The 55903-nt window shown below is 70.1% G+C and carries 56 protein-coding genes and 1 tRNA gene (2 of these 57 cut by a window edge); 28 read left to right on the top strand and 29 right to left on the bottom strand.

Annotated features, from left to right (window positions below; translation table 11 throughout):
* The 3 genes from ABS78_RS02060 to ABS78_RS02050 form a co-directional block, all read right to left on the bottom strand.
* Positions 1-161: the start of a hypothetical protein gene (locus tag ABS78_RS02060; protein ID WP_293374376.1), read on the bottom strand. Its footprint begins 760 nt before the window's first position; only the first 161 of its 921 coding nucleotides appear in the window; the start codon lies at positions 159-161; its stop codon lies beyond the left edge, outside the window.
* A 62-nt stretch (positions 162-223) separates the two neighbouring features.
* Positions 224-3217, bottom strand: a complete 2994-nt coding sequence (locus tag ABS78_RS02055; RefSeq protein WP_293374374.1) for a CHAT domain-containing tetratricopeptide repeat protein — start codon at positions 3215-3217, stop codon at positions 224-226.
* A gap of 56 nt (positions 3218-3273) precedes the next feature.
* Complete coding sequence (locus ABS78_RS02050; protein WP_293374372.1) at positions 3274-4050, bottom strand: helix-turn-helix transcriptional regulator; 777 nt, start codon at positions 4048-4050, stop codon at positions 3274-3276.
* Positions 4051-4177: 127 nt separating this feature from the next.
* On the opposite strand from ABS78_RS02050, the gene ABS78_RS02045 reads away from it, so the two are divergent.
* From ABS78_RS02045 to ABS78_RS02035, 3 genes are read left to right on the top strand one after another with little or no spacing between them, the layout of a single operon-like run.
* Positions 4178-6571, top strand: a complete 2394-nt coding sequence (locus tag ABS78_RS02045) for a TonB-dependent receptor (RefSeq protein WP_293374370.1) — start codon at positions 4178-4180, stop codon at positions 6569-6571.
* A 10-nt stretch (positions 6572-6581) separates the two neighbouring features.
* Positions 6582-7763 carry an acyl-CoA dehydrogenase family protein gene (locus ABS78_RS02040; protein ID WP_293374368.1) on the top strand — a complete coding sequence of 394 codons (1182 nt, stop codon included), beginning with the start codon at positions 6582-6584 and terminating at the stop codon, positions 7761-7763.
* Between the two features lie 11 nt (positions 7764-7774).
* Entirely contained in the window at positions 7775-8194 is a 420-nt protein-coding gene (locus ABS78_RS02035; RefSeq protein WP_293374366.1) for a MerR family DNA-binding transcriptional regulator, read from the top strand.
* A gap of 6 nt (positions 8195-8200) precedes the next feature.
* Here the strand turns inward: ABS78_RS02035 and ABS78_RS02030 are convergent, their stop codons facing one another.
* The 8 genes from ABS78_RS02030 to ABS78_RS01995 all read right to left on the bottom strand — a co-directional run bounded on the left by ABS78_RS02030 (position 8201) and on the right by ABS78_RS01995 (position 16386).
* Positions 8201-8923, bottom strand: a complete 723-nt coding sequence (locus ABS78_RS02030; protein WP_293374364.1) for a sensor histidine kinase — start codon at positions 8921-8923, stop codon at positions 8201-8203.
* A gap of 191 nt (positions 8924-9114) precedes the next feature.
* Positions 9115-10773 carry an amidohydrolase family protein gene (locus tag ABS78_RS02025; protein ID WP_293374362.1) on the bottom strand — a complete coding sequence of 553 codons (1659 nt, stop codon included), beginning with the start codon at positions 10771-10773 and terminating at the stop codon, positions 9115-9117.
* Complete coding sequence (locus ABS78_RS02020; protein ID WP_293374360.1) at positions 10761-10982, bottom strand: hypothetical protein; 222 nt, start codon at positions 10980-10982, stop codon at positions 10761-10763. Before ABS78_RS02020 ends, ABS78_RS02025 begins: the two co-directional genes overlap by 13 nt.
* Positions 10975-11184, bottom strand: a complete 210-nt coding sequence (locus tag ABS78_RS02015; protein WP_293374358.1) for a hypothetical protein — start codon at positions 11182-11184, stop codon at positions 10975-10977. Before ABS78_RS02015 ends, ABS78_RS02020 begins: the two co-directional genes overlap by 8 nt.
* A 2-nt stretch (positions 11185-11186) precedes the next feature.
* A complete protein-coding gene (locus tag ABS78_RS02010; RefSeq protein ID WP_293374356.1) occupies positions 11187-12437 on the bottom strand; it encodes an acetyl-CoA C-acetyltransferase in 1251 nt (416 codons plus the stop codon).
* Between the two features lie 105 nt (positions 12438-12542).
* Positions 12543-14174: an acyl-CoA synthetase gene (locus tag ABS78_RS02005; protein ID WP_293374354.1), complete on the bottom strand. Its 1632-nt coding sequence runs from the start codon at positions 14172-14174 to the stop codon at positions 12543-12545.
* Between the two features lie 80 nt (positions 14175-14254).
* Positions 14255-14716 (bottom strand): Lrp/AsnC family transcriptional regulator, encoded by a 462-nt coding sequence (locus ABS78_RS02000; protein ID WP_293374352.1) that lies wholly within the window; start codon positions 14714-14716, stop codon positions 14255-14257.
* 107 nt (positions 14717-14823) lie between these two features.
* A complete protein-coding gene (locus ABS78_RS01995) occupies positions 14824-16386 on the bottom strand; it encodes a DHA2 family efflux MFS transporter permease subunit (protein ID WP_293374351.1) in 1563 nt (520 codons plus the stop codon).
* Positions 16387-16447: 61 nt separating this feature from the next.
* On the opposite strand from ABS78_RS01995, the gene ABS78_RS01990 reads away from it, so the two are divergent.
* From ABS78_RS01990 to ABS78_RS01965, 6 genes are all read left to right on the top strand, one after another.
* A complete protein-coding gene (locus tag ABS78_RS01990) occupies positions 16448-17032 on the top strand; it encodes a TetR/AcrR family transcriptional regulator (protein WP_293374349.1) in 585 nt (194 codons plus the stop codon).
* A complete protein-coding gene (locus tag ABS78_RS01985; protein ID WP_293374347.1) occupies positions 17029-17502 on the top strand; it encodes a PaaI family thioesterase in 474 nt (157 codons plus the stop codon). Before ABS78_RS01990 ends, ABS78_RS01985 begins: the two co-directional genes overlap by 4 nt.
* A 2-nt stretch (positions 17503-17504) precedes the next feature.
* Entirely contained in the window at positions 17505-18611 is a 1107-nt protein-coding gene (locus ABS78_RS01980) for an HlyD family secretion protein (protein ID WP_293374345.1), read from the top strand.
* A 114-nt stretch (positions 18612-18725) separates the two neighbouring features.
* Positions 18726-19364: a hypothetical protein gene (locus ABS78_RS01975; protein WP_293374343.1), complete on the top strand. Its 639-nt coding sequence runs from the start codon at positions 18726-18728 to the stop codon at positions 19362-19364.
* A 122-nt stretch (positions 19365-19486) separates the two neighbouring features.
* Entirely contained in the window at positions 19487-19747 is a 261-nt protein-coding gene (locus ABS78_RS01970; protein WP_293374341.1) for an SWIB/MDM2 domain-containing protein, read from the top strand.
* A 204-nt stretch (positions 19748-19951) separates the two neighbouring features.
* Positions 19952-20689: a phosphocholine cytidylyltransferase family protein gene (locus ABS78_RS01965; protein ID WP_293374339.1), complete on the top strand. Its 738-nt coding sequence runs from the start codon at positions 19952-19954 to the stop codon at positions 20687-20689.
* A gap of 1 nt (position 20690) precedes the next feature.
* Here ABS78_RS01965 and ABS78_RS01960 read toward each other — a convergent pair whose 3' ends face one another.
* The 6 genes from ABS78_RS01960 to ABS78_RS01935 are packed head-to-tail and all read right to left on the bottom strand — an operon-like array spanning position 20691 to position 26277.
* The gene (locus ABS78_RS01960; protein ID WP_293374337.1) at positions 20691-21440 is read right to left on the bottom strand and encodes a nucleotidyltransferase family protein; all 750 of its coding nucleotides are present in this window, start codon (positions 21438-21440) and stop codon (positions 20691-20693) included.
* The gene (locus ABS78_RS01955) at positions 21437-22585 is read right to left on the bottom strand and encodes a dATP pyrophosphohydrolase (RefSeq protein WP_293374335.1); all 1149 of its coding nucleotides are present in this window, start codon (positions 22583-22585) and stop codon (positions 21437-21439) included. The genes ABS78_RS01960 and ABS78_RS01955 overlap by 4 nt, the downstream gene beginning before the upstream one ends.
* Before the next feature lie 7 nt (positions 22586-22592).
* Entirely contained in the window at positions 22593-23651 is a 1059-nt protein-coding gene (locus ABS78_RS01950) for an LptF/LptG family permease (RefSeq protein ID WP_293374333.1), read from the bottom strand.
* On the bottom strand, positions 23648-24841 hold the full coding sequence (locus ABS78_RS01945) for an LptF/LptG family permease (protein ID WP_293374331.1): 1194 nt from the start codon (positions 24839-24841) through the stop codon (positions 23648-23650). Before ABS78_RS01945 ends, ABS78_RS01950 begins: the two co-directional genes overlap by 4 nt.
* Before the next feature lie 22 nt (positions 24842-24863).
* Entirely contained in the window at positions 24864-25298 is a 435-nt protein-coding gene (locus tag ABS78_RS01940) for an HIT family protein (protein WP_293374329.1), read from the bottom strand.
* Between the two features lie 40 nt (positions 25299-25338).
* Positions 25339-26277, bottom strand: coding sequence for a metallophosphoesterase (locus ABS78_RS01935; protein ID WP_293374328.1), 939 nt, complete (start codon positions 26275-26277; stop codon positions 25339-25341).
* Positions 26278-26371: 94 nt separating this feature from the next.
* On the opposite strand from ABS78_RS01935, the gene ABS78_RS01930 reads away from it, so the two are divergent.
* Genes ABS78_RS01930 through ABS78_RS01920 form a run of 3 tightly spaced genes read left to right on the top strand, consistent with a single transcriptional unit; the run spans position 26372 to position 29297 of the window.
* Positions 26372-27487, top strand: a complete 1116-nt coding sequence (locus ABS78_RS01930) for a CDP-alcohol phosphatidyltransferase family protein (protein WP_363082487.1) — start codon at positions 26372-26374, stop codon at positions 27485-27487.
* Complete coding sequence (locus ABS78_RS01925) at positions 27484-28389, top strand: diacylglycerol kinase family protein (RefSeq protein WP_293374326.1); 906 nt, start codon at positions 27484-27486, stop codon at positions 28387-28389. Before ABS78_RS01930 ends, ABS78_RS01925 begins: the two co-directional genes overlap by 4 nt.
* The gene (locus ABS78_RS01920) at positions 28386-29297 is read left to right on the top strand and encodes a hypothetical protein (protein ID WP_293374324.1); all 912 of its coding nucleotides are present in this window, start codon (positions 28386-28388) and stop codon (positions 29295-29297) included. Before ABS78_RS01925 ends, ABS78_RS01920 begins: the two co-directional genes overlap by 4 nt.
* Positions 29298-29299: 2 nt before the next feature.
* Here the strand turns inward: ABS78_RS01920 and ABS78_RS01915 are convergent, their stop codons facing one another.
* From ABS78_RS01915 to ABS78_RS01895, 5 genes are all read right to left on the bottom strand, one after another.
* Entirely contained in the window at positions 29300-30514 is a 1215-nt protein-coding gene (locus ABS78_RS01915) for a pyridoxal phosphate-dependent aminotransferase family protein (protein WP_293374322.1), read from the bottom strand.
* A gap of 2 nt (positions 30515-30516) precedes the next feature.
* The gene (locus ABS78_RS01910; protein WP_293374320.1) at positions 30517-30771 is read right to left on the bottom strand and encodes an acyl carrier protein; all 255 of its coding nucleotides are present in this window, start codon (positions 30769-30771) and stop codon (positions 30517-30519) included.
* 106 nt (positions 30772-30877) lie between these two features.
* Positions 30878-31813, bottom strand: coding sequence for an NAD-dependent epimerase/dehydratase family protein (locus ABS78_RS01905; RefSeq protein ID WP_293374318.1), 936 nt, complete (start codon positions 31811-31813; stop codon positions 30878-30880).
* A gap of 2 nt (positions 31814-31815) precedes the next feature.
* Positions 31816-33537 carry a fatty acyl-AMP ligase gene (locus ABS78_RS01900; RefSeq protein ID WP_293374316.1) on the bottom strand — a complete coding sequence of 574 codons (1722 nt, stop codon included), beginning with the start codon at positions 33535-33537 and terminating at the stop codon, positions 31816-31818.
* Positions 33534-34910, bottom strand: a complete 1377-nt coding sequence (locus ABS78_RS01895; protein WP_293374314.1) for a lipopolysaccharide biosynthesis protein — start codon at positions 34908-34910, stop codon at positions 33534-33536. Before ABS78_RS01895 ends, ABS78_RS01900 begins: the two co-directional genes overlap by 4 nt.
* A 266-nt stretch (positions 34911-35176) precedes the next feature.
* On the opposite strand from ABS78_RS01895, the gene ABS78_RS01890 reads away from it, so the two are divergent.
* Entirely contained in the window at positions 35177-36760 is a 1584-nt protein-coding gene (locus ABS78_RS01890; RefSeq protein ID WP_293374313.1) for a caspase family protein, read from the top strand.
* Positions 36761-36780: 20 nt separating this feature from the next.
* On the opposite strand, the gene ABS78_RS01885 is transcribed toward ABS78_RS01890, so the two are convergent.
* On the bottom strand, positions 36781-37263 hold the full coding sequence (locus tag ABS78_RS01885) for a hypothetical protein (protein WP_293374311.1): 483 nt from the start codon (positions 37261-37263) through the stop codon (positions 36781-36783).
* Positions 37264-37381: 118 nt separating this feature from the next.
* Positions 37382-38110, bottom strand: coding sequence for a helix-turn-helix transcriptional regulator (locus tag ABS78_RS01880; protein WP_293374309.1), 729 nt, complete (start codon positions 38108-38110; stop codon positions 37382-37384).
* Between the two features lie 182 nt (positions 38111-38292).
* Between ABS78_RS01880 and ABS78_RS01875 the strand changes: the two genes are divergently transcribed.
* From ABS78_RS01875 to ABS78_RS01850, 6 genes are all read left to right on the top strand, one after another.
* A complete protein-coding gene (locus tag ABS78_RS01875; RefSeq protein ID WP_293374308.1) occupies positions 38293-38934 on the top strand; it encodes a PEPxxWA-CTERM sorting domain-containing protein in 642 nt (213 codons plus the stop codon).
* A gap of 251 nt (positions 38935-39185) precedes the next feature.
* Positions 39186-39809, top strand: a complete 624-nt coding sequence (locus ABS78_RS01870) for a PEPxxWA-CTERM sorting domain-containing protein (RefSeq protein ID WP_293374306.1) — start codon at positions 39186-39188, stop codon at positions 39807-39809.
* Between the two features lie 161 nt (positions 39810-39970).
* A tRNA-Lys gene (locus tag ABS78_RS01865) sits at positions 39971-40046 on the top strand.
* A 281-nt stretch (positions 40047-40327) separates the two neighbouring features.
* Positions 40328-41674 (top strand): RNA-binding domain-containing protein, encoded by a 1347-nt coding sequence (locus tag ABS78_RS01860; protein WP_293374304.1) that lies wholly within the window; start codon positions 40328-40330, stop codon positions 41672-41674.
* A gap of 317 nt (positions 41675-41991) precedes the next feature.
* On the top strand, positions 41992-43584 hold the full coding sequence (locus tag ABS78_RS01855; protein WP_293374302.1) for a carboxyl transferase domain-containing protein: 1593 nt from the start codon (positions 41992-41994) through the stop codon (positions 43582-43584).
* A 159-nt stretch (positions 43585-43743) separates the two neighbouring features.
* On the top strand, positions 43744-45630 hold the full coding sequence (locus ABS78_RS01850) for a biotin carboxylase N-terminal domain-containing protein (protein WP_293374300.1): 1887 nt from the start codon (positions 43744-43746) through the stop codon (positions 45628-45630).
* A 69-nt stretch (positions 45631-45699) separates the two neighbouring features.
* Here the strand turns inward: ABS78_RS01850 and ABS78_RS01845 are convergent, their stop codons facing one another.
* Complete coding sequence (locus tag ABS78_RS01845) at positions 45700-46125, bottom strand: ion channel (protein WP_293374298.1); 426 nt, start codon at positions 46123-46125, stop codon at positions 45700-45702.
* Positions 46126-46256: 131 nt separating this feature from the next.
* Here ABS78_RS01845 and ABS78_RS01840 point away from each other — a divergent pair, with 131 nt between their 5' ends.
* Positions 46257-46607 carry an Hpt domain-containing protein gene (locus ABS78_RS01840; protein ID WP_293374296.1) on the top strand — a complete coding sequence of 117 codons (351 nt, stop codon included), beginning with the start codon at positions 46257-46259 and terminating at the stop codon, positions 46605-46607.
* Here ABS78_RS01840 and ABS78_RS01835 read toward each other — a convergent pair.
* Both ABS78_RS01835 and gcvA read right to left on the bottom strand, forming a co-directional pair.
* Positions 46580-47221: a hypothetical protein gene (locus ABS78_RS01835; RefSeq protein WP_293374294.1), complete on the bottom strand. Its 642-nt coding sequence runs from the start codon at positions 47219-47221 to the stop codon at positions 46580-46582. The genes ABS78_RS01840 and ABS78_RS01835 overlap by 28 nt on opposite strands.
* Positions 47222-47308: 87 nt before the next feature.
* On the bottom strand, positions 47309-48265 hold the full coding sequence (gene gcvA, locus ABS78_RS01830) for a transcriptional regulator GcvA (RefSeq protein ID WP_293374292.1): 957 nt from the start codon (positions 48263-48265) through the stop codon (positions 47309-47311).
* Between the two features lie 190 nt (positions 48266-48455).
* Between gcvA and cobA the strand changes: the two genes are divergently transcribed.
* Genes cobA through ABS78_RS01800 form a run of 6 tightly spaced genes read left to right on the top strand, consistent with a single transcriptional unit; the run spans position 48456 to position 53416 of the window.
* The gene (cobA, locus tag ABS78_RS01825; protein ID WP_293374290.1) at positions 48456-49310 is read left to right on the top strand and encodes a uroporphyrinogen-III C-methyltransferase; all 855 of its coding nucleotides are present in this window, start codon (positions 48456-48458) and stop codon (positions 49308-49310) included.
* The gene (locus tag ABS78_RS01820) at positions 49307-49669 is read left to right on the top strand and encodes a DUF2849 domain-containing protein (RefSeq protein WP_293374288.1); all 363 of its coding nucleotides are present in this window, start codon (positions 49307-49309) and stop codon (positions 49667-49669) included. The genes cobA and ABS78_RS01820 overlap by 4 nt, the downstream gene beginning before the upstream one ends.
* 8 nt (positions 49670-49677) lie before the next feature.
* Entirely contained in the window at positions 49678-51348 is a 1671-nt protein-coding gene (locus tag ABS78_RS01815; RefSeq protein ID WP_293374286.1) for a nitrite/sulfite reductase, read from the top strand.
* On the top strand, positions 51332-51832 hold the full coding sequence (locus ABS78_RS01810) for a DUF934 domain-containing protein (protein WP_293374284.1): 501 nt from the start codon (positions 51332-51334) through the stop codon (positions 51830-51832). Before ABS78_RS01815 ends, ABS78_RS01810 begins: the two co-directional genes overlap by 17 nt.
* A 2-nt stretch (positions 51833-51834) precedes the next feature.
* Positions 51835-52578, top strand: coding sequence for a phosphoadenylyl-sulfate reductase (locus ABS78_RS01805; RefSeq protein WP_293374471.1), 744 nt, complete (start codon positions 51835-51837; stop codon positions 52576-52578).
* A 13-nt stretch (positions 52579-52591) separates the two neighbouring features.
* Positions 52592-53416: a ferredoxin--NADP reductase gene (locus ABS78_RS01800; protein ID WP_293374282.1), complete on the top strand. Its 825-nt coding sequence runs from the start codon at positions 52592-52594 to the stop codon at positions 53414-53416.
* On the opposite strand, the gene ABS78_RS01795 is transcribed toward ABS78_RS01800, so the two are convergent.
* Both ABS78_RS01795 and ABS78_RS01790 read right to left on the bottom strand, forming a co-directional pair.
* A complete protein-coding gene (locus ABS78_RS01795; RefSeq protein WP_293374280.1) occupies positions 53350-53997 on the bottom strand; it encodes an AAA family ATPase in 648 nt (215 codons plus the stop codon). The two genes, ABS78_RS01800 and ABS78_RS01795, sit on opposite strands and share 67 nt — an antisense overlap.
* A 79-nt stretch (positions 53998-54076) precedes the next feature.
* Positions 54077-54568, bottom strand: a complete 492-nt coding sequence (locus ABS78_RS01790; protein ID WP_293374279.1) for a 3D domain-containing protein — start codon at positions 54566-54568, stop codon at positions 54077-54079.
* Between the two features lie 182 nt (positions 54569-54750).
* Between ABS78_RS01790 and ABS78_RS01785 the strand changes: the two genes are divergently transcribed.
* Positions 54751-55332, top strand: a complete 582-nt coding sequence (locus ABS78_RS01785) for a glutathione S-transferase family protein (protein WP_293374277.1) — start codon at positions 54751-54753, stop codon at positions 55330-55332.
* Positions 55333-55374: 42 nt separating this feature from the next.
* Positions 55375-55903 carry the 5' portion of a S1/P1 Nuclease gene (locus ABS78_RS01780; RefSeq protein WP_293374275.1) on the top strand. The gene runs 479 nt beyond the window's last position, so only the first 529 of its 1008 coding nucleotides appear in the window; the start codon lies at positions 55375-55377; the stop codon falls past the right edge of the window.

The following is a 55903-nucleotide window of genomic DNA, read 5'->3' as shown; positions in this document are numbered from 1 at the left end:
GTCAAGGGCGCGATGTTGGCCTGATTGATGGCCAGCACCAGCAGGGCGTCCATCGGATCGAGCCCGGCGAGTCCGGCGGCCACCTCGTCCAGCGTGAATCCCAGCGACAGCCTGGCCAGGGACCACACGCGTGGAGACGGGAACGCCATGACCCGTTTCATGCGCCTCGCGTCGCACGGGAGCAAGACCGGGGTGTGGTCAAGCTTGTTCGTTCGGCAGGGGCTCAATCGCCCGTGGCGATCACCACGAAGGGCGCCCAGTAGGCCGGGTGCGCCCACTCCGGGCGCCAGCCGGGCAGGGGCGCGCCGTCCGGCAGTCGGCCCGTGCGGACGGCGTGCATCGCGTCCTGGAGCGCTTCGGCCCGGGAGAGGCCGGGGTCGGCGCGCTGGGCGGCGATGGTCCGGGCCGTGAGGGCCGAGGTGGCGTCGTCGTAGACCCGCCAGTGACTGACCATCAGCGCGCGTGCGCCGGCGTGCAGGAAGGCGTTGGCGAGGCCCGACAGGTTGCGTCCGCCGGGCGAGCCGTCGGGGCCCGCGGTGTTGCAGGCCGACAGGATCACCCAGTCCGCCCGGAGATGCAGGGCCGCGGCCTCGGACGCGGTGAGGACGCCGTCGTCCTCGGGCGTCGCCTCGGCGGGCGGGGTCAGCACCAGCCCCGGCTCGTCGACGCCGGGGATCTCGCTGGAGAGGATTCCATGGGTGGCGATGGCCACCACGCGGGCCTGAGACAGGCGGGACGACGCCTTCAGCGCCGCCTCGGTCGCCGCGTCGCCCAGACGGACCGAGGCTGCGGGCGCGCCCAGGGCCCGGGCCATGGCGCGAAGCTCGTCGGCCGTCCCGGGCAGGGGGCCGTAGGCGGCGTGGAGCGCCTTGGGATCGGCCAGCCGGCGTGCGGCCGGGGCGGTGTCGCCCTGGCGGAGATTGGGGGCGCCGAAGCCCGCGAAGGTCCAGGCGCCGTCCTTGCGCCGGGGCGCGGGCGGGCCGGCGCGCAGGCTGGCGACGGCGGGCAGGACGGTGATCGCATAGCGATCGGCCAGCCAGACCGCTTCGCCACCTCCCGCTGGAGGCCGTACGACGGCCAGGCTCAACGGCAGATTGGCCAGCGCCCCGTCGGCGCTGACGAACAGCCGCCGGGCGCCGGACAGCGCGCCCTCCACGGGCTGGATCAGTTCGGCGTAGAGGGCGTGCGCCGCGGCGTGGTCGAACGGCTGGAGACCCTGGTCGGCCGCGCCCGGCGGGCAGGCGTCGTCGTCCATCTGACAGCGTAGCCTTCGGACGCGGGCCTCGGTCGGGCGGCGCGCGCCTTCCACCCGGAGCCAGGCGGTGCGGGAGCGGCTCACTGCGAAGACATGGATGTCCTCCCCCGTAGGCGTGAGCAGCAGCAGCCCCTCGTCGGGGCGGAGGCGTCGCTGGAGGTCCTCGAGCGGGAGCGCCTGCGTCGCAGCGGCCGAGGGCGAGGGCCGGGGGCCGATCCGGCGCTCCAGGGCGGCGACCTCGGAGGCGACAGCGTCCAGCGCCGCCCCGATGCGGGCGGTTTCGGCCGGATCGTTCGTGGGAAGGCCGCCCAGCAGGCGATTCTCCAGCGCCCGGGCCTGCCGGGTCAGGTCCTGGCGGACGCGGACGGTGCGTGCGTCGGCCGAGGGCAAGGCGGCTCGGGCCGCCGTGTCGGCCACCGCGCCCGCCGCCGGGGTCGCGGTCAGACCTTGAGCGGCCAGGAAGGCGGCGTCCTGGATGCGCGGCAGGTCTTCGGCCGAGCGCCGGGCGGCGTTCCAGGCGTGATCCAGGTAGCGACGAAGCATCCGCGCCTCGGGCGTATCGTCATCCAGACGGAGCGGCGACGCCTGGCCGATCCCAACGGGGGCGGGAGGCTCACGCTCGAGGACGATGGCCACCGCGCGCGAGGCCAGGGCCTCGGCCGGGGCGGCGGCGCCGCGGCGAGCCTCGTTCTGAGCCAGGGCGTCGTAGGCGCGGGCGGTGAGCGGATGGCGCTCGCCCAGGCGGTCCCGACGGATCCGCAGGGCCTGGCGCAGGAGCGGATCGGCGCGCTTCGTGTCGCCGCGGGCCTGGAGCGAGGCGCCCAGCGCGGCGTAGGCCCGGGCGGTGGCGGGATGGGCCTCGCCCCGCCCGGCCCGCAACGTCTTCAGGGCAGGCTGTTCCAGCCGGACGGCCGCGCGGGGACGGCCCAGCGCGGTGAGGGCCTCGCCCAGGGCGACCTGGACCAGGGCGGCTTCGACGCTGCGCCGGCCGTGGCGGGACTGGCGGACCCGCAGGGCCTCGCGGAGGAGCGGCTCGGCTTCGGCTGCGCGGCCCTGGGCCACGAGGTTGGCGGCGAGGCGGAGCAAGAGTTCGGTGGTCTCGACGGGGTCGGCGCCCGTCTGTCCCGCGCCGGCGATTTCAACGGCGCGGCGGTGCAGGGGCTCGGCCACCGTCGGCCGGCCCTGGGCGTCCAGGTTCGCCGCCATGCGCGAATAGGCGCGGGCGGTGTCCGGGCCGTCGGGCCCCTGGCGGCTGAGGGCCAACGCCCGCCGGTGCAGCGGTTCCGCCTCGGCGTGGCGGCCGAGGTCGTCCAGGGACGCGGCCAGGACCGAGAGGTCGTCGGCGGTTCGGCGGTCACCCTCGCCGAAGCGGGCCACGTCGATCTCGTAGGCCAGGCGATAGAGGGGTTCGGCGTCGCCCGTCCGTCCATCGGCGCGGCGGACGTCGGCCAGGGCGGCGGCGGCGGCGGCGGTCTCGGCGCTCTGGACGCCGAAGCGGACGCGGGCCGAGTCCAGAAGCGCCCGCCGCAGCGGTTCGGCGGCCGGGAACCGGCCCAGGCGCTCGAGCGCCGCGGCGTGGTTCGCGCCGGCGAGCATCGTCTGGGGATCGTTCGGGCCAAGGCCGGCCAGGGCCGTCTCGTGGGCGCGGCGGAAGAAGGGTTCGGCCTCTGCGTCGCGTCGCTGTTTCGCCAGCGCCTTGCCGACCCAGGACCAGGACGCCGCGGCGGCCGGAGAGGTCGCGCCGTGAATCTTTGTCTCCAGGCGCGCGCGCCGGCGACTGGCCTGTTCCAGCCGCCGCCAGTCGCCGGCGGCCTGAGCGTGTTCGGCTTCGTGCACGAGGCGAAGCCAGGCGGCCTGCTCGGTCGGCGTGGGATCGCGCGCCGCCGCCGGGGGGAGGCCCGTCGCAGCTAGAACAAGGGCCGCGCCGGCGACGACGCCGAGCCGGCTGGACGCGAGACGCATGCGCCCGTCCTTTCCGGAAACACCTTCAGAATCACCCCCGGAGGAGCCTAGTCGTTTCAGGCGCGCGTGCGCATGGGGCCGGACGCCGCGGCGGCGCCGATATATCCGAGCGTGGCGGCCCGCTGGATGGCCTGGGACCGGCCCGCGGCGTGGAGCTTGCGGGCGGCGTTCGTCACGTGAAAGCGCACGGTGGGCAGCGAGATGGCCACCAGTTCGCCGATCTCGGCGTCGGTCTTGCCCGCCGCGGCCCACTTCAGCACCTGGATCTCGCGGCGGGTGAGGCGCAGGGGAGGCTCTTCGCGGACCGCCACCGCGTCGCCGTAGGTCGCCACGAACCGCAGGGCCAGGCCGTGGAGCGTCACCGCGTGACGCTCGAAGACGGACACGACGTCCAGGCCGGCGTCGGGCGTCGCCCAGACGACGGCCCCGATGACGCCCATCGGCAGGTAGGCGGGAGCGATGATCGCCGCGCCGACCCCATAGGTCTCGATGGGAGCCTCATTGGTGACGGCGTCCAGGGCGGCGTTGGGGCGCCAGGATCCGAAGCGACCGTCCCGGAAATAGAAGGGCTCGGAACAGACCCGCGTCGCGTGGATGAACGCCGCCTTGAGGGCGAAGCCGTGATCTTCCCAATAGCGGAGGTCGGGATCGAGCCAGCGGAACACCGTCTCGGCGAACGGTCGCCCGTCCAGCCCGCGCGGCGGCTGGGCGGCGCCGATGTCGGCGGCGACCGCCACATAGGGCAGGGCGAGGCGCGCGCCCGCGACCGCGATCTCGCGCGCCAGCGTCTCGGCTTCGGCCAGTGCGGCCGGGGGTGAACGCTCGTCAGCCATGGCAGCGGCGGGGACCCTATCACTTCCGCTAGCTTGTTCGCCCCTCGCGCTGTCCGCAAGCTGGCGTGATGCGCCCCTCGCAATGGGCGCGCCAAGAATGCGCCTGGAGCGCTAGGGGAGGAAGTCTATGCGTTTGCGGAAGTACGCGCGTTTGCGGAAGTACGCCGCCTCGTCGGCCGTGCTGGCGATGGCCTGCGGAGGCGCCCCGGCGCTGGCGCAAGGATACCAGGGCGACGTGGCCGAGGTCGAGGCGATCATCGTCACCGCCCAGAAGCGCGAGCAGAACCTGCAGGACGTGCCGATCGTGGTGAACGTCGTGTCGGGCCAGCAGCTCCAGGACGCGGGCGTGCGCGACGTGAAGGACCTGCAGGTCCTGACGCCCGGCCTCAGCGTCACCTCGTCGACCGGCGGCGCGCAGACCTCGATCCGTATCCGCGGCGTCGGCACCATCGGCGACAACCCCGGCCTGGAATCCTCGGTGGGCACGGTGATCGACGGCGTCTACCGCGCCCGCAGCGGCGTGGCGTTCGGCGACCTGGGCGAACTGGAGCGGATCGAGGTGCTGAAGGGGCCGCAAGGCACCGTCTTCGGCAAGAACACCTCGGCGGGCGTCATCAACGTGATCACCAAGGCGCCCGAGTTCGACTTCGGCGCCAGCGCCGAGGCGACCTACGGGAACCACGACCAGCGCGGCGCCGCCGTCAGCGTCACCGGCCCGATCGGCGAGACTCTGGCGGGCCGCATCTTCGCGGCGGTGCGCAAGCGCGACGGATTCTACGACGTGGCCAACGGCGCCGGCCCCAGCACGCAGAAGGACAACGACGACCAGGACGTGGTGACGGTCCGGGGCCAGCTCCTCTGGCTGCCGTCCGACACACTGACCGTGCGGTTCCTGGCCGATTACACCGAGCGCAACGAACACTGCTGCCTGAACGTCACCACACTGGTCGGGCCGACCGGGGCGATCATCGACGCCCTGGCCGCCGACGCCGGTACGCTGCGCCCGGCCGATCCGTTCCGCCGGCTGGCCTATGCCAACCGGGAATCGAGCCAGGACATCAAGGAAAAGGGCGTCTCGCTCCAGGCGGACTGGGAGATCAACCCGGACGTCACCCTGACCTCGATCACCGCCTTCCGCGACTGGAAGAACTATCAGGCCAACGACATCGACTTCTCGTCGGCCGACATCTGGTACAGGCCGGATGACGGTCGGACCTTCAGTAAATTCAAGACGTTCTCACAGGAATTGAGAGTGTCCGGGCGAAGCGGCCCGCTGGACTGGATGGTCGGCGGCTATTTCTCGGACGAGCAGCTCGACACCAGCGCCTTCACGCCCTACGGCACGGCCTACGAGACCTATTTCAGCCTGCTGCTGTCGAGCGGGACCAACCCCACGGCGGTGTCGGCCCTCACCGGTCTGCCGGCGGGGACCAACTTCATTCCGGGCCAGGGCGCCTACGACCGTTACGACCACTCGAGCCGTGGCTGGGCGATCTTCACCAACAACACCTGGCGGATCGCCGAGGGCCTCGATCTGACGTTCGGCCTTCGCTACAGCGACGACACCAAGAAGGTCTTCTCCCAGTACCGGAACACCGCGCCGGGCGCGGCCTGTGCGGCGGCCATCGTCCGCCCGATCCCGGCCGCGGCCCGTTCGGCGCTGTGCGCGCCCGGTTCCGACCCGGCGTTCGACAACGTGGACACCCGCCAGAAGCGCAGCGAGGATCGTCTGGGCGGCACGGCCAAGCTGAGCTACCGCTTCAATCCGGACGTGATGGGCTATGTCTCGTACGCCAACAGCCACAAGAGCGGCGGCTTCAACCTGGACCTCGCCCGCCTCGGCGCCGGCGTCATCAACCCGGACACCAGCTTCGACGCCGAGACGGTGGAGAGTTGGGAGGCCGGCCTGAAGACGCAGCTCTTCGGCAATCGGCTGATCCTGAATGCGGCGGCCTTCGACCAGACGTTCAAGGACTTCCAGCTCAACACCTTCACCGGCATCAGCTTCGTGGTGGCCTCGATTCCGAAGGTGACCTCGAAGGGCGTGGACATGGACCTGGTGTGGCGCACGCCGGTCCCCGGCCTGACGGCGACGGGGGGCGTCACCTATGCGGTCACCCAGTTCGGGAACTTCGTCCCGGGCCCCGGCATCGGGCCGCGGCTGCCCACGTCGCGGCTCTCGTACGCACCGCTTTGGTCGGCCTCGTGGTCGGCGGCCTATGAGACCGACGTGGCCGAGGGGCTGAAGCTGCGGGCCAGCCTCTCGGGCCGGTACACCTCGCCCTACAACACCGGATCCAACCTGGACCCGCTGAAGATCCAGAAGGAACTGACGCTGTGGAACGGCCGGATCGGCCTGGGTTCGGCCGATGAACGTTGGACGGTGGAGCTTTTCGCGCAGAATCTGACCAACGAGGACTACTTCCAGGTCGTGGTGGATCAGCCCCTGCAGTCCGGCACCTTCGCCGCGTTCCTGGGCGCCCCCCGCACCTGGGGTGTCACCCTGCGTTCCAAGTTCTAGCCGAGGATACATGGATCTCGAACTGACCGCCGGGGATCTGGCGTTCCGGGACGAGGTGCGCGTCTTTCTGGACGCGCACCTGACGCCCGAGCTGCGCGCCGCCGGCGTGGCGCTGACCAGCGTCTTCTGCGACCCTCGCTACAGCTTGCCGTGGCAGCGCATTCTGCACGCGAAGGGGTGGGTCGCGCCATCGTGGCCCAGAGAGTATGGCGGCCCGGGCTGGAGCGAGGTGCAGCGCGCCATATTCGCCGCCGAGTGCGCGCGGGCGGGCGCCCCCAACCTCGCGCCCATGGGCCTGAAGATGGTGGGGCCGGTCATCATGGGCTACGGCACGCCCGAGCAGAAGGCGCACTATCTGCCGCGCATCCTCTCGGGCGAGGACTACTGGTGCCAGGGGTACTCCGAACCCGGGTCGGGGTCGGACCTGGCGTCGCTTCAGCTTCGGGCTGTAAGCGACGGAGATCATTACGTTCTCGATGGATCGAAAATCTGGACGACCCACGCGCAGCACGCCAACCGGATGTTCTGTCTGGTGCGGACCTCGACCTCGGGCAAGCCGCAGCAGGGGATCACCTTCCTGCTGCTGGATATGGACACGCCCGGGATCAGCGTGAAGCCGATCATCACCCTGGCCGGCGAGCACGAGGTGAACCAGGTCTTCTTCGACGGCGTTCGCGTCCCCAAGTCGGGCCGCGTCGGCGAGGAGAACCAGGGCTGGACGGTGGCCAAGTACCTGCTGGAGTTCGAGCGGGGCGGCGGCTCGGCGCCGGGCCTGCAGGTCGGGCTCGAGCGCACCCGGCGGATCGCGGCGGCGGCCCACGAGGACGACCCGGCCCACCGTCGTCGCCTCGCCGAGACCGAGATCGCCGTGACCGCGATCGACATCTCGGAGCGGCGGGTGCTGTCGGCGCTGGCCGGCGGGAAGAATCCGGGGCCCGCTTCATCCATGCTGAAGATCAACGGCACCGAGGCCATGCAGCGGGTGGACGAGCTGTCGATCGCCGGCCTGGGGGCCTACGCCTGGGTCGATCAGCCGGAGGCGCGGGAGCCCGGCGCCAACGCCGAGGCGGTGGGACCCTCGGAAGGGCTGGTCGCCATGCCAAGGTATCTCAACAACCGCGCCGCTTCGATCTACGGTGGCTCCAACGAGATCCAGAGGGACATCATCGCCCGGCTCGTGCTCGGGCTATGACGGAGGACACCATGTCGACGCTGCTGAACCTGCGCCGCCCGCCGTATCGCACCTATTCGATCACCCAGCTCTGTCGCGAGTTCGGCGCCACACCCCGGGCGCTGCGCTTCTACGAGGAGCAGGGGTTGCTTTCGCCGGCCCGGCGGGAGACGGCGCGGGTCTATTCCTACAAGGACCGGGCGCGCCTGCAGCTCATCCTGCGCGGCCGGCGGGTCGGCCTGTCGATCGCAGAGATCCGGGACATCCTCGACACCTACGACGAGGAGGGCGCCCCGGCTCAGGACGCCGAAGCCCTCCGCATCCACAGGCGCCGGATCGAGCAGCTCCAGGCCCAGCGCCAGCACGTGGACGAGGCGATCGCCGAACTCACCGGCGCATGCGAGGCATTGCAGAACAGGTATCCCGAACTCAAGGACGGCGGGACCGCCTGAGCCACGTCAGATTTCCGGCGCCCAGCTCCGGAAGCCATGAGGCGGCGCGACGGGCAGCGGCGCACGGATGGTGAAGACGGCGCCGCCCTCGCTGTGGGCGGTCAGGGCGCCGTCCAGGTCGCGGACCAGCGCCGCCAGGATCGACATACCCAAACCACCCTGACCGAGCCCATCCTGGCCAAGACCGCTCCGGCTCCGGTCGGCGTCGAGGCCTCTGCCGCGGTCGGCGACGGTGAGGACCAGTTCGACGCCGTCTCTGCGGCTGGTGACCATCAGGCTCCCGCCCGGCTTGCCGTCGTAGGCGTGCTTCGCGGCGTTGATGGCGAGTTCGTTGACGGCGATGGCCAGTTTCTGCGCCATGTCGCCGGGAACACGGGCGAGGTCGGCGTTCACGGTGCAGGCGAGGCCCGTTGAGGCCGAGATCGCCTGGCACAGGCCTGCGAGGAAGCCGCCCAGTTCGACCTGGGGCTGGTCGGCATGGTCGTGCAGGTAGCGATGGAGTTCGCCGACGGCGACAAGGCGCGCGTGGCTGGCCTCCAGCGCGGCCTGGGCGATCGGATCGCGGGCGCGGAGCTGTTCGAACACCAGCATGTCGGCCGCGAGCTGAAGGCTGTTGGCGATCCGGTGGTTCAGTTCCTGGATCTGACGTTCCTGGCTCGCGAGTTGGGCGCGGGCGGCCGAAAGCTCGCGGGCGAGGGCGTGCGACGAGTTGGCGGCGGTGGCGAGCATGGGGGAGTCCCCGATCGGCGTCTTGAGGCCATTCCTGTCGAGGCGCCGCATTTTGCGTCGTCAGACCTGTAACCAGGGAGGTCACCCTGTGTTCCCGACCTTGAAGAATAAATCGGGCGAAACAACGGCGTAGCGCGGGTGAATACTGACGGTCTCGTCAGAAATTAACGCTGCATTAAGATTTGAGAAAGCTAGACGCAGACAACGCCCGACCGGGAGTCTGTATATCCGCCATCCGCATAGGCCACTTCGCCGTTCACCAGGACGGTGTCGACGCCGCGGGCGGCGCGGACGTAGCGCATGCCGTCTCCAGGCATGTCAAACGCCGGAAGCTCGTCGGCCCGGTCGATGCTCTTAGCATCGAAGACCACGATGTCGGCGGCCAGGCCGGGCGCCAGCCGGCCGCGGTCCTTCAGGCCCCAGATGTCGGCGGTCTCGGCCGTGATCTTGGCGACCGCCTTCTCGAGGGACATCGCGCCTGCCTTGCGCACGAACTCCGAGAACAGATAGCCGGTGTCGCCGTAGGTGGAGAACGAGGCGAGGTGCGCGCCGCCGTCGCTGGCGCCGATATGGACCAGCGGGTGGGCCAGCATGGGGCCGATGCGGTCGGTGGACTGGTGCCCCTGGCTCGCGGACAGGAAGGCCACGTCGAGGCCGTTTTCCAGAGACAGCTCGATCAGCGCGCGCGCCGGGACCTGGCCACGCTCGCGGGCGACCTCTGACAGTGTCTTGCCGACCAGGCCGGCGGGCGCGGCGTCGCCGCCGCGGACGATCAGGCGGCCCATCATCGCCTCGCCGCCGTCGGGACCCAGATCGCCTACCATCTTCTCGACGGTGTCGGGATCGCGCAGGGCGGCCAGCCTTTGGTCCAGCGGCTGGCGCAGAACGCGCACCCAGCGGGGCAGGCGGGCGAAGAACAGGCTGGGGCGCAGCAGACTGAAACTGATGTCGATGGGCCGGGTCTGCATCTGGGGCCAGACGCGGGCGCCGCGCGCGAACTGCTCCTCGACCCGGGCGATGGCGCGCGGCGCGTTGTCGGGAACGGCCGAGGTGTCGAACAGGGGCGAGAAGGTGGTTGGGATGCCGTGCTTCAGCGACAGCTCGGCGAGCTGGTCGATGCGCGCGATGGTGATGTCGGTGGCGTAGAACTCGGGTACGCACTGGAGCATGCGGCCGTACTCGCCCAGCACGGCGGCCAGGGCGTCCAGCTCCTCGAACTGGGCGAAGCGGCTGGGGACGGGGCGGCCGGTCTCGTCGACATCGACGAAGCTGGTGGACAGGCCCACGGCGCCGGCCGCCAGGCACTCGCGCAGCAGGTCCTGCATGGCCGTGATCTCGTCGGCCGTGGCGGCGCGCTCCTGGGCGGCGGCGCCCATGACCCAGAGGCGGATCACGCTGTGGCCCACCAGGGGCGCGACGTTGATGGAGAGCCCGTCCTCGATGGCGGCGCGGTAGCCGGCGAAATCCTCCCAAGTCCAGTCGAAGGCGGTGGTGAACGCCTCGGGCGGCATCTCCTCGATCTGCTGGAACATGCCCACCACACGGCGGCGATCGTCGGCCTTGATCGGCGCCAGCGACAACGAGCAGTTGCCGGGCACGACGCAGGTGACCCCATGCTCCAGCGCCGGACGCGCGGCGCCGTCCCACAGGAGCTGGACGTCGAAGTGGGTGTGGGGGTCGATGAAGCCCGGCGCCACGATGCGGCCGGCGGCGTCGATCACGCGGCGCGCCTCGCCTTCGACTTCGCCCACGGCGGCGATGCGGCCATCCTTGACCGCCACGTCGCCGGCGAAGCCGGGCTGGCCCGAGCCGTCGACGACGGTCCCACCGCGAACGATCAGGTCGAACATCGCACTCCCTCCACGATCTTCCGCCAGGACTGTCCCGTCAGGTCCTCGACGCTGGCCGCGCCGCAGGCGGCCATCAGGTTCAGCCCCGTCTCCTCGTCCAGCACCACCGGTCCCTCGGCGCCGTTCGGATGGCGCAGCCGGACCAGCAACTCGACCGTGCCGTCATGGCCGGCGACCATCTCGGCCCCGACGATGACGGCTTCAGCCAAGGGGCGGCTCCACGAACACCACGTCCGATCCCAGAAGGAGGCCGGGCGGCCGGCGCATCGCGAAGATGTGCAGGTTCCAGCTCCGGATGAGGTCGGCGCCGGCCTCCGGGCTCTCGTCGGGGAGAGCCCGGAGCGCCAGTTGCTCCAGCGTCTCGTCCGGCCCCGGCGTGACGAACCGGCGCTGGCGCGAGAGCTCGGCCACGATCAGACGCGCTCGACGATGATGGCCGGGGCCATGCCGCCGGCGGCGCACATGGTGACCAGGCCGCGCTTGAGGTCCCGCCGCTCCAGTTCGTCGACGATCGTGCCGATGAGGATCGAGCCGGTGGCGCCGATCGGGTGGCCCAGCGCCATCGCGCCGCCGTTCACATTGACCTTCTCGCGGTCGAGCTTCAGGTCGCGGATGAACTTCTCGGCGACGACGGCGAAGGCCTCGTTGATCTCCCACAGATCGATGTCGTCGGGGGTGAGGCCGGCCTTCTTCAGCACCTTCTGTGCGGCCGGGACCGGGGCGTTCAGCATCAGGGTCGGGCTGTCGCCGACATTGGCCATGGCGACGACCCGGGCGCGGGGCTTCAGGCCGTTCTTCTTCGCATATTCGGCCGAAGCCAGCAGCACCGCGGCCGAGCCGTCCACGACGCCCGACGAGTTGCCGGCGTGGTGGAAGTGCCGGATCTTGAGGTCGGGGTACACCTTGTTGATCAGGCCCGCGAAGGTGGTGCCCTTGCTGTCGAGCGGCACGTTGGCCATCGCCTCGAACGACGGCTTCAGGCCGGCGAGGCCTTCCAGCGTGGTCTGGGGACGGGGGAACTCCTCGTGGTCCAGGGCGACCGAGCCGTCCTCGCGCAGCACCGGCACCAGGGCGCGGTCGAAGCGGCCTTCCTTGATGGCCTTGTCGGCGCGCTGCTGGCTGACGTAGGCCAACTCGTCCAGCGCCTCGCGGGTGATGCCTTCCAGCGTGGCGATGGCGTCGGCGCAGACGCCCTGATGGCTCTGCGGATGCTTGGCGCGCAGGCGCAGGTTGCCCGAGTCCATCAGCATCGGCCCGGCTTCCGGATCGGGCTTGGGCGCGCTGGAGGCCGTGTACGACATCATCTCGCAGCCGCCGGCGATCACCAGGTCTTCCATGCCCGACATGATCTGGGCCGCGGCCAGATTCACGGCGGTGATGCCCGAACCGCAGTAGCGGTCCAGCGTGACGCCCGAGGCCTTGATGTCGTATCCGGCGTCCAGGGCCGCCATCCGGCCCATGTCGCCGCCCTGCTTGCCGCGCTGGGACGAGGTGCCCCAGATCACGTCGTCGACGTCGGCGGTGTTCAGGTTGTTGCGGTCGCGCAGGGCGCCCAGGACCGTCGCGCCCAGATGCTGCGGGTGGTGGTCGGCGAGCGCGCCCTTGCCGACCTTGCCGATGCCGCGCGGCGTGCGGCAGGCGTCGATGATGTAAGCTTCAGCCATGGTGGTTCCTCGCGTATCGCGGTGTTTCTTCGAGGCGGATCGTCCTCCGCCGTCCGTAAGGTCAGTCTAGCCGGAATCCGGCGTCGGACCCTTCCGCCGCCGCCTTCAGGCGGACACGCCCAGCGTCTTCAGCGCGTGCGCCTTCACGGCCTTGTAGTCGACCTTCCCGTTGGGAGCGCGGCCGATGGTGTCGACCACGACGAGCTCGCGCGGGGCCTTGTAGCCGGCGAGCTGACCCTGGACGTGGGCCGACAGCTCGGCCAGCGTCGGCCGGGCGCCGGCCTCGGGCTCCACCACGGCGCAGATGCGCTCGCCGAAACGCGGGTCGGGCACCCCGACGACCACGGCGTCGCGCACCGCGGCGTGGCGTTTCAGGGCTTCCTCGACCTCTTCGGGGAAGACCTTCTCGCCGCCGGTGTTGATGCAGACCGAGCCCCGGCCCAGGAGTTTCAGCGTCCCGTCCAGGTTCACCTCGGCCCAGTCGCCTGGCACGCTCCAGCGGACGCCTTCGATGACCTTGAAGGTCTTGGCCGATTTCTCCTCGTCCTTGTAGTAGCCCTGAGGCAGAAAGCCGGAGACGGCGACCAGGCCGCGTTCGCCCGACCCCGGCTCCACGCGCCGGCCCCCCTCGGTGAACACGGCGGTGTTGGGGCCCAGCATGAAGGCGGCGGTCTGAGCCTCGGCGCCCGAGGCCGACGACGAGGCGCCCAGGCCGACCGCCTCGGACGAGCCGAAGCTGTCGGCGATCACCGCCTGGGGAATATGGCGCAGCAGCCCGCGCTTGTTCTCCTGGCTCCACATCGATCCGGACGAACTCATGGCGCGGACGCTGGACAGGTCCCAGCGGCCGGGGTTCGCGTCCAGCGCCTCGAGCATCGGTGTCGAGAAGGCGAGGCCCACGATGACGATGTTGGTGGCGTGGAGTCGCTCGACCTCGTTCCAGAGCTCGACGGCGTCGAACCGGCGCGAGGGCAGGGCGCAGACCGTGCCGCCGCCGTTAAAGGTGATGAAGGCCGAGAACTGGCCGGTGCCGTGCATGAGCGGGGCGCAGACGATCGATGTGGCGCGCAGGTGCGTCGGACCTTGGATGCGCGTGATCAGCTCGTCGATCGAGGTGGCGGGCGGGATGCCCATGGCCGCATTGCCGCCGGCCCCGATCACCTGGAACAGGTCGTCCTGACGCCACATGACGCCCTTGGGCATGCCGGTGGTGCCGCCGGTGTAGAGCAGCAGAAGGTCGTCGCCGCTGACGCCCCACGGCGCGCGGACCGGCCGCGCCTCGATCGGGCGGCTCACGACGGCGTCGTAGTCGGCGGCCCAGGCCGGGACCGGATGGCCCGGCTCGGCCACGGCGATCCAGGCCTTCACCTTGGGCAGGCGACCGCGGATCTTCTCCAGGAGGTCGGTGAAGCCGGCGTGGAAGACCACGGCCTCGGCGTCGGCGTTGTCAAAGAGATAGGCCACCTCTTCGGGGCCATACCGGTAGTTGGTGTTGACCGGGGCGAACCCGCCCTTGAAGGCCGCGAAATAGGCCTCGAGGTATTCGGGACCGTTGTAGAGATAGCCCGCCACCTTGGCCTGACGGCCCAGGCCCGAGGCGATCAGGTGGTCGGCCAGGGCGTCGGCCCGGCGGTCGAAGTCGCCCCAGGTGACGACGCGTTCGCCATGGACCAGCGCCGGCCTGTCCGGCTGCGAGGCTGCGATCGCTTCCCAGACCGCGGCGAAGGTCCACGCCATGACTGCCATCCTCCCGAACGTTTCTTGTCTTCGGGGAAGTTGGCCGCCTGCCGCCGGGTTATGTCAAACCGTCCCTGCCGTCAGACGGGCACTGCGGTGGTGTACTTGATCTGCTCCATGGCGAAGGCGGACGAAACGTCCGACAGTGGCACGGCGGCGATCAGGCGCTTGTAGAAGGCGTCGTAGGCCGCGATATCCTTCACCAGCACCTTGAGCAGATAGTCGGTGTCGCCCGAGAGCCGGTAGAACTCGACCACCTCGGGCATGGCCGCGGCGGTGCGGGCGAAGGTGTCGAGCCATTCCTGATCGTGGCGGCTGGTCTTCACCGACACGAAGACCGCGAGGCCGAGGTCCACCTTGTTCCGCTCGACCAGCGCCACGCGACGCGAGATGACGCCGGCGTCGGTGAGCCGCTTCACCCGCTTCCAGCAGGGCGTCTGCGACAGGCCCACATGCAGGGCGAGGTCGGCGATGGGAACGGTCGCATCGCGCTGAAGTTCGCGCAGGATGCGCCGATCGATGGGATCCAGAACAAAATCCATGTCGCCCCTCTCTCCGGGAGAACGGGATTCTATCAGGGTTGGCGGGGTCGCCTAGCCCTTGGCTTTGCGCGGGCCCAGTTCCAAGGGGCGGGCGAAGCGCGTGACGGTCAGTGCTCGGCCGGTGGCGGCCCCTCGACGGGCGCCGGCTTGGCGAAAGGCACGATCAGCAGGGCGGCCGCGAACAGGAGCGCCATCAACACATAGGCGTCGGCGAAGGCCAGGGTCACCGCCTCGCGGCCCACGATCCGGCCCATCACCGCTTCGGCCATCTGGAGCGCCCGTGCGCCGTCGGGTGTCCAGGCCTGGGCCAGTTGCGCCAGGCCGGCCAGGGCCTCTCGCGCGCGGTCGGGTTGTTCGCCCAGGGCCGCGGAGAGGCTGGCGGCGTGCATGCGCGTGAAGTCGATGAGCCAGGTGTTGACCACCGCGATGCCCACCGCGCCGCCCAGGTTGCGCATCAGGTTGAAGAGGCCCGAGGCATAGCGGAGTTGATCCGGCGGCACGCCGTTCAGCGCCATCCCCACCGCCGGGACGATGCAGAGCAGCATGGCCAGCCCGCGCATGACCTGGGGCCAGAACAGCTCCCAGAAGCCCCACTCGGGGGTGACCTGGGAGAACATCCATTGGGAGACGGCGAACATCGCGAAGCCCACGGCGATCACGTAGCGCCCGTCCACACGGGTGGAGAGGCGGGCCGCGATGGGGGCGGTGACGGTCATGGCGATCCCGGTGACGAAGACGGTCATCCCGATCTGGAGGCTGGAGAACTCGCGCACGCGGCCGAGGTAGACGGGCGTCAGGTAGGTCACCGCATAGAGGCCGAAGCCGATCACCACGTTCAGAACGCAGGCCATGACGAAGGTGGGCCGCAGGAACGGCGTCAGCTTCACCACCGGCATGGTGGAGAAAAAAGTCCGCTCGAAGAAGACGACCGCGCCGACGAACGAAACCCAGGCTGCGGCCAGCACCGCCTCGTCGTTGAACCACTCGTGCCGCGGGCCTTCCTCCAGCACGTACTGGAGCCCGCCCAGGAAGACGGCCAGCGAGGCCACGTGCTGCCAGTCGATCCGGCGCAGCATCGCGGGGCTGGCGGCGTCGACCTTTCCGATCAGGGGGAAGAGCAGGGTGACGGCGACGCCGGGCACGATGTTCATGAAGAACAGCCAGCGCCAGTCCACATACTCGGTGATGAGACCGCCGACCGTAGGCCCGAGGGTGGGGGCCAGCGTGGACACCATGCCGAGGATCGCCGGCACCATGGCGCGCTTGGGCCCCTCGAACAGCACGAAGCCGGTGGCGAACACCAGCGGCACCATGGCCCCGCCGGTGAAGCCCTGGAGCGCCCGGAAGGCGATCATGGAATTGATATCCCAGGCCAGGCCGCACAGCAGGCTGGAGGTGGTGAACAGACCCGCCGAGAGCGTGAACAGCCAACGGGTGGAGAGCGCCTGGGACAGGAAGGCCGCGAGCGGGATCATGACGATCTCGGCCATCAGGTAGGAGGTCTGTACCCAGGCGATCTCGTCGGGGCCGGCGTTGAGGCCCGCCTGGATCGAGTTGAGCGACGCCGCGACGATCTGGATGTCGAGCAGAGCCATGAACTGGCCGAAGGCCATGACGCCGAAGATCAACAGCTTTCGCCGTTCGCTGAGCGTGGCGGGATCGACGGACATGGGTTGCGCTCAGGCCTGGGACGTCTAATATGATCATCATCATATAAAGGCGACGCGCGCGATGCGCTACAGCGATACGCACAAGGACGAGACGCGGAAGAAGGTGGTCCGGGCCGCTGCGGCCGCCGTGCGCTCGAAAGGACCCGAGGGGGTGGGCGTGGCCGAGATCATGGCCGCGGCCGGCCTGACCCACGGGGGCTTCTACGCGCACTTCCCGTCGAAGGAGGCCCTGATCGTCGCCGCGATCGACGAGGCCTTCGGTTCGAGCGCGCGGCGTTTCGCCCGCCTCACCGACGGCGCCTCGCGGCGCGAGGCCCTGGCGACGTTCGTGGACACCTACGTCACCATGCGCCACCGCGACCATCCCGAGGGTGGGTGCCCCGTCGCCACGCTGTCCAGCGACCTGCCGCGCCAGGGCCTGGCGGTCCGGGAAGCCTACGAGCGCGGCCTGAAGTCGCTGGTCCGCCGGGTCGCCGGCTGGCTGCCCGAGGCGACGCCCGACCCCGACAGCGTGGCGGCGTCGCTGGTGGCCGAGATGGCCGGAAGCGTCCTGATCGCCCGCGCCATCTCCGACGACGCCGAGGCGGACCGCCTGCTGGCCGACGCCCGACATCGCATCAAACACCGGATGGGAATCCTGACATGAACGCCGTCACGCCAGACACCCAGGTCGCCGACCCGCGCGGGATGTCGGGGATCGAGCAGCTCCGCTACGCCTTCGATCCCGAGCGGCCCGAGCGCGGACCGGGAATCGGCCGAACCCTGGGCTTCACCGTCATCGAGATCGAGGAAGGGCGGGTCGTGTTCGGCGGCCACCCGGACGAGAGCGTCTACAACCCCATCGGCACGGTCCACGGCGGCTATGCCGCGACGCTGCTCGATTCGGCCGTGGGCTGCGCCGTCCATTCGACGCTGAAGGCGGGACAGGGCTACACCACGCTGGAGCTCAAGGTCGCCTATCACAAGGCCCTGACCAAGGAGACCGGACCCGTCCGCGCCGAAGGCCGTGTGATCCAGGCCGGCCGTCGGGCGGCCTTCGCCGAGGGGCGGCTCGTGGACGGGAAGGGGGTCGTCTACGCCACCGCCACCTCGACGCTGCTGGTGTTCGAGCGATGAAGATGGAGTCCGTCACCGCCGGCGCCCCGGTGAGGCCGAAGCGTCGCCTGCCGCCTCGCGGCGTGCTGGTGCTCATCGCGGCCCTGGCCGTCGGCGGTGCGGGCTACGCCTACATCCACGCCGCCAAGGCCTCGGCCACGACCGACAACGCCTATGTGAAGACCGATGTGACCGTGGTGGCGCCGCGGGTGCGGGGCCATGTCGCCGAGGTGCTGGTGGCCGACAACCAGCCGGTGGCGGTGGGCCAGCCTCTCGTCCGCCTCGACACCGAGGAGTACGCCGCCCGGGTCGCGGCCGCCGAGGGCGATCTGGCGGTGGCCGAAGCGACGGTCTCGGCCGCCGAGGCGGCGCTGGCGCGGCTGGCCGACGACGAGGCGGTGGCCGCCGCCCAGGTGCGCGAGGCCGAGACCGGCATCCGGGCCGCCGACGCAGAGGTGCAGCGGGCCCGTGCGGACTGGGGTCGCTACGAGGCCCTGCTGAAGACCGGCTACGCCCCCCGGCGCGAGGCCGATCGGGTGGAGGCCCAGGCCGTGGCGGCGGCCGCCGCCGCCGACCGCAGTCGCGCCGAGCTGGCGGTCAATCGCAGCCGCCTGACCGCCACCGCAGGCCGCCGCGGGGAACTGGCCGCCGCCGTGGCCCAGGCCCGCGCCCAGCGTGCGCGCGCCGCCGCGTCCCTGGACCTCGCGCGGCAGGACCGCGACCACGCGGTGATCCGGGCGCCCGTGGCCGGGGTCGTGGGCGACCGCCAGGCGAACGTGGGCGACTATGTGCAGCCGGGTTCGCGCATGCTGGTGATCACGCCGATGGACCGCCTGTATGTGACCGCCAACTTCAAGGAGACCCAGACCGCGCGGATGCTGGGCGGCCAGCCTGCCTCGGTGAAGGTGGACGCGCTTCCCGGCGTGACCTTGAAGGCCCATGTGGAGAGCTTCGCCCCCGGCACGGGCTCTCAGTTCGCCCTGCTGCCGTTCGAACCGGGCGTTGGCAACTTCACCAAGATCGTCCAGCGCGTCCCGGTCCGGCTCCGGTTCGACCCCGGTCAGCCCGACGTGGCCAAGCTGCGGCCCGGGCTTTCGGCGAAGGTGACGGTGGCGCTGGAGGGCGTTTAATCGCAGATCGCCTTCGTGACGCCGTCGTCGGGGACGGCCGACGCGGAGCAAAACTGAAAGCGCATCCAGACTTCCATCATATTCCTATTAGATTGGTAGTAATATGATGCCCGTATGCCTGACGCCCGCATCGAGATTGAGCGCGAGGACGGGGTGGTGGACGCCTTCGTCGCGTATCCTGACACGCCCGGCGACAATCCGCCGGTGATCCTGCTCGGCGACGGCCGGCACGGGGCGACGGGACTGGCGACCGAGGCCCGCCGGTTATCCGCCCACAGGTTTTTCGTTCTGGTCCCCGATCTGAAAGGACTGGGCGCCGAAGCGCGTCGCGAAGCCGCCGTCGCCTGCGTGGACCACCTGGCCGATCTGCGGGGCGTCGACGACACGCGCGTGGGCGTGGCGGGCTTCGGCGCCTGCGCCGATGCGGCCCTCTCGCTGGCGGCCTGGCGCTCCGAGCGCATCGCGGCGGTCGCGGCCTATGGCCCATCGCGGCTCGGCGTCCGCAGCGCTCTGGAAATCGCCAATCGAATCAACGGTGTCGTGCGCCTCGGCTATACGGTGGGTATCACTCACCCGCGAGCCGGCGTCCTCGAGGCGGCCCTGGGTCTGGCGGGCGTGCCCTTCGATGTCGAGGTGGGCGACGGCGCGCCGGATGGGGGCGCTCTCCTGGATCTCTTCCACCGTGCGCTGTGGCCGTCCTCCGCGGCGGGGCGTGGTCCCGACGGACAGGGACGGGCCGGGCTCAACCCGTAGGCGACTTCCCCGAGCGCATCTTCTATAGCGCAAGGCGTAGGGCGCGCTAGGATGCGCCAAGCGACTCGGTCCGGGCGACCCCCGCCAGGACGTCGCGCCAACGCAATCGACTGGGGGAGCCCATGGCCACTGGTAAGAACACGAACGCCCTGCAGAAGCCCCTGACGCCGTCCGCTGAGCTGGCCGCCGTTGTAGGCGCCGGCCAGCTTTCGCGCGGCGAGACCGTTTCCAAGATCTGGGACTACATCAAGAAGAACAACCTCCAGAATCCCGCCAACAAGCGCGAGATCCTGGCCGACGCCAAGCTGAAGCCGATCTTCGGCGGCAAGGACAAGGTCAGCATGTTCGAGATGAACAAGCACCTGGCGGCGCACCTGAAGTAGGCGCGCGAGCCCCGGCCGTACGCGCCGGTACGCGATCCGGGAGACCCCGCGGGCGAAGGCCTTGCGGGGTCTCCTGCATTCTGGTTCGCGTGTTCCGCCCCGTCTCGTGGCCAGAGACCGTCGGCCGCCTCTTTCCTTTCGCCCTACGGGCCGTCATAAGGGCCGGCCGCTTCCACGGGCCTTTTCCCATTCACGGACGATTTCGTGACGCCGCCCAGCAGAGCCATCATCCTCGCCGCCGGCCAGGGCAAGCGCCTCCTGCCGCTGACCGAGTCCCGCCCGAAATGCCTGATCGAACTGTCGGGCCGGACGCTTCTGGCCTGGCAACTCCTGCGGTTGCAGGCCGCGGGTGTCGGCGAAGCTGTGATCGTCACCGGTTTCCGCGCCGACGCGGTCGAGGCCGAGATCGCACAGCTGAACCTGTCGATGCCGGTGCGGCTCCAGTTCAACCCGTTCTACACGGTCTCGGACAACACTGCGTCATGCTGGATCGTGCGTGAGGAATTCGACCGCGAGGTGCTGGTGCTGAACGGCGACACCCTGTTCGGGCCCGGCGTGGCCGAGGCGCTGCTTTCGGCGCCGCCCGCCGAAATCACGGTCACCATCGACCGCAAGGACAGCTACGACGCCGACGACATGAAGGTGTTGACCGACCACGGCCGTCTGGTGGCCATCGGCAAGACCATCGAGGCCTATGACGCCGAGTCGATCGGCTTCCTGCGCTTCTCGCCCGAGGGCGCGGTGAAGTTCCGCGACGGCGTCGAAAAGGTGCTCCAGACCCCCGAGGGCCTGCGCCGCTGGTATCTGTCGGTGATCGACGAACTGGCGCGGTCGGGCGTGGACGTGAAGGTCGCGTCCATTGAGGGCCTGGAGTGGGGCGAGATGGACTTCCCGCAGGACGTGGAGAACCTGACCCGGCTCTCCGGCGGCTGGACGGTCTGACTCAGCTCCCGGCGATCTGTCGCACGAGGTCGAGGTCGGCGGGCTTGTCCACATCGACAGACGCGAGGCCGTAGGGGCTTTCCACCACGGCGGCGTTCACCCCGGCGAGGTCCCCCAGCCGCGTGGCCGCAGCGCGCAGGGTGAGGCGGCGGAAGAGGTAGCGCAGCAGCATTCCCGGACCCAGGATCCGGGCCATCCTCCAGGGGCGCTTGCGCTCGGCCTCGACGCGCCGCCAGAGGTCGAGGACGGCCAGGGCGCGGGGTGTGGCGAGGTAGAAGAGATTGCAGCCCGACCAGTCGCCGTCGGCCAGCCTGAGCCAGGTGCGCTTCGTCCCCGGCGCGGCGGCCTCCACCGTGGCGCGGGCGGCCACCAGAACGGCGACGTCGGCGCCCGCCGGCATGTCCGCGCGGAACTGGTCGATCCACTCGGGCCGCAGGAGGGCGTGGTCGGCGGTGGTGACGAGCAGGGGCGCGCCCAGGGCGTCCGCGCCGACACGGACGCTGAGGCTGGGGCCGGAGGCCTCATCGAGCGCCTCGCAGCCGAGGCGGGCGATCTCGGCGCGCACGTCGGGATGGCTCGAGATCACGGCGATGCAGCCCGCGCCCGCGGCCCGCAGCGCGCCGACGACGCGGGCCAGCAGGGTTTCGCCGCCGAGCCGGATCAGGGCCTTGTGAGACGCCTCGCCATACGCGGCGACCGGGTCCGGCCCGCCGCGCGATCCGGCCAGCACCAGGGCGGCGAAGCCGGTCAAGCGTCCGCATTCCCGGAAAGCGCCTTCTCGTAGACGCGGTAGGTCTTGTAGATCCGCGCGCCGCCGGCGTCGCAGATGCGGCGCATCGGCAGGTTGTCCTCGAGGACCCAGGAGAGCTCGTAGCGCTCGTAGCCCAGCTTTCGCGCCGCCTGGGCGACCGCGTCGATGAGCTGGAAGGGCAGGAGCTGGCCGCGCAGGGTCGAGGCGAACTTGCGCTTCACGCCCATCAGCGGCACGCGGCCGGTCTTCGGCCCCTTCACCTTCAACCGCCAGAGCAGCTTGGCCCAGCCGAGGGGGAACAGCTTGCCGTCCAGGTCGGCGATGGCCTCGTTGATGTTGGGCAGCAGGATCATGAAGCCCGCCGCCTCGCCGTCGATCTCGGCGAACCAGGCCAGGCGGGGGTCGATCAGCAGGCGCAGGTTGCTGGCCAGCGCCTGGGTCTCGGCCTCGGTGGTCGGGGTGAAGCCCCAGTTGCCGGACCAGGCGTCGTTCAGGATGCCGGTGAGAGTGCGGACCTCTTCGTCCAGCCGCTTCATCTCCAGGGTGCGCAGGCGCACGCCTTCGGCCGGCGCCTTGCGCACGCGGCGCAGGATGGGGCCCGGCAGATCGTCGGCCACGCTGCAGACATAGGCGTGGATGTCCTTGGCCTTGGCGTAGCCCTGGCCCTCGATACGGGCGCCCGCGTAGGGGGCGTCGTGACCCATCATGAACATGGGCGGGGTGTCTCGGCCCTCGACCAGCAGGCCGACCTCCTCGTTCGTCGAGAGATTGACCGGGCCCAGGGCGGTGCGGCAGCCACGGTCCTTCAGCCAGGCCTCGGCGGCGGCGAAGAGCGCGGCGAAGACCTGCGGGTCGTCCTCGGCTGCGATCATGCCGAAGTGTCCGATGCCGTCCCGGGTCTGGGGATTCAGGCGATCGATCTGCGCGCTGATGCGGCCCACGTCGCGTCCGTCGCGGCAGGCCAGCCAGAACTGCACGTCGGCATGCTGGAAGAAGGGGTTCCCCTTGGGGCTCAGCGCCTCGTGACGCTCGAACAGCAGGGGCGCGACGTAGTTCGGATCTGCGGCTCCGATGCGCGCGCCCAAGCGGATGAAACGGTCGAGCTCGGACTTGCCGGCCACGGGCGTGACGACGACGTCCCCCAAGGCGCGCTCAGCCTTCCAGGTACAGCAGGGCGGTGACGCCCAGGGCCGCGAAGATCGACGGGGCCGCCCATGCGGCCAGCACGGCCGGCGCCGCCCCGTTCTCGCCCAGGGCCGTGAAGGCGCCGTCGAAGACCAGGAACAGCAGTCCCGACGCCAGGCACTGGACCGTCAGGGTGACGCCGCCGCCCCGGAAGTTGGCGAGCGCCGCCGGCGCCGCCAGCAGCATCATGACCAGGCAGGCGACAGGCGCCGCCCAGCTTCGCTGGAGCTGGGTGTCGTAGAACGTGCGGGGCCGGGTCGAGAGGCCGCCGGCCAGGGCGCGGCTGGCTTCGGCGGCGGTCACCGTCGTTTCGCCCATCGCCAGGGCGCGAACGTCGCCGGGGGTCAGGTTGGCGGTCCAGTCCATGCGCTGGGCGGCGCTCTCGACCACATTGTCGTCGCCGAGGGTCTCGAAGCGGGGCTCGACCAGTCTCCAGCGGCCATCCTCGTAGACAGCCGCCTGGGCGTTGGTCCTCTGGATCAGACGCCCCGAGGCGTCGCGCTTGTAGATCGTCACCTGTTCCAGGCTGGTCCCGTCGGGATCGCGGGGGACGGCCACCACGATCTCGTCGCCAACGCGGAAGGTCACCGGGTCGACGGCCTTGGCGGCGTCGGGGGGGGTGCTGGCCTGCCACCACTCGCTGAGGATGGTGTCGGTGCGGGGGGCGATCACCGTGCCGATCGCGAGTTGAGCCAGGGCGAGGGTGAGTGCCGTGGGAAGCGCCATCATGGTGATCCGGTAGGCCGAAATTCCGGTCGAGCGCATCGCGGTCACCGCGCTGTCCCCGGCCAGCTTTCCGAACGCGAACAGGGAGCCGGCCAGCACGGCGAGGGGCGCAGACTGTTCGATCAGCCGCGGCAGGCGCAGGAGCGCATAGTAGGCCACGCCGCCGGCGCCCAGGTTGCGGTCCAGGATGTCGGTCGAGACGTCCAGCAGGTCGAGGATCTGTAGGACGCCGACGAGAGCGAACAGGGCCGCGCCGATCCGCGAGGCCATCAGCTTCAGGAGATAGAGGCCGAGCGTCATGCGGCCGCGCCCGTCGCGCCCGCGGCCCGGCGGAGGCGCATGCGCGCCGCCCAGGCCGACAGATGCTCCATCGCCCGGCCCACGGGGGTCTCGCCGGGGCGCTTGAGGCTGGTGAAGAAGACCAGGAAGCAGATGCCGGCGAAGACGCCGAACGGCACGCCGACGGCCAGTTCGGCCGGCGCCCGCCCGGTCTCGGCCAGGCCCTGGCCGAGCTGGATCGTGTGGTGGAAGGCGAGCAGCAGGAGGCCGCCCACGATCGCGCCCGGGGCGCGACCGCTGCGCTTTGCGGCGAGCCCCAGCGGCACGGCCAGCATCGGCAGCAGCAACAGGCCGAAGGCCCGGGCCAGCCGGCCGTACAGTTCGCCCTTCAATGTCTCCTTCGGAAGGGTGGAGTGTCCGGACCGCGCCTGGTCGGCGAGTTCGAAGAGCGTGAGTTCGCGCTCGTCGCCGCCGCGCGCCCGAAGCAGTCGGGCCGGCCCCGTCATCGGAAGCTGCATGGTGAAGGCCTGGAAGCTGAGGGTCTCGGGCCGACCCTCGGCGTTGAAGCGGAGCTGCTGGCCGTCACGAAGTTCGAGCCGGACGTTCTGGCCGTCGGCGGTGCGGCTGAGCTCGGCCATGGCGGCGGTGGTGATCTCCTCGCGGCCTTTCTCCGTGATCCGACGGATGAAGACGCGCGAGAGCTGCTGGCCCGCGGGATCGGCGATGTCGGTGGTCATCGTCAGATCCTTCGACGGCGACAGGATCGTCTCGGCCGGGATCAGGCCGTTCCAGCCGGCGTTCTGGGCCGTGTGGAGGACGGCGCGGTAGGCGTAGCGGCTGTAGGGCTGTGCGAAGCCGAAGACCACCAGGCTGACCACCGTCAGGGCCGCCGCGAGGCAGAGGTAGGGCGCCGCGAGCCGCGTGAGGGAGAAGCCGGCGGCCAGCAGGGCGTCGATCTCGGACGACTGGTTCATCCGGTTCACGACGATGACCAGCGCCAGGAAGAAGGCCGCGGGCAGGGTCAGGCCCACGTAGTGCGGCACCAGATTGACGGCGAGCTGGGCCACGAAGCCGAACCGGTCGCTGGACGCCGACAGCATGTCGAGCAGCCGCAACGTGCGCTCCAGCAGAAGCGCGATGAGGGTCACCCCCGTCGCTCCCACCATCGGCCAGAAGGCCAGGCGGAGCAGATAGCGGTCGATGAGACTCAATCGGGTCCCCGGATTGCGGCGGTCATGCCCGCCAGCGGGCGGCGAAGTCGGCGGCCAGCGCCTTGGCCTCCTCCTCGCTCAGCGCGACGTGAGACGCAAGTGCGGGCGGGCCGGGCCAGCCGGCGTCGGCGAAGGCCTGGCCGCCGTGCGACCGCTCGCCAGGGTAGCGTGGAATGACGTGAAAGTGGACGTCGGGGTCCACCATCATCAGCATGAGGTAGTTGATCTTCTCGTACGCGACCGCGTCGCTCAGCAGCGTCTCGATACCCCGCACGGCCTTCTGGAGGTCGGCGAAGGCGGCCGGCGACAGGTCGGAGAAGGCCCGGGCGTCCTCCTTGCAGACCAGGACGAGGGACCCGAACGTCGGCTGCTGGGGCCGGACCAGCACCAGCCAGTGGCCGGTCTCGGCGACCAGAGTGGCCGGGTGCCCGAACTTCCGGGCCGTGGAGTTGGTCACGCGGGGCTCCTCGCGATTCAACGGTCGCGTCGTAGGCGGATCATAGGAACGCCCCCTGCGGCGGGGAAGGGCGGTCGTGCGGGTTTTGCGCCGCCGGATACAGGGAGAACGCGCCCAGGCGCTCCACCGACAGCGCCGGGGTGACGCCGAAGGCCGTGACGCGGATTCGAAAGCCGGCGTCGCCGGGCGCGATCGCGATCTCGTTCCAGCGCGCGGGTTCGCCGGGACCGCCCGCCGGCGTCGAGGCCGCCGGCGCGGCCAGGACGGGGATGTCGCGATCCGGGCCGGGGAGGCGGGCGAGGTGCGCCTCGTGGGCGTGGCCGTGAAGGACCAGTTCGGCGCCCACAGATCGGAGCATGGCGCGGAACTCGGCGGCGTCGGTGAGCGCCTTGCGCCCCGATACGACGCCCCGCGTGACCGGGTGATGGACCAGAACCACGCGGCAGAGGCCCTGGGCGCCCGCCTGGCGCAACAGGCGGGCGGCGGCGTCGATCTGGACGCGACCCAGAGCGCCCTGGGCGAGGTGCAGCGCCGTGGGCGTGGCGGACGAGAGGTTGATGATCGCCACGGGGCCTCGGACCCGCAGGTGCGGGAAGTCGCCGGGCGGGCCGTCCGAGAGCCACGGCCGCCAGGGGGCGAAGTCGCGCGGGGCGCCACGCGCGGTGAGCGCATCGTGGTTTCCCGGGCTGACCGTCACCTCGCGCGGGTCGCCGAGGGAGAGCAGCCACGCGCGGGCGGCTTCGAACTCCTCGGGCGTCGAGAAATTGACCACATCGCCGGTGATCGCCACATGGTCGGGCGACCGACTGACCATATGGGCGGCGATGGCGTCCAGCACGGCCTGGATGTGCCGACGCCGCTTGCGCCGCCAGGCGAAGCGGCTCAGCAGGCGTTTCGAGGCCACGTCGCGCCAGCGGAAGGGCAGGGGCGGCGGCGGAAGCTGCAGGTCCGAAAGATGGGCGAGGCGGAAGGCGGTCAAGCGCAGGTCGAGCTTTCCAGCGGGGCGAGCTTTCCTAAGGAGACGGGGCTCGGTATCAGGTTGCACCGATTTGCGTGAGAGGCGCGCGGAAGTTTTGCAGACGACGGTGGAAGCGGGCGCGGCGCCGACGGGAATGATCCTGGGCGCCGGCGACGTGCGAATCTGGGGGATGACGGCGCGCGAGCGGCTGCGCCGCACCTTCGTGCGCGCCGGCCTGGGCGTGGCCGACGAACCGCCGACGTCCGGCTCCGTCGTGCTGGCCCTGGGCGGATGGGTCTACGACGAATCCCTGATCGCCACCTTGGCGAAGCGGCCAGAGGCCGTGCTCGTGACCGACGACGGGGGCGCGGTGGCGGCTCATGTGCCCGCCGCGCGTGCGGCCGAGGCGGCTGCGGCGCTAGAACGGGGCGAGGAGCCCGTAGGGCTGGCTCGGTTGTCGCTGGCGGATCTGGCCTACAACGAGGAACTGCGGAAGCGCGAGGCGCCGGTATTGACCCGGCTCACGGCCCAGAACGTCCGGGAGGTGGAGGCGCGCACCTTCGCCGGCTCGTACAAGGGTGTGACGGACCTCGTGACCAAATACTGGTGGCCGGTCCCGGCGCGGATCGTCACCCGTTGGTGCGCCGTCGCAGGATTGAAGCCCAACCATGTGACGTTCCTCGGCTTTCTGCTCGTCCTGGCGGCCTTCTGGCTCTTCTGGCAGGGGCAGTTCGGCTGGGGGCTGGTCTGCGCCTGGGTGATGACGTTCCTGGACACGGTGGACGGCAAGCTGGCGCGGGTGACGCTCACCTCGTCTGCGATCGGCAACGTCTTCGACCACGGCATCGACCTGATCCATCCGCCGTTCTGGTGGTGGGCCTGGTATGTGGGCTGTTTCGGGACGGCCATCGCCGCCGACCTGCCCGGGATCGCGCTGGGGATGATCCTGGCCGGCTACGTCCTGCAACGGGTGGAGGAGGGGATCTTCCTGCGGGCCTTCGGCTTCCATATCCATTCGTGGCGCCCGTTCGACAGCTTCTTCCGCCTGATCACGGCGCGCCGGAACCCCAACCTGCTGATCCTGACCCCGGCCTGGTTGCTGGGTTGGCCCGGCGAGGGGCTGATCCTGGTGGGTGTGTGGACGGCCATCTGCCTGATCGTCCACGCCGTGCAGCTGGTCCAGGCGTTCGCGGCGCCGCGCGAGCGCCTGGTGTCCTGGCTGTCGCGTTGATCCGCGCCGGCCTCATCTGGAACCAGAAGAGCCACCGCAACCGCGGGACCGGCCGCGGACCGCTGCCGGCCGACGTCCTGGACATCGTGCCGGAGGACCCCGCCGAACTGGACGGCGGCCTGCGGCGATTGGCCCAGGCCGGGGCGGACCTCGTGGTGGTGGATGGCGGCGACGGTACGATCCGCGAGGTGTTGAGCCGCCTGCCCGAGGCCTTCGACGGGCGATTGCCGCGCCTCGCGGTTTTGCCCAACGGCAAGACCAACGCCCTGGCCCTCGACATCGGCTCGCCCCTGGGCACCACGCTGGAGCAGATCCTGGCCGCGGCCGAGGCGGGTCGGCCGACCAAGCAGCGAAATTGCCTGGAGATCGTGCGCCAGGGCGCCGTCGGACCCGAGCGCCGCGGCTTCCTGTTCGGGACCGGCGCATTCGTCCGGGCCACCGAGTTGGCGCAACGGAACCACGGCCTGGGTTTCTTCGATGGGGCGGCCATCTTCGTCACCCTGGGCGGCGCCATCGTGCGAACCCTGGCTGGCGGGGCCGGTGACCCGTGGCGACGCGGGGAGGGGGGAAGCCTGTCGCTGGAGCCCGAGGTGGCCCGCTGGTTCCTGGTCATGGCGTCGACGCTGAAGCGGTTCCCATTGGGCCTGAGGCCGTATGGCCAGCCCCGGGAGGGTCTGAAGGTGCTCTCGGTGGCCGCGCCCCCCCGTCGGCTGCCGTTCGCGCTGCCGATCCTCCTGCGGGGCGGTGACGCCCCGTGGCTGGCTGGGGCCGGCTATCGGCGCGACGACACGTCTGTCTTCGAGTTCGCGTTCGACGGCGAATATGTCCTGGACGGGGAACGCTATCCGGGGGGGGACCTGTCGGTGCGGCAGGGGCCGGCTCTGGAGTTCGTGATCCCGTGACGGCGGACCTGGAGGCGCGGATCGAGGCCGAACTGGCCAGTCCGGCGCCGGACGAGGTCACGGCGCTGGCCGCGGCTCTGGCCGATCCCGGGCGGGACGTCGCGGTCCTCTACTATGGCTCCACGCTCAGGACCGGCGACCTGTCGGGCATCCTGGATTTCTATCGCCTGACCCGGCGTCCGCACCGGCGCGGCCTACGGGGCTTGGTCGAGGCGTTCCTCTGGCCCGAGGTGAGCTATCACGAGGTGGCGATCGGGGAGCAGATCCTGAGAGCGAAGGTGGCGACGATGCCGCTGGACGTCTTCCGCAAGGCGGCGGAGGGGCGGACGCTGGACACCACCATCTGGGCCCGCTTTGTCCAGCCGGCTCAGCGGGTCTGGAGCGCGGACGCCGAGGCGGGCCGGGCAGCCGGCGAGGCCGTGGCCGCCGCCGTGGTCACCGCTGCGCGCCACGCCGCCGCCCTGGGGCCGGAGACGGGAACGGCCGCCGACTACTGGCTGGCGCTGTTCCGCCGGACCTACGCCGCCGAGTTCCGGGTGGAGAACGCCGGCCGGGCCGACACCGTGATCGCCGCGACGCCCGAGCGCTACGATGCGTTGCTGCCGCCGGCCTGGGCGGCAGGGGGAGTGGACTACGCCGACGAGGGGGTGCGACTGCGGCCGTCGCGGCGGGGGCTTCCCGGCTGGACGCTCCGAAGCCTGATGGGAAAGCCGCTGAACCTCGCGCGGATCGGCAAGGCGGCCTTCACCTTCGACGGCGCCGCGCGCTATGCGGCATGGAAGATCGCCCGGCACACCGGAGTCGAGATCGCCGTCACGCCGTTCCGCGAGCGCCATCCCTTCCTGGCCGCGCCGGGGGCGTGGCTGGAACTTCGGCGGCGGCAGCGGGCGATGGCGCGAGGAGGCTAGGCTCAGGCCGACGCGCGGAGGGAGTGCTTCAGCAGCCCGAACTCCTGGCCCAGGCGCCCGAAGACGGCCAGGACCTCATCGATCTGGGCCGGCGTGTGCGCGGCGCTGACGCTGGAGCGCAGCAAGGCCTGATTGTCGGGGGTGGCCGGCGGCACCGCGAGATTCAGATAGACCCCGTTCTGGAGCAGGGCGTTCCACATCATCACGGCCGTCGCCTGGTCGGGCATGACCACCGCGGTGATCGGGCTGGCGTGGGGGCCGACGACGAAGCCCATGTCGCGCAGGCCTTCGTACAGCCGGTCGGCGTTGGCCGAGAGGCGGACCCGCAGGTCGCGGTCGTCTTCCAGCCGCTGGAGCGCCTTCAGCGTCGAGGCGATGACGGCGGGCGGCAGGGAGGCGGTGAACATGTACGGCCGGCTGACGATACGCAGCAGGTCGAAGTTGTCTTCGTCCGAGACCAGGAAGCCGCCCACGGCGCCCAGGCTCTTGGAGAAGGTGCCGACGATGAAGTCGACGTCGGCCTCGACGCCGGCGGCCTCGGCCAGGCCGCGGCCCTTATCGCCCAGCACGCCCATGGAATGGGCCTCGTCGACGAGCAGGTAGCCGCCCATCTCGCGCTTCACGGCGGCGAATTCCTTGAGCGGCGCCACGTCGCCGATCATCGAATAGATGCCTTCGACAACGATCAGGCGGCCGCCGGGCGCATCGCCCAGGCGACGGAGGCGCTTGGCGAGATCGTCTGGGTCGTTGTGGCGGAAACGGATGACCTCGGCGCCCGAGAGCTTGGCGGCGTCATAGATCGAGGCGTGGCTGTCGGCGTCCAGGATCAGGTGGTCGCCGCGGCCGACCAGGGCCGAGATGCCGCCCAGATTGGCCTGATAGCCGGTGGTGAACACCATCGCGTGCTTGCGGCCGTAGAAGCCGGCCAGCGCGTTCTCCAGAGCCGTGTGGCCGCTGAAGGTGCCGTTGGCGAACCGCGAGCCGGTGGTGCCCGTGCCCCATTCGCGCACGGCGGCGGCGGACGCCTCGATGCACTCGGGGTCGAACGTCAGCCCCAGGTAGTTGTTTGTGCCAAGCAGGATGACCTTGCGGCCATCGAGCATGCCTTCGGTCGGCGAAAGCACCGCGTCGAAACGGACGGCGGACGGGTCGGCGCCCACGGCGCGAATCCCATCGAGCGGGGCGCGATAGCCCAGGTGCTTGTCGAGCAGCCCCATTCTTAAGCCTTCATCCGCAGCTTGTTGATCAGTTCAGAGAGGTCGCCGACCGTCTGCACTGTCGCCAGCCGGTCGAGAGGAATCGATAGGTCAAATCGATCCTCAAGCTCCATGACGATGTTCATGAGTGCAAGCGAGTCCACGGCCAGGTCACGGGCGATGTCGGTCTCCGGGGTCACCTGGACATTGCGGCCCAGAACCGTCTCGGCGGCCCGTGCGATTTCACGGACTGTGAGGTCCGTCGCCAGTTCCACCATCGGTGAGCCCCCCATTCGGCCCGAAAATGCGTACGCCAGCCGCGTACCTAACCATCTCCGACCCCTTTTTCTACCGTGGGATCGAATGTGGGTCACAAAAGAGCCGTCAATGTTTCATCCATGCCGCAGTGCGGTACCAGGCCACGGTGTGTGCAAACCCATCGGTCAGGTCGAATTGCGGCGGCGGCAGACCGGCAAGCCGTTCCGCCTCGGGGACGGACCAGTCGCGATGCAGCAACTCCCGCGCCTTGGCCGACGAGAGCATGGCCGTACGACCCAGCAGCATCGTGAAATCATTTGTGATTCCGATGGCGCGGATCAGGGTTTTCGGGACGCGCGCCAACCGCGGCGTAGCGCCGCAGGCCGCCGCGGCGGCCGACATCAGCTCGCGCCAGGAATAGCCGTCGGGGCGGGAATCGCACAGCGCATGCGCCGCGCCCGTCGGCCGCGTTGCAGCAATCGCGGCGGTCTGACGGGCGGCGTCCGCCACATGGATCATCGCCACGCGCGCGGCCTCGTCGGGCACGGGAAGGACGGGGCTGAGCGCTGCTGCCTGAAAGACGGGCAGAAGTTCGCGGTCGCCGGGGCCGTAGATGGCGCAGGGGCGCACGATCGACAGCCGATTCTCCAGGACCTCAGCCATCGCTGCTTCGCCCGCGCGCTTGCTGGCGGCGTAGTGGGAGAGCTGCGGTTCGCGCGCCGTCAGGCTGGAGACCAGGACGACATGCGGCGTCCCCGCCGTCTTCGCCGCCTCGGCCACGCGTCGGGCGCCGGCCACGTTCACGGCGTCGAACGCCGCGCGGCTGCGGGCCTTCACCAGACCGGCGGCGTGGATCACCACGTCCGCGTCCGCGCACAGGGCGTCGAGCGCAGGGGCGTCTTCCAGACCGCCCGGAACCACCTCGGGTTCGAACGCGCGCCACAGGGGCTCGATGGGGTCGCGACGTGCGAGAATGCGCACGGTCCAGCCATCTTCGCCCAGGGCCTGGACGACCCGGCGTCCGAGGAAGCCCGTGGCGCCGGTGACCGCGACCCGGCGCATGCTCAGGCCGGCTCCTCCTGGCGGAACGCGCCGGCGAGGAACAGGGCGCGGGCCTTGGAGCGCGACAGCTTGCCCGACGAGGTCTGGGGCAGGGCGTGGGCGCCGACCAGTTCGACGCGGGGCTCCACGCCGTGACGGGCGCGCAGGACCGCGGCCACGTCGTCGGTCAGCGCGCGGCGGACCTCGGGATCGCTCGCGCGCGCCTGGACCAGAACCACCAGTTGCTCGCCCGCTTCCTCGTCGACGGAGAAGGCGGCGACGTCGCCGCTGCGCAGGCGCTCGATCTCGGATTCGGCGGTCCACTCCAGGTCCTGCGGCCACACGTTGCGGCCGTTGAGCAGGATCAGGTCCTTGGCGCGGCCCGTGGGAACGAACTGTCCGTCGGCGAGATAGCCGAGATCGCCGGTGTTCAGCCAGCCGTCCTCGCCCAGGGCGGCGGCGGTGGCTTCGGGATCGCCGAAGTACTCGCGCATCAGGCTGGGACCGCGCACGAAGACCCGGCCGGCCTGGCGCTCGGGCAGGGCGCGGCCCGTCTCGTCGCGAATCTCCAGCTCGTGGCCGGGAAAGATGGGTCCGCAGCGCACGAAGGCCCGCGAACGCTCGCCCGAACCGGAGACGACCGCGCCGTCGCGTTCCATCCGCGCGACGTCGACGTGGTCGAAGATCAGACCCTGCTCCAGGGGCGACATGGTCAGTCCCAGGGTGGCCTCGGCCATGCCGTAGCTGGCCACGAACACCGTGTCGCGGAAGCCGGCCGTGGCGAACCGCTCGGCGAAGGCGGTGAGGGGGCCGGTGCGCACCATGTCGCCGCCGCAGCCCGCCACGCGCCAGCTCGAAAGGTCGAGATCGGTGCGGCCGCCGTCGCCGCGCCGGGCGCAGAGTTCGTAGCCGAAGCTGGGGCTGTACGAGATCGTGCCCCGGTTCTTCGAGATCAGGTCGAGCCACAGCAGAGGCCGGCGGACGAAGGCGCCGGTGGGCATCATGTCCACCGACATCTGCGCCGACAGGGGGATGAGCAGGAAGCCCACCAGTCCCATGTCGTGGTAGAGCGGCAGCCAGGAGACGGCCCGGTCCTGCGGCGTGACGCAAAGCCCATGCCGCGTGGTGGCCAGCGCATTGGCCATCAGCGCGGCGTGGGTGCAGAGCACCCCCGTCGGATTGCGCGTGCTGCCCGAAGAGAACTGGACGTAGCAAGGGTCGTCGGGAGAGGGGGGCGGCAGGTCGTTCGCCGACGGCTCCGGAAGGCCGGCGGCGCCTGCGTTCGCGTCCAGGGCGCGGGGCGTTCCGGCGGCCTCGGCGGCTTCGGCCAGCCAAGGGACCAGGGCCTCGGGCCCGAAGACCGCGGCGGCCTTCGCCGACCGCAGCATGCGGGCGATCTGCTCCACATAGGCCTCGCGCCCGCCGAGCGGCGCCGGGAGGGGGAGCGGCGCCGGCGTGATCCGCGCATACTGGCAGGCGAAGAACAGGGTGACGAAATCGGCGTCGGTCTCGGCCACGAGGCCGACACGGTCCAATGGCTTCAGCCCAGCCGCGAGCAGGCGCAGGGCCAGGGCGCGGGCGCGTTCGCGCAGGACGGCGTAGGGGATGGCTTCGACCAACTCGCCGCGAAGGCCGTACAGGTTGAGGCCGGTAGGACCCGCGGCGGCGTAGTCCAGCGCCTCGGTCAGGGTCGCGAAGCCGCCCTGCCGGAACGGCCGGTCCGGGGCAGTCGGTGTGATCGTCAAGCGTCGCCTTCCAGTCGTTGCGCGGGATCGGGCGCGTCCGTGTCGGCGGACCGCCGAATCCCGTTCTCTCTGAGGATGAACCACAGCATGCCCAGGGCAAGGGCGCCGGCGGCCGCAGCCAGGCCGGCGCCTGCGCCTATAAGCCCGAACTGCGCCACGAGGAAGGGGAGGGCGCACAGGAAGAGGGCGCCGACCGCCAGCCTGACGCGCACGGCGGCGCCCGGCTTGCCCAACGAGACCAGCATCGGCTCGAGGGGAAGGGCGAAGATCCCGATGACGGCGGCGGCCACCTGCCAGGTCATCACCTCGGCGGCGGCGGTGAAGCTCTTGCCCATCACCAGCGTCAGCAGCGGCGGACCGGCCAGCCAGCTCACCGCCAGCATCGCGACGCCGACGGCCCCGCCCAGAAGCCCCACGTTGCGCGCCAGCCGCCACATGGCGTGATGCCGGTCTTCGGCATGGAGCCGGGCCAGTTCGGGGTACAGCGCGGGAACCAGCAGCTTGGCGGGTTTGGCCAGGGCGTCGGCCACCTGACGGCCGATCCGCCAGTAGGCGGCCTGGGCCGGTCCCACAAGCGCGCCCACCATCAGGGTGGCGACGTGGGTGAAGGCGACGTCCAGCGTCGCGGCGAGGTTGGTGTTCCACGCGAAGCCCCAGGCGCCGGGCATGCCCTCGGTCAGGCGCCCGCCGCGCCAGGCGAAGTCCTGGAGCATGTCGCGCTTACGCACCTCGGCCCAGGCGGACCCCGCGAGATAGAGCCAGCTACCCACCGTCCCGACCGCCCAGGCGAGCAGGAAGCCTTCCATGCCGGCGCCCAGGGCCAGGGCGATCACCGACCCGACCACCCGAATGACCGAGATCAGGGCGGCCTGCCAGGCGAGGACGTCGAACCTGTCGAACAGCCGGAGCAGGCCCAGGGGCGTGGCCGAGACCATGAAGGCCACCGAAACCATGTAGAGCGCCGCGGCCGGCGCCTGATCCGGACCCCAGCCGAGAACGTTCGCGAAGGCGATCGCCCCCACCACGCCCACCATCACCCCCAGCACGGTGCTGGCGATATCCAGGACCAGCGAGAAGCGCAGCACCCGCTGGAAGTCCACGCGACGGCCTTCGGCCAGCGGGCGGGCCCCATATTGCAGGATAGTCTGCCAGGACTGGAACTTCACCACTTCGCCCAGGAACTGGGCGAAGGCCTGTATGAGGATCAGGATCCCCAGTTCCGCGGCGCCCAGGGCGCGCGCCGCGATGGCCACGGCGGCCAGGCCGAGCACGGCGTTCACCGTGCGACCGCCCAGAAGGAGGCCGGCGTTCGCCACCACCCGGCGAAGGATCGGCCGGACTCCGGCGATCTGTTCGGCCTGTGATGCGCTCATGCGCCCGTTCGCACTCCTCGAGCCGCCGCTCGCCGGCGCTTTCCGCCCAACTAGCGCCGTCCGGGCCTCCACGCCAACCCTGTGGGCGCCTATGCGGATCGCCGCAGCCGGTGCGGCCAGGCGCCGCTTGCGCCCGTATAGGGTCAGTAGGCCTTCGGGGCGCCTGGTCGGGGCTCCCGGCGCAAGGCGCAGGTTCGTGATCGCGTGGGACTTGTGATCGCGGCCAGCCCCGGCTTTACCTGGGGCGAGCGAAGCGAGGGGCGGCGATGCGCGTTCTGTTGGCGGTTCTCCTGGCGTTGACGACCCTGGGGCTGGCCCGGCCGGCTGCGGCCGAGATCCGGGCCCTGATCGTCGCGGTCTCGGAGTACCAGGACCCGATCCCCTCCCTGGAGGGGCCGCCCAACGACGCCGCCGCGCTCAAGACTCTTCTCGGTGCGCAAGGGGCGACCGACGTCACCGTCATCGCCGACCGGCAGGCGACCCGATCCAACATCAGGGCCGCCCTGGAGAGCCTGGGCAAGCGCTCGAAGCCCGGAGACTGGGTGATCTTCTTCTACGCCGGTCACGGCGCACAGGCCCGGACGGACGATCCCACCGAGGAGGACGGGCTGGACGAATTTCTGGCCCTGGGGGGCTTCAGCGTCTCGCACCCCGATCCCGAGCAGTTCGTCCTGGACGACGACCTTCGCAGCTGGCTGGTGGCCTTCTTCCCGACCACCGTCAACGTCCTCCAGATCGCCGACGCTTGCCATTCCGGAACGCTGAACCGGTCGCTGGCGGGGCAGACACGGTTCAAGCGGCGCACGGCCCTGGACAATCCGATGGCCATCCAGCTTCCGCCCAGCCCGTTCGATCCGGTGCGACGTCCGCCGTCGGCGGAGGATCCGCCCAATCTCGTCTATGTCGGCGCGGCGCAGGACAACCAGTTCGCGCTGGAGGGGCCGTTGCCGCGCGGCGACTCGGCCTCGCGCGGGCTTCTGACCTATGCGCTGGAAGGCGCGCTTCGCGATCGCCGTCCGAACGGCAACCTCGCCGCCGACCTGGACGACGACGGCCGACTCTCGCTGGCCGAACTGGCTTCGACCCTGGAGACCCGCACCCGCGAACTGTCGGGCGCCCAGCAATGGGCCAGCGCAGCGGTGCCGGCGCGCAACGAGCGCAGCGTGATCTTCCAACCTCTCAAGGCTCCGCCGCCGGACGAACGCCCCATCGAGGTGAAGGCCGTCGACGATCAGGCCGCGGAACTGCTGGGGGGGCGGGGGCCGTGGGCCTCGATCCCGAGCGGCGAACCCGATCTCACCTGGAACGCCACCGAGGGCTGGGTGACCGACCATAGGGGCGACCGGGTCGCGGAGAACCTGCGGACGCCGGAACAGCTTTCCGGCGTGATCATGAAGCGACGCGCCATCACGCAGATCGCGGCCTCGGCCAACGAACGCCAGCTCAAGGTCGACATCGGCCCCAAGCCCACGGGCCAGCTCTATCGCAAAGGCGAGGCGGTCGATCTCGTGGTCACCCATCGCGGCACGTCGGCCTACCTGACCGCCTTCAACCTCGCCAGCGACGGGACGGTGCAGATGCTCTTCCCGATCGACGGCGACGGAGATGGACTGATGGCCGCCGGCCAGACCCGCGTGGTGATGGCCCGGACCAAGGCCGTGCCGCCGTTCGGCCTCGACAATGTGGTGGCGATCGCCACGCCGGAAGAGCCGACCGTCCTGCGCGCGGCGCTGAAGCGGATCGACGGCAAGCGCGACGCGATGGTGGCCGCCGGTCTGGTGCAGGACGAGCTGGACCGGGCCAAAGGCCGGGCGGCGTCCGCGCTGGGCGAGTTGTATACGGGACCTTAGGCGCGCCGTACGGCGTGTCCCTAAGGCGTCGGTTCGGCGCTGACGAGGGCCTGAAGCGCCGTGCGCGCCTGATTGGCGCAGCCGGCCTTCTGGGCGGCCAGGATATGGTCAAGGGTGGTCAGGTGGGCCGGGTCGGGGCACACGCCCGAACGCCGGGCCCCGAACGTCCGCGAGGTCGGCGGAGGATCGACCAGGATCTTGAGCTGGGCCAGGCGCGAGGGGTCGGTCGCCGCACCCGGCCGCGGTGCGACCGCGCCCTGAGGTCCGCCGCGCACGGTGGTGATCGCGCCGCTGGCGCTCATCAGGCGCGCCGTCTGGCCGGCGCCCAGGGCGATGCGTTCGCCGCCCGAAAACTCCACCCCGGGCTTCACCGCCGGATCGGTGGAGGCCACCACGACGAAGTCGGCGGCCAGGGCCGCGCCCGCCACGCCGCCCGCGAGGATCAGGCCCAGGGCGGCGCGCGAGGTCGCGCGGAGGGCCCCGTTGGGGACAACGCTGCGCATGGTGACAATCCTCTCGCCTGATACGCGAGGATGAGCCCACCTGCGCGTGCGCCGGTCAAGACCTTGCGCCTTTGGGGGGAGTTCGGGCGCGCCATCCGTGCGCCGGAGAGGCAGGCCCCTACAGCAGGCGCGCCGCCACCAGACGCGCCACCGCCTGGGTCCGGTTTACGGCGCCCAGCTTCCTGCGGGCGTTGTCCACGTGGAATCGGACGGTGGTCTCCGAGAGGCCGAGGATCACCGAGATCTCCCAGTCGGACTTTCCCTCGGCCACCCACGACAGGGCGTCCCGCTCGCGGTCGGTCAGGCGGATCTCGTCGGCCCCGGGCGGGGCGGCGAAGGTCATCAGCCGCTCGGTGAGCATCAGGCCCGCGAGCTGCACGGCCATCGCGTCGTCCGGCGCAAGCTCATGGTCATGGAATCCGAGGTGCAGCGATGCGATCGTACGGTGGCGGCCGTACGAGGTGGCGCAGACCGCGTCGCCGATGCCTGCCTCGCTCATGGCTTCCCAATAGGCGCCGAAGTCCGCGTCGTGGCGGGGAGCGAAATCACTGAAGCGATAGCGGGTGAGACCGCCGCGGATCGCCTCGAGCAGGGGATTGTTCTCGAAGCAGACATAGTCGAACGCCGGCGTGCCCAGCCGCCACGTCTCGGGCGCGATGCGCCGGACGATCCCGCCGGCGGCGTAGTGGGCTTCCGATGTCAGCGAGACAACCGGACGGCGATAGAGCCGCGTCTGGAGATAGGATGCGCCGATGTCCGACAGGGCGGCGAAGAAGCCCTCGCTCGCCGCCTCGGGCGTCGGGGCCGCCAGGGCGGTGTCGGCGATATCGAGCGCGCGTGTCAGCATGCCACAGAAACAGGTCCCGACGTCACTGGCCCGATCCTAGCAAGTCCGGCGCCGAAGCGTCACCTTGCAGGGTCAACCTCTCGGTTCCGAGAGGCGCCCCATGCCGCTCATTTCAACGACATTCGCCCCGATCCTGGGCGTGCCTTCGCCGTCCGGGCGAACGTCGTGAGTGGGGTGCAATCATGAGACGAGTTCTAGCCGGGCTGGCCGCAACGGCCGCCTTGTGCGCGGCGCCGATGGCGCACGCGGCGCACTATGTGTTGAATCTGACGGGCGACGCCGACGGCATGGTCACCGACAGTTTCTCGTTCGGAGGGGTTTTCTTCGAGACCGGATACCTCGAACTGTCGGGCTTCACGCCCTTCGTGCTCGAGGACGGGGACACGTTCGAGGCCTTCGTGACGATCACGGGGTCGAACCCGCCGCCGTTCCCGACGTTCATCGTTCCGCTTAAGGACCAGATGTTCTTCGGGCTCAACTTCGCGGACATCCTGGGCGGCGCGCAGCCTGAGACTTCCGAGGCCAACGGCCTGTTCTCGTTCGACGGCGGTCCGGACGTCGGCGCCGGCTGCGGCAACTGCACGAGCCTGATCTACGGTTTGAACGGGACGCCGTTCGGCTTCACGACGCTGGTCGCGAGCGGGATGTTCCTGATGTCGGAGCCGTACCAGATCAACACCATCTCGATCAGCTATCAGGTCAACAACGACGCGGTCGGCGCCGTCCCCGAGCCGGACGCCTGGGCGCTGATGATCCTGGGCTTTGGCGCGGCCGGGGCCTTGCTGCGTCGCAGCCGGCGCGCGGGCCTCATTCCGGCCTGCTGAGCCGACCGCCGTATCCGAGTGCGAAAGCGCCGCGGCGTGCCCGTCTTCGGGAGTGTCGCGGCGCGCATCGGCGCCGATCGGGGACTCGCACCAGCCTGCGCGCACGCGGCCGAAGCCGTCGCTCGATCCGTCGGCACGAGGTCAACCCCTCATTTCCGAGAGGCGCCCGAGGGCGCGAGCTTCGCCGATACTTCGCGGCCTGGGGAGAAAAAATTCTCCACTCAGGCGAATTTCTTGAGTGGGGTGCAATCATGAGACGATTTATAGCCGGAGTGGCCGCAACGGCGGCTCTCCTCGCCGCGCCAGCGGCGCAGGCGGCGGTCACCTATACGTTCACGGGGTCGCAGACCCTCAATCTCGGGCCGGTCGATCCGGACGATCCGGATGGGGCGCAGATCGAGGTCGTCGTCAATTCCAGCTTCACGCTGGTGACGCCGGGCTTCATCACCAACGGGACGTTCACGCCCGACAGCTGCACGGACGACAACGCCGGCTACGTCTGCGGCCAGATGGAGTTCGACAACTTCGCGAACCAATTCAACGTCGGCGGCGACTTCCTCTCGCTGGGCTACAGCTATGAGGACGACAACACCGCGTTCGGCGGCGGAGCGTTCTACTTCTTCGCGCCCGGTGCGTTCGGAGCGGCCGGGACCTACACGAACGTCGGGTGGCCGATCAACGGACAGCCCATCTCCGACGAACCCTATGGCTGCTGCTTCGGCAACGCCGGCTTTGCGACACTGGTGGTCTCGGGCTCGCCGACTGTGGGCGGCGTCCCCGAGCCCGGCGCCTGGGCGCTGATGATCCTGGGCTTCGGCGGCGTGGGCGCGACCCTGCGCAACCGCCGGCGTATCCAGACCTTCGCGACGGCCTGACAGGGCGGTCAAGCGAGGGGGCCGTGGCGGATGCTACCGTGTCAAGCGTCCGCCGCGGCCATTCGTTTCCGGCGGCGAAATCGCCGCCTTGCCAACGGCGCGATTTTGCGTATGTTCCGCGCCCTCGCCGCCGGGCCGCCATGCGACCCCGGAGCCGGGACGGGTGTATAGCTCAGTTGGTAGAGCAGCTGACTCTTAATCAGCGGGTCCAAGGTTCGAATCCTTGTACACCCACCATTCTTTTCAAAGACTTGGTGGTGAATTGGTACCCACGCGAAATGCGCAGGGTACCGCTGGGGTATCAGGACCAAGCGCCCCCTTTGGCCCGCATTGAAGGGCAAAAGCCTGCAAGGCACGCGTAGCGGACTTTGGTTGCCGCCCAAACACAAGACACCACGTGCGCTTCCATCAAGTGGGAGGCCTCCAGGCCAACTAGGCTAAATGATTGTCCAGTGATGCTCGGACATGACCGACTCATCTGACAACTGATTTGCTGCAATCCGAATGAGGTGTGACCCGTGGCCGAACCGCTGGCTGCACAGCTAGAGGCGCTTGTCGCTTCGCCCAGGGAAGACCTGGGCGTCGAGATCAAGTCGTGGCTGGACCTCGCGAACAAGGACGATTGCGCCACGCTTGCGAAGTCTATAATCGCGCTGGCGAATCACGGCGGCGGGTTCATCATCCTCGGGATGCGTGAGACCGAAGCCGGCAAGTTCGAGGAAGCTCCCGGCCGGCCGATCACCCTCAGCGGCTACAAGCAGGACGTAGTCGCAGGCATCGCCGCTTCCTATGCCGAACCCGGCATCCAGGTTGGCGTCTACCAGATCAACGGGAGCGCCGGCATTTTCCCGGTTGTCCAGGTCCCTGGAGGCCATCGGACTCCGATCCAGGCCAAGAGAGGCAGTCCCGACCAAAAGACCCTGCTTGTCGGGCGCGCCTACATCCGCCGGCCGAAGCCGGAGAGCGCTGAGCCCCAGAACGCAGCGGAGTGGCGAGAGCTGATCGACCGATGCGTCCGAGCTGGTCGCGACGACCTACTCGACGCCATCCGTGGCATCCTCGACGGCCGCGAAGCCCAAAGCCCGCCGCCACCACCGAGCGAGGAAGCCCAACTCGCCGAGTGGGCCGATGACGCTCTCGAACGCTGGATCGCCCGCGCGCCGATCTCGCCGACGATGATCAAGCTACTGCCGCCGGGCTTCTACCGGGTGGCCTACAAGATCGTCGGCGGCCTGGACCCCGTCGCGCTCCCCGAGCTGCTGGCAGCGGTCAACAGCGCCACCACCCGCCACACCGGTTGGTCGCCGTTCTGGGTGCCGACCCGTGAAGGGATCAGGCCGTATGTGAAGGATGGCGCGATTGAATGCTTCCTGGCCGGTGAAGACCCGCAACGCATGGTGGATGATCCAGCCCACGCCGATTTCTGGCGGGTCAGCCCCACCGGAGAGGCCGTTCTGATCCGGGGGTTCGACGAGGACAGTCGGCCCGAACACATCAAGCCTGGCAAGGTGTTCGATATCACCTTGCCAGTCTGGCGGATCGGCGAGTGTCTGTTGCAAGCCGTCAAGTTCGCGGCTGCGGTCGGACGGCCGGATGCGGAGATCGTCTTCTCGGTGAGGTGGAGCGGTCTGGCTGGCCGCACGATAGTCCACGTGGAAGGGCGTCGGTTCATTCCCGAAGCGCACGTCGCCCAGCAAGACACCTTGGACCGGGTCATCACGGTTCGGGTCGATCACGTCGCCGACAGCCTGCCGGAAATCCTCTTCGATCTGCTGAAGCCGCTCTACGCGCTGTTCGACTTCATGGAGCTGCCCAAGAGCCTCGTCGACGAAGAAGCTCAGCGTCTTCGCCAGGGTCGGTTCTGACTCGATGACCGATCCAGTGCCGGAAAGCCTGCAAGGTTCCATACTGTCGGAATCGGCCCGCCCCGTCGTCGAGATTCCGAGTGTGAAATCGCTGCTGCTCGAACTCTACTGGGGTGACATGCGGCTGGGGGTTCCCGCCCCCAACATCGGGTCGCGCGGGATTCGAGCTGATGTGGGGACCAGGAAGCGTGTCGGAAGACCTGGGATCGGCGGGCAGGGGGCCGAGGCCCCTCAACGCGGCCGGGGTCTGCGACTATGCTGCCGGTGGGCCCGTTTTTAACCTATTCCTCGGCCCTAAGTCCGCCGGGAGGCCCTGAATGCGTGTTCTGAAGACGACGGTGGACGCCGGGGCGGCGGCCTATGCGGCGAATCGGGCGGTGAACCTGGGGTTGGCGGACGAGCTTCGGGTCCGGGCCGGTCAGGCGGCGCTGGGCGGCTCGGCGCAGAGCCGGGAACGGCATGCCGCGCGGGGCAAGCTGTTGCCGCGGGACCGGGTGACGCGGTTGCTGGACGCCGGGGCGCCGTTCCTGGAGGTGGGCCAGCTGGCGGCCTTCGGGATGTATGGCGACGAGGCGCCAGGGGCCGGGGTGATCACGGGCGTGGGCCGGGTGTCGGGGCGCGAAGTGATGATCGTGGCCAACGACGCCACGGTGAAGGGCGGGGCCTACTTCCCGATCACCGTGAAGAAACACCTGCGGGCGCAGGAGATCGCGCGGGAAAACCGGTTGCCCTGCGTCTATCTGGTGGACAGCGGCGGCGCGAACCTGCCGCACCAGGCCGAGGTGTTTCCCGACCGCGAGCACTTCGGCCGTATCTTCTACAATCAGGCCCGGATGAGCGCCGAGGGGATCGCCCAGGTGGCGTGCGTGATGGGAAGTTGCACAGCGGGCGGCGCCTATGTGCCCGCCATGAGCGACGAGACCGTGATCGTGCGGGGGCAGGGGACGATCTTCCTGGGCGGGCCGCCGCTGGTGAAGGCGGCCACCGGCGAGGTGATCTCGGCCGAGGAACTCGGTGGCGCCGACACCCACGGGCGGCGCTCTGGCGTGGTGGACCACGTGGCCGAGAACGACGAACATGCGCTGGCCATCGTCCGCCGCATCGTGGGCAACCTGAACACCGCCAAGACGCACGGCCTGACCCTGGCCGAGCCCGAGCCGCCGGCCTACGACCCCGAGGAGCTGTACGGCGTCGTCCCGCAGGACGTGCGGGCGCCCTACGACGTGCGCGAGGTGATCGCCCGTGTCGTGGACGGTTCGAAGTTCGACGAGTTCAAGGCGCTGTACGGGACCACCCTGGTGTGCGGCTTCGCCCGCATCTGGGGCTATCCAGTGGCGATCCTGGCCAACAACGGGGTGCTGTTCTCGGAGAGCGCGCTGAAGGGCGCCCACTTCATCGAGCTGGCCTGCAAGCGGAAGATCCCGCTGGTGTTCCTCCAGAACATCTCGGGCTTCATGGTGGGCGGAAAGTACGAGGCGGGCGGCATCGCCAAGGACGGCGCCAAGCTGGTCACGGCGGTCGCCTCGGCCGAGGTTCCGAAGTTCACCGTGCTGATCGGCGGCTCGTTCGGCGCCGGCAACTACGGCATGTGCGGACGGGCCTACTCGCCGCGGTTCCTCTGGACCTGGCCCAACAGCCGCATCAGCGTGATGGGCGGCGAGCAGGCGGCCTCGGTGCTGGCCACCGTCCACCGCGACGCCGGCAAGTGGTCGAAGGACGAGGAGGAGGCCTTCAAGGCTCCGATCCGCCAGACCTACGAGGACGAGGGCAACCCGTATTTCGCCACCGCCCGGCTCTGGGACGACGGCGTCATCGACCCCGTGCAGACCCGGGACGTCCTGGGCCTCTCCATCTCGGCGGCGCTCAACGCCCCCATTCCCGAGACGCGCTTCGGCGTGTTCCGGATGTGAGGTGCGACATGGCCAGCTTGGCGGTGCGCCAGCGCCGATTCAACGAACCGCGAACGAACGCGAAAGGACGCGAACGTGTCCGAGCAGCTCAGCCCGTTCGCGTGTGTTCGCGTTCGTTCGCGGTTCAAACTACAGCGCCTGCGGCGCGTGGGGCGTCCGATGTTTAGATCCGTCCTTGTCGCCAACCGGGGCGAGATCGCCCGCCGTGTGTTCGCCACTGCGCGGCGCATGGGCATCGAAACCGTAGCGGTCTTCTCCGAGGCCGATGCGAACGCCGCCCACATCCGCGACGCCGACCGCGCCGTGCCGATCGGCCCCGCCGCCGCGCGCGAGAGCTATCTCGTCGGCGAGCGGATCATCGAGGCGGCGCGTGCGACCGGGGCCGAGGCGATCCATCCGGGCTACGGCTTCCTGTCGGAGAACGCCGACTTCGCCGAGGCGGTGGCGGCCGCGGGCCTTGTCTGGATCGGCCCGCCGCCCACCGCCATCCGGGCCATGGGCCTGAAGGACGCCGCCAAGGACCTGATGCAGAAGGCCGGCGTGCCGGTCACCCCCGGCTACCTGGGCGAGGACCAGTCGGCGCCGCGGCTCAGGGCCGAGGCCGACCGGATCGGCTATCCCGTGCTCATCAAGGCGGTGGCCGGCGGGGGCGGCAAAGGCATGCGGCGGGTCGAGGGCGCGGGTGAGTTCGAGGCCGCCCTGGCCTCGTGCCAGCGCGAGGCCGCCGCCAGCTTCGGCGACGACCGGGTGCTGCTGGAGACCTATGTCACGCGTCCCCGGCACATCGAGGTGCAGGTGTTCGGCGACCGTCACGGAAACGTGGTCCACCTCTACGAGCGCGACTGTTCGCTCCAACGCCGCCACCAGAAGGTGATCGAGGAGGCCCCGGCGCCGGGTATGAGCGACGCCGCCCGCGCCGCCGTGACCGAGGCGGCGGTGAAGGCTGCGAGGGCGGTGGACTACGTGGGCGCCGGAACGGTGGAGTTCATCGCCGACGCCTCCGAAGGCCTGCGGGGCGACCGCATCTGGTTCATGGAGATGAACACCCGTCTCCAGGTGGAGCACCCCGTCACCGAGATGGTCACCGGGCTGGACCTGGTCGAGTGGCAGTTCCGGGTGGCGGCCGGAGAGCCGCTGCCGCTGGCGCAGTCCGACATCCGGCTGACCGGCCATGCCGTCGAGGCCAGGCTCTACGCCGAGAACCCGGCCACGGGCTTCCTGCCCTCGACCGGACGCCTGGAGAGCTTCGCCCTTCCGGGCGGCGTGCGCGTGGACGCGGGCGTCGAGGAGGGAGACGCCATCACGCCCTTCTACGATCCAATGATCGCCAAGCTGATCGCGCATGCGCCGACCCGCGAGCAGGCGATCGCCGAACTGGCCGACGCCGTCTGCGAGGTCGAGGTCTTCCCGGTGAAGACCAACGCCGGATTCCTGGTCCGTTGCCTGGAGCACCCGGACTTCATCGCCGGGGCGATGGACACGGGGTTGATCGGGCGCGAGGCCGAGACCCTGGCCGCATCGGCCGAGCCCTCGCCCGAGGCGCTGGCCACCGCCGGCTGGGCCTTCCGCGAGATGGTCGAGCGCGAAGTCGAGGGCCAGCCGGCCACGCCCTGGGTCGCGCTGGCCGGGTTCCGGCTCAACGCCCCGGCCGATCCGACGGTGCGCCTGTTCCTCGACGGCCGGGCCGTGATGGCGACGCCCGGCGACCAGCCGTCGCGCTCGGTCCATGTGCTGGGCGACGAGGAGGTGGTGGTGTTCGAGGCCGGCGAGGCCTTCGTCTTCCACGACCACCCGCCGGCGGCGGATGCGGCCGGTGCGGGCGGCGACGGCCAGATCCGGGCGCCCATGCCCGGCAAGGTGACCCAGGTGGCCGTCAGGGCCGGCGACAGGGTGACCAAGGGCCAGACCCTGCTGGTGCTCGAAGCCATGAAGATGGAGCATGCGCTGGCCGCGCCGTTCGACGGCGTCGTCGACGAGGTCGGCGCGGAAGCGGGCGCCCAGGTCAGCGAGGGGACGTTGCTGGCGAAACTGTCCGAGCCGGCGTGACGCCGGTTGGCGGGCTTGTTCCGGTCAGGCCGAAACGGCCGGCCGGCGCAGGGAGAATCACGGGCGGACCTAGAGATGCGGCCGGCGGCGCTGGAGGCGGCTCATCACCGTGACGATGAAGGCCGTGGTCCACCCGATCAGCAGGACGCCGTTGATGCCCTCGATCGCCCCGACCAGTCGCCATTCCGGGCTGATCGCATGGTCGCTGTAGCCGATGGCTCCGTAGCTGGTGGTGGAGAAATAGACCGAACCGCGCAGGTCCGGGATCGCGCCGAGCTGCCAGTAGAGCAGGGCGTAGAGCCAGATCTCCAGGCCGTGGAGGAGGAACAGGCCGAGCACCAGCGACACCACGGCGCGAGGGGTGTGGAGGTAGAGGCGGCCGGCGCGGTTGCGCAGGCGCCGCCGGACTATTCCGCTCAGCAGGGTCAGTCCCCCGGCATGAAGGCTGACCGTCACCAGCACCATCACCGAGGCGATCAGGAGTTCGGCGATCATCGGCGTTCCTGCGCGCGGCCTGTCTACCTCTGACGGCGTGCGCCGCCCGAGGTCAAGCGCCGCGAACGGCGTTGCCCCGTCGCCCCGAAGCGTCGCACAAGCGGCGATGTCCACGGGCGAGGGAGGCCGGCATGGCGGGGGCTTCGGGCGGGACGCCGGGCGGCGTCGATTTCGACTATCTGGAGGGGTTCGCCGCCGGCGACATGGTGGTGGTCACCGAGGTGCTGAACCTGTTTCAGGGCCAGGCCGCGGGCTGGCTGGCGGAGCTCGACGCGCCGGCCTCGACGCTTCCGCCCGGCCGCTGGCGCGACCTGGCCCACACCATCAAGGGGGCTTCGCGCGGCATCGGCGCCGGCGCGCTGGCCGACGTGGCCGACCGTGCCGAGCGGGGGGACCCGGCGATGGCGGGGGAACTGCGCGCGGCCCTGGTCGCCGCCCGCGCGGACATCGAAGGCTACCTGTCCCGGATCGGCGGGGGCTGAGCCGTCAGCACGTCCGCGGCGTAGGTTTCCACCAGCAGGCTGAAGGGCTGGCCGTCGGGCGTCTGCAGCACCGCCCGGTGCTGAAGGACGTCGCGCGGCGGGACGGCGGGCGCGTCGAAGGCCAGATCTCCGCGGGCCTCCCAACCCGGCGGCAGCGGCTGGTACAGCAGCCGGGCCGACAGCGTGCGGCGCTGGAACGCCAGCGGAGCCACGACCACGCCGAACGGCGTCTCGGTGGTTTCGAGGGCGGTGTTCATCTGGGGTGTAAGGCGGCCGGGCAGATACCAGTTGTCGGCGCGTGAGAGCACGGTGTCGCCGCAGATCAGCTCGACCCGGCGCAGGCGGATGGGCGTGTCCGTGGTGGCGCGAAGCTGGCGGCGGGCGGCCGTGGCGGCGGCTGGGTCATCGTGGACGGAGACGCGACGGGCGCGGATGCGGGGCGCCTCGACCATGCGCCGGTCGCACACCTCCTGGAGCACGGCCGTGGCGCTGTCGCGGCTCAGGAGTTCGGCGTTCAGCGACTGCAACTGCGCCAGGAGGCGCAATCGCTGGACATAGTGGGCGTCGGCCTCCGCGCCGAACGCGGGCGCCGCCGTGGCGATGAACGCCGCCAAGACTCCTCCTGCCAATACGCTTCCCGCCGACACGCTTCCCCCCAACATGCGTCCTGTCGGAATAGGCCGCATTCGAGAACGCCTGACCTAGATCCCGGCGCCGTTGTCGATGGCCTGCATGGCCTCTTCATGGGCGCGGGCCTCGGCCTCGATCCAGCCGATGAACGCCTTGACCTGGGGCAGCCGGCCCTTGGCCTTGGGGTGGACCAGATAGTAGGCGAAGTCCACGGCCGTGGCGATCGGCAGAGGCGCCACCAGGCGGCCGGCCTCGAGGTCGGCCTGGGCCAGGGTGCGCTTGGCCAGGGCGACGCCCCGGCCGTTGGCGGCGGCCTCGATCACCAGCGCCGACTGGTTGAAGCGCGGGCCGCGGTGGCCGTCGATGCCGCGCAGGCCTCGGGCGGCCAGCCACATGGGCCAGTCCGGGCAACTGTCGTCGATTTCGGGGGAGCCATCGTGAAGCAGGGTGTGATTCGCCAGATCCTCGGGCGTCTCGATGGGCTGGTCGGCGAGGAGGGCGGGGCTGACGACGGGGATGACCGCTTCGCTGACCAGTCGTCGTACTTCCAGGCCCGGATAGCGGCCGGCGCCGTAGCGGAGGGCCAGATCGACCTCGCCGGCGCTGAGGTCGACCAGCTCCATGCCGGCGTTCAGCCAGACGTCCACCTGTGGATGCGCCCGCTCGAAGGCGCCGAGGCGCGGCGCGAGCCACTTGGCGGCGAACGAGGGCGGGGCGGTGATGGTGAGCCGTCGCCCGTCGACCGCCGCGGTCAGCAGGCTGGCGGCCTCGGCCAGGCGGTCGAACGCCTCGCGCAGGGCGGGCAGGGCGGTCTGGGCCGCGTCGGTGAGCAGGAGTCCCTTGGGCGTCCGCTTGAACAGCGCGGCGCCGACGTAGTCCTCCAGGTTCTGGATCTGCTGGCTCACGGCGCCCGGCGTCACCGAGAGCTCGTCGGCCGCGCGGCTGAAGTTGAGGTGCCGCGCCGCGGCCTCGAAGGCGCGGAGCGCGTTCAGCGGCGGAAGCCGGCGACGCTGGACGTTGCGCTCCATCCTAGAATTCCTGAAGTCCCGGGCAGAAGTCCTTGGGTTGCGAATTGGGCGCTTCGGCCACTTATTGCAAGCGTCCGCTGGTGTATCGGCCCTTTTCACCGGCGGGTAGTTGCGGGGCGGGCGCAGGTCCGCCCCGTCGTGATTTCAGGGTCCCGGTTTCCGGGGCCGCGTATCGATAGAGAAACTAAAGATGGCGACACGCCAAGGTCAAGGCAGGGGGCGGGAGAGGCTGGTGCTGCTGGGCGCCCGAGCGCGCACGCGCGCTTCGGGACAGGTCTGGCTGGTGGGCGCAGGCCCGGGTGACCCGGAACTTCTGACGATCAAGGCGCTCAAGGCCCTCCAGGCGGCCGAGGTGGTGGTCCACGACGGGCTCGTCTCGGCCGAGATCCTGGACCTCGCGCCCGCCACGGCACGGCGGATTTCGGTGGCCAAGCGCAAGTCGCGTCACGCCTACGCCCAGGACGAGATCAACCGGATGCTGGTGGCGTTCGCCCTGGAGGGCTTGAACGTGGTGCGGCTGAAGGGAGGGGATCCCTTCATCTTCGGGCGTGGCGGCGAGGAGCTGGAGGCCTGCCGGGCGGCGGGCGTCCCGTGCCTGGTGGTGCCAGGAGTCACCGCGGCCCTGGCGGCGAGCGCGAACGCCGGCGCACCCCTGACCCACCGCGGATCGGCCCAGGCCGTGACGTTCGTCACCGGTCATGCGGCCCAGAAGAACGCGGATGGGGGCGGCGAACCCGACCTGGACTGGGAGGGCCTGGCCAAGGCCAACCAGACCGTCGTGATCTACATGGGTCTTTCGACGGCGCCGGCGATCTCGGCCCGCCTGATCGCGGCGGGACGGCCGGGCGCCACGCCCGCGCTGATCGTCGAGAACGCCAGCCGCGCCGACGAGCGCCGCGTGCCGACCACCCTTGCGGAACTGCCCCAGGCGGTGGCCGCTCTGGATGGCCCGGCCCTGCTGATCGTCGGCGAGGCGATGGCGCTGGCGCAGGCCGGGGACGCCGCTCCGCTCGAAGTTCCGACCGCCCGGGAGGCCCTGGCATGAAAGCCCTGACCGCCAATCGCCTGTCCGACGGCGAAGTCGTATTCTGGAAGGACGGCCGCTGGATCGAGCGGTTCGCCGACGCCCAGCTCTGGGCCGGCGACGATCCCGCGGCGATCGAGGCCGAAGGGGAGGGCAAGGCTCAGCCCCTCGTGGTCGTCGACGCCTATCTGATCGACCTCGTGGAGGCCGAGGGCTTCTGGGCGCCGGTCAGCTATCGCGAGCGCATCCGGGCGCTGGGGCCGACCAATCACCTTCACCACGGCAAGCAGGCCGAAGGCGGCGCCGCCATCGAGGCGCTCCAGCACGCCAGCGGCGCGGCCCGGTCCACGGGCCGCGTCAACCTGATCAAGCGCAAGTAGAGGGCGCGATGTACCAGTACGACACCCTCGACAAGGAGATGCTGGCCGACCGGTCGGCGGAATTCCGCGGCCAGGTGGCGCGCCGGCTCTCGGGCGAGTTGACCGAGGACCAGTTCAAGCCGTTGCGGCTGATGAACGGGCTCTATCTCCAGCTTCACGCCTATATGCTCCGCGTGGCCATCCCCTATGGTTCGCTGAACCCGGCTCAGCTTCGCAAGCTGGCCTGGATCGGCCGCACGTACGACAAGGGCTACGGCCACTTCACGACGCGCACCAACCTCCAGTTCCACTGGATCAAGCTGGCCGACACGCCCGACATCCTGGACCACCTGGCCAGCGTCGACATGCACGCCATCCAGACGTCGGGAAACTGCATCCGCAACACCACGACCGACCCCTACGCAGGCGCCACGGCCGAGGAGGTGGACGATCCGCGGGTGTGGGCCGAGGCGATCCGCCAGTGGTCGACCTTCCATCCCGAGTTCTCGTTCCTGCCGCGCAAGTTCAAGATCGCCATCACCGCGGCGCCCAAGGACCGGACGGCGGCCCGGGTGCATGACATCGGCCTGGTGCTGAAGCGCGCCCGCGACGGCGCGCTGGGCTTCGAGGTGATCGTCGGCGGCGGGATGGGCCGGACCCCCTATGTGGGCCCGACCATCAAGGAGTTCCTGCCGGTCAACCGGCTGCTCTCGTACCTGGAAGCGATCCTGCGCGTGTACAATCGCCACGGCCGCCGCGACAACATCTACAAGGCTCGGATCAAGATCCTGGTGGCGGCCCTGGGCAAGGACGAATTCGCCAAGCAGGTCGAGGCCGAGTGGGCCAAGATCGACCGGGATGCGGGGGAAGGCGGGGCCGATCTGCCCGACACCGAACTGGCCCGCATCCGCGGCGCGTTCGCGACGGCGACGTTCGAGACCCTGCCAGCGGTCTCCGAGGCGTTCGAGACGGCCAAGGCGTCGACCCCTGCGTTCGCGCGGTTCGTCCGCAACAACGTCAAGCCGCACAAGAAGCCCGGGTACGGCATCGTCGAGATCAGCCTGAAGGGCATCGGCGACACGCCCGGCGACGCCACCTCGGAGCAGATGGAGACGGTGGCCGATCTGGCGGAACGCTATGGCCAGAACGACATCCGCGTCACCCACGAACAGAACCTCGTCCTGCCGCACGTGAGGCTCGACGACATCCCGTCGGTGTGGGCCGGGCTGGCCGAGGCCGGGATCGCGACGGCCAACATCAACCTGGTCAGCGACATCATCGCCTGCCCGGGGCTGGACTACTGCGCCCTTGCCAATGCGCGGGCGATCCCGATCGCACAGCACATCGCGGAGAAGTTCCGAGACCCAGATCGCGCCGAAAAGGTGGGTGAGCTGAAGATCAAGATCAGCGGCTGCATCAACGCCTGCGGCCACCACCACGTGGGCCACATCGGCATCCTGGGCGTCGATAAGAAGGGCGAGGAGTTCTACCAGCTCACCCTGGGCGGCTCGGGCGCCGAGGACGCCTCGCTGGGGTCGATCCTGGGGCCGGCGCTGCCCTACGACCGCGTGGCCGGGGCCGTGGACACCCTGGTCGATGTCTATCTGCGGGAACGCGAGGATGGGGAGCGGTTCCTCGACACCTTCCGCCGCACCGGCGTGGCGCCGTTCAAGGAGGCCGTTTATGCCGACGCTCATTGAGCTGAAGGACGGCGTCTGCCGGCCCGCCGAGGACCCGTTCACCCACGTGGCCGACGACGAGGACCTGCCGCCCGGCGACGTGATCGTATCGCTGACGCGCTTCCAGCAGGAGGGCGACCGCCTGCTGTCCGAGGGGCGGCGCGTGGGGGTTCGCCTGAAGTCGGACGAAGAGGTCGAGGCCCTGGCCTATGATCTGCCGCGGCTCGCGGTCGTGGCGTTCGATTTTCCCAAGTATCGCGACGGGCGCTCGTATACGAACGCGCGGCTGGTCAGGGAGCGCTACGGCTTCAAGGCCGAGGTCCGGGCCGTCGGCGACGTCCTGCGCGAGCAGGCAGGCTTCATGGCGCGCGTCGGGTTCGACGCCTTCGAGCCGGCCGACGACGCCAGCGCCAACGAGTGGCAGGCGGCCATCCGCCGCTATCGGCATGTGTATCAGCGCGCGGCCGACGGCCGCGCGCCGGCGTTCGTGGAGCGGGAGGCGTGAGCGTGGCCTACGACGATCCCATCGGGGCGGATGCGGCGCTGGCCCTGCGGCTGGACGCCGAGCTGCGCCGCGCCCACCCGCGCACCGTGCTGGAAGCCGCGGTGGAGAGTTTCGGCCACCGCCTGGCCCTGGTGTCGTCCTTCGGCGCCGAGTCGGCGGTGCTGTTGCACATCGCCGCCCAGGTGAAGCGCGACCTCCCGATCCTGTTCCTCGACACGGGCATGCTGTTCGGCCAGACGCTGGACTATCGCAAGACTCTGGCGGAACAGCTGGGGCTGACCGAGGTGCGCGACCTCCGTCCCGCCTACAACGACCTGGCGACCGACGACCCTCAGGCCAAGCTCTGGCAGACCGACACTGACGCCTGCTGCCATATCCGCAAGGTGCTGCCGCTCGATCGTGCGCTGGGCGAGTTCGAGGCCTGGATCACGGGTCGCAAGCGCTTCCACGGAGGCGACCGGCTGAACCTTCCGGTGGTCGAGCACGCCGAGGGCAAGGTGAAGTTCAATCCTCTGGCGAACTGGGGCAAGGCGGACCTCGACGCGTATGCGGCCGAGCACGACCTGCCGGCGCACCCGCTTGTGGCCCAGGGCTTCCCCTCCATCGGCTGCTGGCCCTGCACCCATCCGGTGGAGGCGGGCGAGGACGTCCGCGCCGGCCGCTGGAAGGGTCTGGACAAGACCGAGTGCGGCATCCATGTGGCCCGTGCGCCGGGCGTGCCGAACAACGTCGGCGGCGACATCTAGGACGGATTTCGGGATGAACGATGTGACCGTGGCCGCCCCCGCTCCGGCCGGTGGCCTGAAGGCTTCAGGCGCCTTCTATGTGGAGACGGTGACCTGGGTCCAGCACTGGACCTCCAGCCTGTTTTCGTTCCGCACCACCCGCGATCCGGGCCTGCGCTTCTCGAGCGGCCAGTTCGTGATGGTCGGCCTCCAGAAGGAGGACGGCAAGCCGCTGGTGCGGGCCTACTCCATCGCCTCGCCGTCGTGGCACGAGGAACTGGAGTTCTATTCGATCAAGGTTCCGGACGGCCCTCTGACCTCGCGCCTGCAGAACATCAAGGTGGGCGACCAGGTGCTGATCGGCCGCAAGCCCACCGGCACCCTGGTGCTGGACGGCCTGAAGCCCGGCAAGCGGCTCTACATGCTGGGCACGGGCACGGGCCTGGCGCCCTGGCTGTCGCTGGCCCGCGAGCCTGACGTCTACGAGCGCTTCGAGACGGTGGTGGTGACGCACACCGTGCGCGAGGTGCAGGACCTGAACTACGCCGACCTGTTCGCCGAGCTGCCGAAGGACGAGATCCTGGGCGAGCTGATCGGTGGCAAGCTGCGCTATTATCCGACCGTGACCCGCGAGGCGTTCCGGACGCAGGGCCGGATCACCAACCTGATCGCCTCGGGCCAGATGTTCCGCGACCTGGACTTGCCGCCGTTCGATCCGGCCGAGGACCGGGTCATGATGTGCGGCGGGCCCTCGGTGCTGGCCGATCTTAAGCAGCAACTCCTGGACATGGGTTACGTCGAGGGATCGATCGCATCGCCCGGCGACTTCGTGCTGGAAAAGGCGTTCGTCGAAACCTGAGCCGCGCGCTCGAGGACGAACGCCGCCCGCGTCGGGACATCCCCCGCGGGGACGATCAGCGACGCATATCCGGTCTCCCTCAGCATGGTGAGGATACGTGGGAAGGTCGCCTGGGCCTCGTCCCAGGTCTGTCGGCGCTCGGCGTCGGTCCCATAGATTTCGCGCCACGGCGGCAGGACGAACACCGTGTGATTGTAGCGTCGGGTCCGCACGGCCTCGCGCAGGGCGTCCGAGGGCGGCGTTCCGTTCGCGCCCCACACGTCGATGATCCCGCGATCGAAGAAGACCGGACGCGTCTCGTCCGAAAGGCGATCGAAGTCGGCGATGTCGCGGGCCGTGGTGAGGTCGCAGAAGCGGCGGTTGTCGCGCCAGGGGACGCCGTCGCCACCGGCCGCCGTCTGTTCGGCGATCACCGCCCGGGCGTTCTCGGCCACGGTGAGTTGGCCGCGGCGCGCCAGTTCCGCGAGCAGCGTGGTCTTGCCCACGCCCGGGCCGCCGGTCACGACGAAGAAGTTCGACTTCGTGGGCAGGGCGTATCCTCCCGAAGCGGCGTCAGGCCGCGGTCGGGGCGAAGAGGTCATCGCGGGACGGTCCCTGGCGCCGGGCGGCGCCCGGGGGCGCGCTCGGGGTGGCGCTCTGGGTCGCGCTCGGGGCGCCGGCTCAGGCCGGCGGGCAGCCCTTGAACTCGCCCACCTTCACGGCGGTCAGGGTGGAGAGGTTCAGCTTTTGCACCGGCTTCATCGAAGCGGCGCCGTGGCCGGTGTAGAGATCCACCCGCTGGCCCTTGATCGCCCCGCCCACATCCGAGGCGTACCAGTAGCCGTCGTGGGCGTCGCCGTTGGGCATCCGCAAGCCCACGGTCTCCTTGATGAAGACGACGGTCCTTCGGGGAATGATGCTCTTGTCGACCGCCAGGGTACGCATGGGAACGACCTTGCAGCCCAGGCTGTCGAGCACGCCCACGCCTTTCGCGCCGGCATGATACAGGGTGGCCTTCACGTTGAAGACCCCGGTTCCGGGTAGAGCGCCCGAGATCACGGACGAGATCAGGTCACCCACCGGGTCCTTCTGTGCGGCTTGCGCATGAGAGGCGGCCCCGAAGGTGGAAACGAGAGTGGAAAGCAGCGCCAGGGCGGCGAGGCGGCGTCGCAAGACGGCGTCTCCTACGTCGTTGAACTGGGTGGCGGAGTCCTAGCGGCTTGGCTTCCAGGGGGCAACCCCGGAGGGCCATAAGCCGCAGGGTTGTGAGAATTCCTAACGACGATGGTTAGCGGAAGGGCTTGCACAACAATGGAAATGCCTGAAAGTCCGACATCTGAGGTGGGGGTCGGGCGATGAAAATCTACGGGGACAGCAAGTCCGGAAACTGCCTGAAGGTGAAGTGGACCGCCGATTTTCTGGGTCGTTCCTACGACTGGATCGAGGTCGATATCACGCAGGGAGAGTCGCGGACGCCGGCCTTCCTGGCGATGAATCCGGCCGGCCAGGTCCCGGCCGTGATCCTGGACGACGGGCGGCCGCTGGCGCAGTCCAACGCCATCATCCTGCACCTGGCCGAAGGCTCTTCGCTCATCCCCGCCGATGCCTATAGCCGCGCCCGGATGCTGGAATGGCTGTTCTGGGAGCAGTACAGCCATGAGCCCTATGTGGCCGTCGCCCGCTTCCAGGTGGTCTACCTGGGCAAGTCGCCCGCCGAACTGGACGCGCGGCTGGTGGAGCGCGCCGCCGCCGCGCTTCAGCGGCTGGAGGCGGGGCTGGCGGCCGGCGACTTCCTGGTGGGCGACGCCGTGACCCTGGCCGACGTGGCGCTGGTGGCTTACACGCGGCTCGCCCCCGAGGGCGGCTTCGACCTCGATGTCTATCCGCGGGTGAAGGCCTGGGTGGCGCGGGTGGAAAAGGCGCTGGGCATCGCCTGAGGCGCGCTTGCCTTCGGTTCGACGGCACGCGAGAGGGAAGGGATGAAGCGTCTCCTTCTCGCTGCGGCTGCGTGCGCCGCCGTCGCTACGTCCGGACCCGCCCATGCCTGGGGCGGCGCCGGCCACCGGATGCAGGGGCAGGCCGCCATGCGGGGCCTGCCCGACGAGGTTCCGGCCTTCCTGCGCACCCGCCAGGCGGCGCTGGACGTGGGCGAACTGGTTCGCGAGCCCGACCGGTCCAAGGGGGCGGGCAAGCTGCACGACCACGACCGCGACTCGGCTCACTTCATCGATATCGACAACGAGGGCAGGCTGCTGGGCGGCCCGCCGTGGCTGCCGCTCTCGGCGACACGGGCCGACTACGAGACCAAGCTCCGCCTCGCCGGCCTGGACCAGTGGAAGGCGGGCTATCTGCCGTATTCCATCCTGGACCGCTATCAGCAGCTCGTTGTCGACCTGGCCTATTGGCGCGTACTGGACGCCGCCGAGCGCAATCCGAAATGGGAGGCCGACCGCAAGTGGTTCCGCCAGGACAGGTTGCGCCGCGAGGCGCTCATCCTGAAGGGAATCG

Origin of the sequence: Phenylobacterium sp. SCN 70-31 (genome assembly GCF_001724605.1) — a bacterium.
Taxonomy (GTDB): domain Bacteria; phylum Pseudomonadota; class Alphaproteobacteria; order Caulobacterales; family Caulobacteraceae; genus Phenylobacterium.
The sequence above is the reverse complement of the archived record's forward strand: the minus strand, read 5'-3'. Positions and strand labels throughout refer to the sequence as shown.

Coding starts and splice junctions, on each gene's coding strand:
- ABS78_RS02055 (WP_293374374.1), bottom strand. CDS start 3,217: ATGCGTCTCGCGTCCAGCCGGCTCGGCGTCGTCGCCGGCGCGGCCCTT.
- ABS78_RS02050 (WP_293374372.1), bottom strand. CDS start 4,050: ATGGCTGACGAGCGTTCACCCCCGGCCGCACTGGCCGAAGCCGAGACG.
- ABS78_RS02045 (WP_293374370.1), top strand. CDS start 4,178: ATGCGTTTGCGGAAGTACGCGCGTTTGCGGAAGTACGCCGCCTCGTCG.
- ABS78_RS02040 (WP_293374368.1), top strand. CDS start 6,582: ATGGATCTCGAACTGACCGCCGGGGATCTGGCGTTCCGGGACGAGGTG.
- ABS78_RS02035 (WP_293374366.1), top strand. CDS start 7,775: ATGTCGACGCTGCTGAACCTGCGCCGCCCGCCGTATCGCACCTATTCG.
- ABS78_RS02030 (WP_293374364.1), bottom strand. CDS start 8,923: ATGCTCGCCACCGCCGCCAACTCGTCGCACGCCCTCGCCCGCGAGCTT.
- ABS78_RS02025 (WP_293374362.1), bottom strand. CDS start 10,773: ATGTTCGACCTGATCGTTCGCGGTGGGACCGTCGTCGACGGCTCGGGC.
- ABS78_RS02010 (WP_293374356.1), bottom strand. CDS start 12,437: ATGGCTGAAGCTTACATCATCGACGCCTGCCGCACGCCGCGCGGCATC.
- ABS78_RS02005 (WP_293374354.1), bottom strand. CDS start 14,174: ATGGCGTGGACCTTCGCCGCGGTCTGGGAAGCGATCGCAGCCTCGCAG.
- ABS78_RS02000 (WP_293374352.1), bottom strand. CDS start 14,716: ATGGATTTTGTTCTGGATCCCATCGATCGGCGCATCCTGCGCGAACTT.
- ABS78_RS01995 (WP_293374351.1), bottom strand. CDS start 16,386: ATGTCCGTCGATCCCGCCACGCTCAGCGAACGGCGAAAGCTGTTGATC.
- ABS78_RS01990 (WP_293374349.1), top strand. CDS start 16,448: ATGCGCTACAGCGATACGCACAAGGACGAGACGCGGAAGAAGGTGGTC.
- ABS78_RS01985 (WP_293374347.1), top strand. CDS start 17,029: ATGAACGCCGTCACGCCAGACACCCAGGTCGCCGACCCGCGCGGGATG.
- ABS78_RS01980 (WP_293374345.1), top strand. CDS start 17,505: ATGGAGTCCGTCACCGCCGGCGCCCCGGTGAGGCCGAAGCGTCGCCTG.
- ABS78_RS01975 (WP_293374343.1), top strand. CDS start 18,726: ATGCCTGACGCCCGCATCGAGATTGAGCGCGAGGACGGGGTGGTGGAC.
- ABS78_RS01970 (WP_293374341.1), top strand. CDS start 19,487: ATGGCCACTGGTAAGAACACGAACGCCCTGCAGAAGCCCCTGACGCCG.
- ABS78_RS01950 (WP_293374333.1), bottom strand. CDS start 23,651: ATGACGCTCGGCCTCTATCTCCTGAAGCTGATGGCCTCGCGGATCGGC.
- ABS78_RS01915 (WP_293374322.1), bottom strand. CDS start 30,514: ATGGGGCTGCTCGACAAGCACCTGGGCTATCGCGCCCCGCTCGATGGG.
- ABS78_RS01910 (WP_293374320.1), bottom strand. CDS start 30,771: ATGGTGGAACTGGCGACGGACCTCACAGTCCGTGAAATCGCACGGGCC.
- ABS78_RS01905 (WP_293374318.1), bottom strand. CDS start 31,813: ATGCGCCGGGTCGCGGTCACCGGCGCCACGGGCTTCCTCGGACGCCGG.
- ABS78_RS01895 (WP_293374314.1), bottom strand. CDS start 34,910: ATGAGCGCATCACAGGCCGAACAGATCGCCGGAGTCCGGCCGATCCTT.
- ABS78_RS01890 (WP_293374313.1), top strand. CDS start 35,177: ATGCGCGTTCTGTTGGCGGTTCTCCTGGCGTTGACGACCCTGGGGCTG.
- ABS78_RS01885 (WP_293374311.1), bottom strand. CDS start 37,263: ATGCGCAGCGTTGTCCCCAACGGGGCCCTCCGCGCGACCTCGCGCGCC.
- ABS78_RS01880 (WP_293374309.1), bottom strand. CDS start 38,110: ATGCTGACACGCGCGCTCGATATCGCCGACACCGCCCTGGCGGCCCCG.
- ABS78_RS01875 (WP_293374308.1), top strand. CDS start 38,293: ATGAGACGAGTTCTAGCCGGGCTGGCCGCAACGGCCGCCTTGTGCGCG.
- ABS78_RS01870 (WP_293374306.1), top strand. CDS start 39,186: ATGAGACGATTTATAGCCGGAGTGGCCGCAACGGCGGCTCTCCTCGCC.
- ABS78_RS01855 (WP_293374302.1), top strand. CDS start 41,992: ATGCGTGTTCTGAAGACGACGGTGGACGCCGGGGCGGCGGCCTATGCG.
- ABS78_RS01850 (WP_293374300.1), top strand. CDS start 43,744: ATGTTTAGATCCGTCCTTGTCGCCAACCGGGGCGAGATCGCCCGCCGT.
- ABS78_RS01845 (WP_293374298.1), bottom strand. CDS start 46,125: ATGATCGCCGAACTCCTGATCGCCTCGGTGATGGTGCTGGTGACGGTC.
- ABS78_RS01840 (WP_293374296.1), top strand. CDS start 46,257: ATGGCGGGGGCTTCGGGCGGGACGCCGGGCGGCGTCGATTTCGACTAT.
- gcvA (WP_293374292.1), bottom strand. CDS start 48,265: ATGGAGCGCAACGTCCAGCGTCGCCGGCTTCCGCCGCTGAACGCGCTC.
- cobA (WP_293374290.1), top strand. CDS start 48,456: ATGGCGACACGCCAAGGTCAAGGCAGGGGGCGGGAGAGGCTGGTGCTG.
- ABS78_RS01820 (WP_293374288.1), top strand. CDS start 49,307: ATGAAAGCCCTGACCGCCAATCGCCTGTCCGACGGCGAAGTCGTATTC.
- ABS78_RS01815 (WP_293374286.1), top strand. CDS start 49,678: ATGTACCAGTACGACACCCTCGACAAGGAGATGCTGGCCGACCGGTCG.
- ABS78_RS01810 (WP_293374284.1), top strand. CDS start 51,332: ATGCCGACGCTCATTGAGCTGAAGGACGGCGTCTGCCGGCCCGCCGAG.
- ABS78_RS01800 (WP_293374282.1), top strand. CDS start 52,592: ATGAACGATGTGACCGTGGCCGCCCCCGCTCCGGCCGGTGGCCTGAAG.
- ABS78_RS01795 (WP_293374280.1), bottom strand. CDS start 53,997: ATGACCTCTTCGCCCCGACCGCGGCCTGACGCCGCTTCGGGAGGATAC.
- ABS78_RS01785 (WP_293374277.1), top strand. CDS start 54,751: ATGAAAATCTACGGGGACAGCAAGTCCGGAAACTGCCTGAAGGTGAAG.